57 protein-coding genes and 1 tRNA gene (2 of these 58 running past the window's edge) are annotated in these 55,716 nt (G+C 69.7%); 31 read left to right on the top strand and 27 right to left on the bottom strand.

Annotated elements, in window-relative coordinates:
* From OIE67_RS47555 to OIE67_RS47540, 4 genes are all read right to left on the bottom strand, one after another.
* Positions 1-230 carry the 5' portion of a protein kinase family protein gene (locus OIE67_RS47555; protein WP_326633018.1) on the bottom strand. The gene continues 1,201 nt to the left of window position 1, outside the view, so 230 of the gene's 1,431 nt are visible here — the first part of the coding sequence; the start codon lies at positions 228-230; its stop codon lies beyond the left edge, outside the window.
* A 256-nt stretch (positions 231-486) separates the two neighbouring features.
* Positions 487-2,091, bottom strand: a complete 1,605-nt coding sequence (gene murJ, locus OIE67_RS47550) for a murein biosynthesis integral membrane protein MurJ (protein WP_326633016.1) — start codon at positions 2,089-2,091, stop codon at positions 487-489.
* On the bottom strand, positions 2,088-4,214 hold the full coding sequence (locus OIE67_RS47545) for a DUF6049 family protein (RefSeq protein ID WP_326633014.1): 2,127 nt from the start codon (positions 4,212-4,214) through the stop codon (positions 2,088-2,090). The genes murJ and OIE67_RS47545 overlap by 4 nt, the downstream gene beginning before the upstream one ends.
* Before the next feature lie 50 nt (positions 4,215-4,264).
* The gene (locus OIE67_RS47540) at positions 4,265-4,789 is read right to left on the bottom strand and encodes an aminoacyl-tRNA deacylase (RefSeq protein ID WP_326633013.1); all 525 of its coding nucleotides are present in this window, start codon (positions 4,787-4,789) and stop codon (positions 4,265-4,267) included.
* Between the two features lie 153 nt (positions 4,790-4,942).
* Here OIE67_RS47540 and OIE67_RS47535 point away from each other — a divergent pair, with 153 nt between their 5' ends.
* Positions 4,943-6,343, top strand: coding sequence for a CCA tRNA nucleotidyltransferase (locus OIE67_RS47535; RefSeq protein ID WP_326645704.1), 1,401 nt, complete (start codon positions 4,943-4,945; stop codon positions 6,341-6,343).
* Here OIE67_RS47535 and OIE67_RS47530 read toward each other — a convergent pair.
* Positions 6,323-7,609 carry an MFS transporter gene (locus tag OIE67_RS47530; RefSeq protein ID WP_326633010.1) on the bottom strand — a complete coding sequence of 429 codons (1,287 nt, stop codon included), beginning with the start codon at positions 7,607-7,609 and terminating at the stop codon, positions 6,323-6,325. The genes OIE67_RS47535 and OIE67_RS47530 overlap by 21 nt on opposite strands.
* 106 nt (positions 7,610-7,715) lie before the next feature.
* On the opposite strand from OIE67_RS47530, the gene idi reads away from it, so the two are divergent.
* Positions 7,716-8,300, top strand: coding sequence for an isopentenyl-diphosphate Delta-isomerase (gene idi / locus OIE67_RS47525; protein WP_106242859.1), 585 nt, complete (start codon positions 7,716-7,718; stop codon positions 8,298-8,300).
* Between the two features lie 51 nt (positions 8,301-8,351).
* Here the strand turns inward: idi and OIE67_RS47520 are convergent, their stop codons facing one another.
* On the bottom strand, positions 8,352-9,431 hold the full coding sequence (locus OIE67_RS47520; RefSeq protein WP_326633007.1) for an inositol-3-phosphate synthase: 1,080 nt from the start codon (positions 9,429-9,431) through the stop codon (positions 8,352-8,354).
* Between the two features lie 13 nt (positions 9,432-9,444).
* Positions 9,445-10,032 carry a PadR family transcriptional regulator gene (locus OIE67_RS47515; protein ID WP_106242863.1) on the bottom strand — a complete coding sequence of 196 codons (588 nt, stop codon included), beginning with the start codon at positions 10,030-10,032 and terminating at the stop codon, positions 9,445-9,447.
* A 133-nt stretch (positions 10,033-10,165) separates the two neighbouring features.
* Between OIE67_RS47515 and OIE67_RS47510 the strand changes: the two genes are divergently transcribed.
* The 4 genes from OIE67_RS47510 (at position 10,166) to OIE67_RS47495 (ending at position 15,746) form a co-directional block, all read left to right on the top strand.
* Complete coding sequence (locus tag OIE67_RS47510; protein ID WP_106242866.1) at positions 10,166-10,552, top strand: DUF5318 family protein; 387 nt, start codon at positions 10,166-10,168, stop codon at positions 10,550-10,552.
* Positions 10,553-10,688: 136 nt separating this feature from the next.
* Positions 10,689-13,331 carry a transglycosylase domain-containing protein gene (locus tag OIE67_RS47505; protein WP_326633004.1) on the top strand — a complete coding sequence of 881 codons (2,643 nt, stop codon included), beginning with the start codon at positions 10,689-10,691 and terminating at the stop codon, positions 13,329-13,331.
* Positions 13,328-14,650 (top strand): glycosyltransferase family 87 protein, encoded by a 1,323-nt coding sequence (locus OIE67_RS47500; protein WP_326633002.1) that lies wholly within the window; start codon positions 13,328-13,330, stop codon positions 14,648-14,650. Before OIE67_RS47505 ends, OIE67_RS47500 begins: the two co-directional genes overlap by 4 nt.
* A gap of 31 nt (positions 14,651-14,681) precedes the next feature.
* Positions 14,682-15,746, top strand: coding sequence for a mannosyltransferase family protein (locus OIE67_RS47495; protein ID WP_326633001.1), 1,065 nt, complete (start codon positions 14,682-14,684; stop codon positions 15,744-15,746).
* A gap of 82 nt (positions 15,747-15,828) precedes the next feature.
* Here OIE67_RS47495 and OIE67_RS47490 read toward each other — a convergent pair whose 3' ends face one another.
* Positions 15,829-16,572: a deoxyribonuclease IV gene (locus OIE67_RS47490; protein ID WP_181307681.1), complete on the bottom strand. Its 744-nt coding sequence runs from the start codon at positions 16,570-16,572 to the stop codon at positions 15,829-15,831.
* A gap of 92 nt (positions 16,573-16,664) precedes the next feature.
* On the opposite strand from OIE67_RS47490, the gene OIE67_RS47485 reads away from it, so the two are divergent.
* Positions 16,665-16,844, top strand: a complete 180-nt coding sequence (locus OIE67_RS47485; RefSeq protein WP_106242875.1) for a hypothetical protein — start codon at positions 16,665-16,667, stop codon at positions 16,842-16,844.
* Between the two features lie 89 nt (positions 16,845-16,933).
* Here OIE67_RS47485 and OIE67_RS47480 read toward each other — a convergent pair whose 3' ends face one another.
* Positions 16,934-17,251 (bottom strand): hypothetical protein, encoded by a 318-nt coding sequence (locus OIE67_RS47480; protein ID WP_245955979.1) that lies wholly within the window; start codon positions 17,249-17,251, stop codon positions 16,934-16,936.
* A gap of 193 nt (positions 17,252-17,444) precedes the next feature.
* Between OIE67_RS47480 and rpsF the strand changes: the two genes are divergently transcribed.
* The 7 genes from rpsF to OIE67_RS47445 all read left to right on the top strand — a co-directional run bounded on the left by rpsF (position 17,445) and on the right by OIE67_RS47445 (position 21,880).
* Positions 17,445-17,735 carry a 30S ribosomal protein S6 gene (rpsF, locus tag OIE67_RS47475; protein ID WP_106242878.1) on the top strand — a complete coding sequence of 97 codons (291 nt, stop codon included), beginning with the start codon at positions 17,445-17,447 and terminating at the stop codon, positions 17,733-17,735.
* Between the two features lie 78 nt (positions 17,736-17,813).
* The gene (locus tag OIE67_RS47470; RefSeq protein WP_326632999.1) at positions 17,814-18,380 is read left to right on the top strand and encodes a single-stranded DNA-binding protein; all 567 of its coding nucleotides are present in this window, start codon (positions 17,814-17,816) and stop codon (positions 18,378-18,380) included.
* A 64-nt stretch (positions 18,381-18,444) separates the two neighbouring features.
* On the top strand, positions 18,445-18,681 hold the full coding sequence (gene rpsR, locus OIE67_RS47465; protein WP_020543048.1) for a 30S ribosomal protein S18: 237 nt from the start codon (positions 18,445-18,447) through the stop codon (positions 18,679-18,681).
* Between the two features lie 14 nt (positions 18,682-18,695).
* Entirely contained in the window at positions 18,696-19,142 is a 447-nt protein-coding gene (gene rplI, locus OIE67_RS47460; protein ID WP_326632980.1) for a 50S ribosomal protein L9, read from the top strand.
* Positions 19,143-19,408: 266 nt separating this feature from the next.
* Positions 19,409-20,260, top strand: a complete 852-nt coding sequence (locus OIE67_RS47455) for an ABC transporter substrate-binding protein (protein ID WP_326632978.1) — start codon at positions 19,409-19,411, stop codon at positions 20,258-20,260.
* Positions 20,257-21,096, top strand: coding sequence for an amino acid ABC transporter permease (locus tag OIE67_RS47450; protein WP_326632976.1), 840 nt, complete (start codon positions 20,257-20,259; stop codon positions 21,094-21,096). The genes OIE67_RS47455 and OIE67_RS47450 overlap by 4 nt, the downstream gene beginning before the upstream one ends.
* 40 nt (positions 21,097-21,136) lie before the next feature.
* On the top strand, positions 21,137-21,880 hold the full coding sequence (locus OIE67_RS47445) for an amino acid ABC transporter ATP-binding protein (protein WP_106242891.1): 744 nt from the start codon (positions 21,137-21,139) through the stop codon (positions 21,878-21,880).
* An 85-nt stretch (positions 21,881-21,965) separates the two neighbouring features.
* On the opposite strand, the gene OIE67_RS47440 is transcribed toward OIE67_RS47445, so the two are convergent.
* Entirely contained in the window at positions 21,966-23,438 is a 1,473-nt protein-coding gene (locus OIE67_RS47440) for an APC family permease (RefSeq protein WP_245955980.1), read from the bottom strand.
* 201 nt (positions 23,439-23,639) lie between these two features.
* Positions 23,640-24,941: an MATE family efflux transporter gene (locus OIE67_RS47435; RefSeq protein WP_326632973.1), complete on the bottom strand. Its 1,302-nt coding sequence runs from the start codon at positions 24,939-24,941 to the stop codon at positions 23,640-23,642.
* A gap of 375 nt (positions 24,942-25,316) precedes the next feature.
* On the opposite strand from OIE67_RS47435, the gene dnaB reads away from it, so the two are divergent.
* The 4 genes from dnaB (at position 25,317) to OIE67_RS47415 (ending at position 31,612) form a co-directional block, all read left to right on the top strand.
* Positions 25,317-28,166: a replicative DNA helicase gene (gene dnaB / locus OIE67_RS47430; RefSeq protein WP_407674935.1), complete on the top strand. Its 2,850-nt coding sequence runs from the start codon at positions 25,317-25,319 to the stop codon at positions 28,164-28,166.
* Between the two features lie 175 nt (positions 28,167-28,341).
* Positions 28,342-29,625 carry an FAD-dependent monooxygenase gene (locus OIE67_RS47425; protein WP_326632969.1) on the top strand — a complete coding sequence of 428 codons (1,284 nt, stop codon included), beginning with the start codon at positions 28,342-28,344 and terminating at the stop codon, positions 29,623-29,625.
* 65 nt (positions 29,626-29,690) lie between these two features.
* Positions 29,691-30,377 carry a rhomboid family intramembrane serine protease gene (locus tag OIE67_RS47420; protein ID WP_326632967.1) on the top strand — a complete coding sequence of 229 codons (687 nt, stop codon included), beginning with the start codon at positions 29,691-29,693 and terminating at the stop codon, positions 30,375-30,377.
* Between the two features lie 287 nt (positions 30,378-30,664).
* Positions 30,665-31,612, top strand: a complete 948-nt coding sequence (locus tag OIE67_RS47415) for a GNAT family N-acetyltransferase (protein WP_326632965.1) — start codon at positions 30,665-30,667, stop codon at positions 31,610-31,612.
* 4 nt (positions 31,613-31,616) lie between these two features.
* On the opposite strand, the gene OIE67_RS47410 is transcribed toward OIE67_RS47415, so the two are convergent.
* Positions 31,617-32,501 carry an NAD(P)H-binding protein gene (locus tag OIE67_RS47410; RefSeq protein ID WP_326632962.1) on the bottom strand — a complete coding sequence of 295 codons (885 nt, stop codon included), beginning with the start codon at positions 32,499-32,501 and terminating at the stop codon, positions 31,617-31,619.
* A gap of 120 nt (positions 32,502-32,621) precedes the next feature.
* Between OIE67_RS47410 and OIE67_RS47405 the strand changes: the two genes are divergently transcribed.
* Together OIE67_RS47405 and OIE67_RS47400 are read left to right on the top strand one after the other, a co-directional pair.
* Positions 32,622-33,563 (top strand): LysR family transcriptional regulator, encoded by a 942-nt coding sequence (locus OIE67_RS47405; RefSeq protein ID WP_326632960.1) that lies wholly within the window; start codon positions 32,622-32,624, stop codon positions 33,561-33,563.
* Positions 33,564-33,642: 79 nt separating this feature from the next.
* Complete coding sequence (locus OIE67_RS47400; protein WP_326632958.1) at positions 33,643-34,092, top strand: universal stress protein; 450 nt, start codon at positions 33,643-33,645, stop codon at positions 34,090-34,092.
* Between the two features lie 7 nt (positions 34,093-34,099).
* Here the strand turns inward: OIE67_RS47400 and soxR are convergent, their stop codons facing one another.
* Together soxR and OIE67_RS47390 are read right to left on the bottom strand one after the other, a co-directional pair.
* Positions 34,100-34,609 carry a redox-sensitive transcriptional activator SoxR gene (soxR, locus tag OIE67_RS47395; RefSeq protein WP_326632956.1) on the bottom strand — a complete coding sequence of 170 codons (510 nt, stop codon included), beginning with the start codon at positions 34,607-34,609 and terminating at the stop codon, positions 34,100-34,102.
* Positions 34,610-34,618: 9 nt separating this feature from the next.
* Positions 34,619-35,050, bottom strand: a complete 432-nt coding sequence (locus OIE67_RS47390; protein WP_106242911.1) for an Lrp/AsnC family transcriptional regulator — start codon at positions 35,048-35,050, stop codon at positions 34,619-34,621.
* A 56-nt stretch (positions 35,051-35,106) separates the two neighbouring features.
* Here OIE67_RS47390 and OIE67_RS47385 point away from each other — a divergent pair, with 56 nt between their 5' ends.
* Entirely contained in the window at positions 35,107-36,021 is a 915-nt protein-coding gene (locus OIE67_RS47385) for an SMP-30/gluconolactonase/LRE family protein (protein WP_326632953.1), read from the top strand.
* A 55-nt stretch (positions 36,022-36,076) separates the two neighbouring features.
* Here the strand turns inward: OIE67_RS47385 and OIE67_RS47380 are convergent, their stop codons facing one another.
* Positions 36,077-36,805, bottom strand: a complete 729-nt coding sequence (locus tag OIE67_RS47380; protein WP_326632951.1) for an ABC transporter permease — start codon at positions 36,803-36,805, stop codon at positions 36,077-36,079.
* A 337-nt stretch (positions 36,806-37,142) separates the two neighbouring features.
* Positions 37,143-38,048 (bottom strand): ABC transporter ATP-binding protein, encoded by a 906-nt coding sequence (locus tag OIE67_RS47375; protein ID WP_326632949.1) that lies wholly within the window; start codon positions 38,046-38,048, stop codon positions 37,143-37,145.
* 108 nt (positions 38,049-38,156) lie between these two features.
* Between OIE67_RS47375 and OIE67_RS47370 the strand changes: the two genes are divergently transcribed.
* The 3 genes from OIE67_RS47370 (at position 38,157) to dnaN (ending at position 41,425) form a co-directional block, all read left to right on the top strand.
* Positions 38,157-39,587 (top strand): sensor histidine kinase, encoded by a 1,431-nt coding sequence (locus OIE67_RS47370; RefSeq protein ID WP_326632948.1) that lies wholly within the window; start codon positions 38,157-38,159, stop codon positions 39,585-39,587.
* Positions 39,584-40,234 (top strand): response regulator transcription factor, encoded by a 651-nt coding sequence (locus OIE67_RS47365; RefSeq protein WP_326632946.1) that lies wholly within the window; start codon positions 39,584-39,586, stop codon positions 40,232-40,234. The genes OIE67_RS47370 and OIE67_RS47365 overlap by 4 nt, the downstream gene beginning before the upstream one ends.
* Before the next feature lie 93 nt (positions 40,235-40,327).
* On the top strand, positions 40,328-41,425 hold the full coding sequence (gene dnaN / locus OIE67_RS47360; RefSeq protein ID WP_326632945.1) for a DNA polymerase III subunit beta: 1,098 nt from the start codon (positions 40,328-40,330) through the stop codon (positions 41,423-41,425).
* Between the two features lie 43 nt (positions 41,426-41,468).
* Here the strand turns inward: dnaN and OIE67_RS47355 are convergent, their stop codons facing one another.
* The 6 genes from OIE67_RS47355 to upp all read right to left on the bottom strand — a co-directional run bounded on the left by OIE67_RS47355 (position 41,469) and on the right by upp (position 46,113).
* The gene (locus tag OIE67_RS47355; RefSeq protein ID WP_326632944.1) at positions 41,469-41,954 is read right to left on the bottom strand and encodes a MarR family winged helix-turn-helix transcriptional regulator; all 486 of its coding nucleotides are present in this window, start codon (positions 41,952-41,954) and stop codon (positions 41,469-41,471) included.
* Between the two features lie 73 nt (positions 41,955-42,027).
* A complete protein-coding gene (locus OIE67_RS47350; protein ID WP_326632943.1) occupies positions 42,028-42,702 on the bottom strand; it encodes a FadR/GntR family transcriptional regulator in 675 nt (224 codons plus the stop codon).
* Between the two features lie 100 nt (positions 42,703-42,802).
* Positions 42,803-44,146, bottom strand: coding sequence for a helix-turn-helix domain-containing protein (locus tag OIE67_RS47345; RefSeq protein ID WP_326632942.1), 1,344 nt, complete (start codon positions 44,144-44,146; stop codon positions 42,803-42,805).
* Between the two features lie 96 nt (positions 44,147-44,242).
* Complete coding sequence (locus OIE67_RS47340) at positions 44,243-44,776, bottom strand: PH domain-containing protein (RefSeq protein WP_106242925.1); 534 nt, start codon at positions 44,774-44,776, stop codon at positions 44,243-44,245.
* Between the two features lie 252 nt (positions 44,777-45,028).
* Entirely contained in the window at positions 45,029-45,253 is a 225-nt protein-coding gene (locus OIE67_RS47335) for a hypothetical protein (RefSeq protein WP_106242929.1), read from the bottom strand.
* 221 nt (positions 45,254-45,474) lie between these two features.
* On the bottom strand, positions 45,475-46,113 hold the full coding sequence (gene upp, locus OIE67_RS47330; RefSeq protein ID WP_106242931.1) for a uracil phosphoribosyltransferase: 639 nt from the start codon (positions 46,111-46,113) through the stop codon (positions 45,475-45,477).
* 220 nt (positions 46,114-46,333) lie between these two features.
* Here upp and OIE67_RS47325 point away from each other — a divergent pair, with 220 nt between their 5' ends.
* The 4 genes from OIE67_RS47325 (at position 46,334) to OIE67_RS47310 (ending at position 47,896) form a co-directional block, all read left to right on the top strand.
* On the top strand, positions 46,334-46,849 hold the full coding sequence (locus OIE67_RS47325) for a tRNA adenosine deaminase-associated protein (RefSeq protein WP_393269681.1): 516 nt from the start codon (positions 46,334-46,336) through the stop codon (positions 46,847-46,849).
* Positions 46,850-46,867: 18 nt separating this feature from the next.
* Positions 46,868-47,344, top strand: a complete 477-nt coding sequence (locus OIE67_RS47320; protein ID WP_326632937.1) for a tRNA adenosine deaminase-associated protein — start codon at positions 46,868-46,870, stop codon at positions 47,342-47,344.
* Positions 47,345-47,358: 14 nt separating this feature from the next.
* On the top strand, positions 47,359-47,796 hold the full coding sequence (gene tadA / locus OIE67_RS47315; protein ID WP_326632935.1) for a tRNA adenosine(34) deaminase TadA: 438 nt from the start codon (positions 47,359-47,361) through the stop codon (positions 47,794-47,796).
* A gap of 10 nt (positions 47,797-47,806) precedes the next feature.
* Positions 47,807-47,896, top strand: a tRNA-Ser gene (locus tag OIE67_RS47310).
* 205 nt (positions 47,897-48,101) lie between these two features.
* On the opposite strand, the gene OIE67_RS47305 is transcribed toward OIE67_RS47310, so the two are convergent.
* The 3 genes from OIE67_RS47305 to ypfJ (OIE67_RS47295) all read right to left on the bottom strand — a co-directional run bounded on the left by OIE67_RS47305 (position 48,102) and on the right by ypfJ (OIE67_RS47295) (position 50,284).
* Entirely contained in the window at positions 48,102-48,398 is a 297-nt protein-coding gene (locus tag OIE67_RS47305) for a type II toxin-antitoxin system VapB family antitoxin (protein WP_106242934.1), read from the bottom strand.
* 35 nt (positions 48,399-48,433) lie between these two features.
* Positions 48,434-49,264 carry a KPN_02809 family neutral zinc metallopeptidase gene (gene ypfJ, locus OIE67_RS47300; protein WP_326632932.1) on the bottom strand — a complete coding sequence of 277 codons (831 nt, stop codon included), beginning with the start codon at positions 49,262-49,264 and terminating at the stop codon, positions 48,434-48,436.
* Positions 49,265-49,327: 63 nt separating this feature from the next.
* Complete coding sequence (gene ypfJ, locus OIE67_RS47295; RefSeq protein ID WP_326632930.1) at positions 49,328-50,284, bottom strand: KPN_02809 family neutral zinc metallopeptidase; 957 nt, start codon at positions 50,282-50,284, stop codon at positions 49,328-49,330.
* A 97-nt stretch (positions 50,285-50,381) separates the two neighbouring features.
* Here ypfJ (OIE67_RS47295) and OIE67_RS47290 point away from each other — a divergent pair, with 97 nt between their 5' ends.
* Complete coding sequence (locus OIE67_RS47290) at positions 50,382-51,023, top strand: LysE family translocator (protein ID WP_106242938.1); 642 nt, start codon at positions 50,382-50,384, stop codon at positions 51,021-51,023.
* A gap of 15 nt (positions 51,024-51,038) precedes the next feature.
* Here the strand turns inward: OIE67_RS47290 and OIE67_RS47285 are convergent, their stop codons facing one another.
* Entirely contained in the window at positions 51,039-51,434 is a 396-nt protein-coding gene (locus OIE67_RS47285) for a hypothetical protein (protein ID WP_106242940.1), read from the bottom strand.
* Between the two features lie 163 nt (positions 51,435-51,597).
* Between OIE67_RS47285 and OIE67_RS47280 the strand changes: the two genes are divergently transcribed.
* On the top strand, positions 51,598-52,764 hold the full coding sequence (locus OIE67_RS47280; protein WP_326632925.1) for an LLM class flavin-dependent oxidoreductase: 1,167 nt from the start codon (positions 51,598-51,600) through the stop codon (positions 52,762-52,764).
* 3 nt (positions 52,765-52,767) lie between these two features.
* Here the strand turns inward: OIE67_RS47280 and OIE67_RS47275 are convergent, their stop codons facing one another.
* Entirely contained in the window at positions 52,768-52,932 is a 165-nt protein-coding gene (locus tag OIE67_RS47275; RefSeq protein ID WP_326632923.1) for a hypothetical protein, read from the bottom strand.
* Between the two features lie 386 nt (positions 52,933-53,318).
* On the opposite strand from OIE67_RS47275, the gene OIE67_RS47270 reads away from it, so the two are divergent.
* Positions 53,319-55,716, top strand: partial view of an AfsR/SARP family transcriptional regulator gene (locus tag OIE67_RS47270; RefSeq protein ID WP_326632921.1) — the 5' portion only. Its footprint extends 407 nt past the window's final position; 2,398 of the gene's 2,805 nt are visible here — the first part of the coding sequence; its start codon is at positions 53,319-53,321; its stop codon lies off the right edge, out of view.

Below are 55,716 nucleotides of genomic sequence, written 5' to 3'. Positions count from 1 at the left end.
AGCGGCCCCGAGGCCAGCAGGTCGGTCAGGGTCTCGCCGGTGACCCACTCGCTGACGACGTAGGAGGCCTTCTCGTCCTCGGCGGCGTCGAACACCTGGGTCAGGCGGGGGTCGGTCAGCCTGCTCGCCGCGCGCGCGGCGGTGACGACCTCGTGGACACGGGGAAAAGAGGAGTCGAAAGTGTGCACGGCCACGGGCCGGGCGAGGATCTCGTCGATGGCCTTCCACAACGTGGCGCCTTCGGACTCGCTTACGCGGTCCTCGAGCCTGAATCGCTCGGCTAGACGAGTGCCGGGTTCGACGGCCGACGTGCTGCTCACTGGCTCACTCCGCTGGGCCGATCGGGCGTGCTCATTATTGGACGCGCCTGCGTGGTGGTGTCCCACGAAGGCACGTTATGTCGGATGGATCCGCCCACGCCCCTCCTGCTTCCATTCGCGCGTGTCGGGCTCCATGGTAGTGCCGAGAAGATTCCGCCCGCGTTCTTTACCGACCTACCCGCCTCGCGACCATCCCAACGATCGAGTTGACCTCGGGAATGCGCATTCTGTGGGCAACGCCGAGATACAGCAGCATGCCGAGCCCGCCGCCGATCGCCAGCACGATCACCGAGTTGAGGAAGTCGAGCCCGCCGAAGACCGTGGTGAACAGCCAGACCGAGGCCAGCGCCAGCACGGCCGTGGGGATGGCGGCCAGATACATCCTGGTCATCGCCATGCCGACGGCCCAGCCGCCCAGCCCCCGCACCCGGCGGGAGGCCAGCATCCAGGCCAGGACCGCGCCCAGCCCGTACGCGATCGCGTACGCCAGAGCCAGCCCCATCACCGCGTACTGGGCCGGCAGCAGCACGAAGAACAGCACCATGAGCAGCGCGTTGACCACCGTCGTGCCCGCCCCGATGAACACCGGCGTGCGCGTGTCACCGAAGCTGTAGAAGACGCGCAGCAGCAGCTGGAACACCGCGAACGGCACCAGCGCCAGCCCGTAGACCTGCAGCACGTTGCCGATGTAGACGGCGTCGGCGACGCTGTTGGCGCCGTGGCCGTAGATGGGCACGGTGATCGCCGGGCCGAGCACCATGAGCAGCAGCGACACCGGCACCATCAGCGAGCAGACGAGCCGCACGCTGGAGCCGAACTCGGTCCGCACGTCGGCGAAGCGCCCGTCGGCCACCGCCCGGCTCATCCGCGGCAGCATCGCCGTGATCACCGAGACGCCGATGACCCCGTACGGGAGCTGGAAAAGCTGGAACGCCAACGTGTACGGGCTGATGCCGTGACCGGCGACCACGTTGCCCGCCGAGCTGGCCAGGTTGGTCGTCAGCATGAAGCCGAGCTGGGTGACCACCACGTAGCCGATCGTCCACACGCCGGCCCTGCCCATCTCGCCGAGCCGGGCGTTGCGCAGGTCGAAGCGGGGCACGAAGGCGAACCCGACCCGCCGCAGCGCCACGATGAGCACCACGGCCTGCCCCACGATGCCCGCCGTGGTGCCGAGGCCGAGGAGCGCGAGGTCGGTGTCGGTGACCTTGTCGATGTCGCCGCCGGTGCCGACCACGGCGTAGAGCACGAACACCACGATGACGACGAGGTTGTTGACCACCGGGGCCCACATGGGGGCGCCGTAGCGGTCACGCGTGTTGAGGATGGCCCCGGCCACCGCGCCGACGCCGAAGAAGGCGAGTTGCGGCAGGATGAAGCGGGCCAGCGTGACCGCGACCTCGAAGCGCCTGCTGCCCGGGTCCCAGTCGGTGTAGAGGTCGATCAGCAGCGGCGCGGCCAGCACGGCCGCCACCGCGACCACGATCAGCGCGACCGTGGAGATCGTCAGCAGCCGCTGCTCGTAGGCCCGCCCGCCGTCCTCGTCGCTCTGCTGGGCCCGGACGATCATCGGCACCACGACGCTGCTCAGCACGCCGAGCAGCAGCAGGTCGAGGATGCTGTACGGGATCGCGTACGCCGCGTTGTAGGCGTCGCCCAGGGCCGCCGTGCCGATGGCGTAGGCGAGCACCATCGTCCGCACGAACCCCGTGACCCTGGACACCATGGTGCCCGCCGCCATGATGGCGCTGGCCCGAAGCATGCGGCTCATACGGATTCACTCTCCCGGGTCTTGGCCCGCGCGAGTCTACGCTGGGACCGGCGGCGCAGCAGCCGGGTCACCACGGCCGCGAGCATCACGGTCAGCGCCGCACCCACGATCACCAGGGCGATCCCGGTGTAGCCGGTGGTGCGGATGGTCAGGCGCTGCGGTTTGCTGTACGCCTGGCCGTCGGCGGTCCGCAGCTGCACGGTCACGGTGGCGTCGCCGCTGGTGTCGGGGGCGGCGCTCATCGGGACCTGGATCGTGCCGATCTGGCCTCCGCCGATCGGCAGCGACCAGACCGGCCGGTCGGCGTTGATCAGCAGCAGCTCGGGGTTGTTGGACTTGACCTCGACGAGCAGCTCGACGGGAGTGGACAGCGAGTTCTTCACGCTGATGGGCACGACGCCGTTGCTGCCGGCCAGCGTACGCGGCCGGTCGGGACCGGAGCCGGTGATCTGGATCTTGTTCGTCTGGGCGTCCACCACCGCGCTGACCAGCTTGGTGGCCGCCCGGCCGGCGCGGGTGCTGTTGCGCCAGGCCGACGAGGTGAGCCGCAGCACCGCCGCGTCGAAGCGCGACTGCGTCTTCTCGGCCGTGATCAGCGAGGTGAGCTGGGCCTTCGACCAGGCGTCCGCGACCGGAGCGAGGTATTTCCTGCTCAGCTCCTCCTTGCGGTCCTGCTCGGTGTAGGTCAGGCCGGCCCGCGGCACGGACGCCTTGCCCGGCTTGAGCGACTCCAGCGGGGCCAGCTGCAGCCACGGCAGCCGGCCGGCCGTCTTGATCAGCGCGGTGACCAGCGCGGGGTTGGGGGACCAGCGCCGCGAGGGGGCGACGACGAGCGACCTCGGCAGAACCTGCCCCGGCTCGCCGGCGACCATCGCGGTCTCGGCGATGAAGCGCTGCGTGCTGAGCAGGACGGACGTGCCGGAGGCCGGCTCGAACAGCTTGCTCAGCTCGGCGTCGGCGACCAGCGCCGTGACGGGGCCGTTGACCGAGTCGAGCGTCGCGGCGGCGTCGGGCGTGGTGGTGACGGGCGGCTGCGGTGGCAGGTTGGTGGAGTTGAGCAGCACCGTGTTGACGCCGCTGATCGCGAGCAGGTCGAGCGCGTCGGGGTCGAGCACGCCCGCGGCCGGCCAGTTGACGTTGGTCTTCGCGTTGCGGCTGAGCAGCGCCTTGGCGCTCTGCCCGCCCAGCTCGATGGCCCGCTTGGTCTGCGAGTCGAGCCCCTGGTGCGCCAGCGCGGCCACGTCGGGGTCGGCGTAGGGGATCGCGGCCACGGGTGAGGAGGCCAGCGCGGTGCGCATGTCCGTCAGCCACTGCCCGGCCGCGGTGCTGACCGGCTTGGACTGCTCGCCGTCCTTCGTCCTGACCTTGTACCCCTTGGTCATCGCGTTGAGGTCGTCGAGCAGCGCCGGATCGAACACCCAGGTGACGCTGGTGGGCGCGGACTGTGCGATCTGCAGCAGGTCGGCCAGGCGGCCCTTGCCCGCGATCGACTGGCTGAGCTTGTCGTCGATGAACAGGCTGTCGTCGGTGGCGCGGTGGGGCTGGTCGATGACGGGCAGCGCGATGGCGAGCTTGTTGCGCGGGGGACGCTGCGGCGTGACCGGCGCGTACGTGAGCATGGTGCGCTCCGCCGTGATCGGCACGCGGTACTGGGCGACGTCGACCGCGATCCGGTAGACGCCGAACTCGCGCAGGCCGAGCTGCACGGGGGTGGCGGTGATCTCCCAGCGCTGCGAGGCGCCCGCGGCGAGCGGCGGGATGTCCATGAACGAGTTACGCGTGGACACGTTGAACGGCAGCGTCTGGTTGTTCTGGTCGCTCAGATAAGCGGCCATGGCGGCGCGGTCGGTGACCTTCTGGGCGTCGTAGCGCAGCCGTGCCTGGAGGCCGGACATGGGGGCGCCGGTGCCGTTGCGGACCGTACCGGTGATCTTGATCACATCGGTCACGTTCTTCGGCACGTCCGGAGTGATCGACGTGATCGACACGGAGAGTTCCTGCCGCGCCGCGGCAGAGGCGGAGGAGACGCTCGTCTTCGTGGCAGCCGCGCCCGGCGCCACCGCCACCAGGGGGGCGAGCAGCGCGGCTGACAACGCGGCGAGCAGCGTGGCCTTACGGATCACGCGAATGCCCGGCCTGGACTACGACGACGCACGCCCGCAATGGTACGGGTTCAGTGCCGTCGTGCGACCGCCACACGTGATCCTCGCGGGCGTGGGCCACGTAGGTCGACCATCTTGCCTGGCAGGACGGTCAGCAGGTCGAGCGCACGAAGAGAGAGGGCGGTGTGCCGCTCGCCGGTGGCGGTGAAGAGGGGTTCGTCGTCGAGGACGAGCCGGTCGTCGATGAACATGGGCAGCGACTCCGGCAGCAGCAGCGGGCAGACGAGCCCGTCGGCGTAGTCGGTGGCCGCGTTGACCACGCGGGCGGGTGCGGGGCGGACCTGGCGGGCGCCGAGCAGCGCGCCGACGGCTCCGGGCCGCGCGGGTGCGGAGACGGGCGAGGTGACCCCGATGACGACCTCGCTGCCGACCCTGGTCGTCACTTCGAGCACCGTGACCGTGAGGCACCGCCCGGGCGCCGCGGAGACCGCCTCCGGCAGCTCTTCCGCGCATGTCATGGGACGCGGAAGGCGTACGATCTCATGATGGACCTGGTGTGCGAGGAGCCAGCGGTGGATCGCGAGGGCGTCCTTCATATAGTCCTCCTTGCCTCATTCCATGGCCCCCGACGGTCCTTGGACCGACGGTAACCCGGACCTGGTGTGGCTCGGGGGATATGTTCCGGAAGCGCACAAGAAGGCCGACTCAGTTTGTCCGACACAACTCTGACCGAAAGCCAGCAGCAGGCCATGAACGACCTGTTCCGCAAGATCGCCCCGGTGGCCGACGAGCTCGGCCGCCTGTTCGCCGCGCAAGGCCATGAGCTGGCCCTCGTCGGTGGTCCCGTGCGTGACCTCCTGCTCGGCCGCGTCGGCAACGATCTCGACCTGACCACCGACGCCCACCCCGAGCGGGTGCTGGAGATCGTCAGGGACTGGGCCGACTCCGTGTGGACGATCGGCATCGACTTCGGCACGGTGGGCCTGCGCAAGGGCAGCTGGCTGATCGAGATCACGACGTACCGGAGCGAGTCCTACGACCCGAAGTCGCGCAAGCCCGAGGTCATGTACGGCGAGACGCTCGAAGCCGACCTGGAGCGGCGCGACTTCGCCGTCAACGCGATGGCGGTACGCCTGCCGGGCCACGAGTTCGTCGACCCCTACGGCGGCCTCGACGACCTGCGCGCCAAGCTGATGCGCACCCCGGGCCCGCCCGAGCGGTCCTTCGCCGACGACCCGCTGCGCATGTTGCGCGCCGCCAGGTTCGCCTCGCAGCTCGGGTTCGCCGTCGACGAGGCGGCGACCACGGCGATGACCGCGATGGCCGAGCGGATCGAGATCGTCTCGGCCGAGCGCATCCGCGACGAGCTCGACAAGCTGATCTGCGGCGCCGGCCCGCGCGAGGGCCTGCGGCTGCTGGTGGAGACCGGCCTGGCCGCCCACGTGCTGCCCGAGCTGCCCAAGCTGCGCCTGGAGATCGACGAGCACCACCGGCACAAGGACGTCTACGAGCACACGCTGACCGTGCTCGACCAGGCCATCGCCCAGGAGGAGGACGGCAAGCCCGACCGCATCCTGCGCTGGGCGGCCCTCATGCACGACATCGGCAAGCCCAAGACCCGCCGCCACGAGGCCGGCGGGCGGGTGTCGTTCCACCACCACGAGGTGGTCGGCGCGCAGATGACCAAGAAGCGCATGACCGAGCTGAAGTTCCCCAAGGACGTGGTGGCCGACGTCTCCCAGCTGGTCGAGCTGCACCTGCGCTTCCACGGCTACGGCACCGGCGAGTGGACCGACAGCGCGGTGCGCCGCTACGTGCGCGACGCCGGCCCTCTGCTCAGCCGGCTGCACAAGCTGACCAGGGCCGACTGCACCACCCGCAACAAGCGCAAGGCCGCGGCGCTGTCGCGGACCTACGACCAGCTCGAAGAGCGCATCGCCAGGCTGGCCGAGGAGGAGGAGCTGGCCAAGATCCGGCCCGAGCTCGACGGCAACGAGATCCAGAGCGTGCTCGGCATCGGGCCCGGCCCGGTGGTGGGGCGGGCCTACAAGTTCCTGCTCGAGCTCAGGCTGGACAAGGGCCTGATCGGCAAGGAGGCCGTCACCGAGGCGCTGCGGGAGTGGGCCAGGTCAAACGACCTTGGCGCGTGAGGGCGCGGTGATCATCCGGTAGGCGAGCCCGGCCACGGGATAGCCGAGCGAGATGATCACCACGGCCAGGTAGGACTTGCCGTTCGGCGGCAGGATGGCCGCCGACAGGGCCGCGGCGAGCACGTACATGCCGTTGAAGAGCATGTCGTAGATGGAGAAGGCGCGGCCCCGGTAGAGGTCCTCGACGTCGCGCTGCACGGTCGTGTCGGCGCAGATCTTGACGCTCTGCCCGGCCACGCCCAGCACGAACCCGGCCAGCGGCAGCCCCCACTCCTGGAACGGCAGCACCAGCGCCGCCGTCAGCACCCCGGCCACGCTCAGCGCGATCGTCACCCACCGTTCGATGCCGAACCGCTCGGTCGCGTACGGGGTGATGATCACGGCCAGGAAGTAGCCGAAGCCTGAGACGGCCACCACGAGGCTGATCCCGCGCAGCGCGGCCTCGGAGTCGCCGTCGGTGAAGTAGTAGCGGTAGAGGATGATGCCGAGCGCGGTGCACATGCCGTACAGGAAGCGGTGGGCGGCCATCGCGCCCATCGTGGCGGCGGCGGTGCGCCGGTGGACCAGGTGCCTGGCGCCGTCGGTCAGGCCGGTGACCACGTTGCGCATGGCCTGGCGGGCCTGCGGCCGGTCCAGGTCGGGGTCGGGGCCGAGCAGCTGCCGGTCCATCAGCCGGGCGACCAGCGCGCTCATCCCGAACACCACGCCCGAGATGACGAGAAGCAGCGCCACGCCGGCGTCGTCGCCGCCGACGAGCTCGCGCAGCAGGAACCCGACGCCCGCGCCCACGAAGGTGACCACGGTGCCGGACGTCGGCGTGACCGCGTTGGCCGCCATCAGCCGGTCGGAGGGCACCACGTGCGGCAGTGAGGCGCCGAGGGCGGCCAGGAAGAACCGGTTGACGCCCAGCACGGCCAGCGCCGCCCCGTAGAAGGCCGCGTCGGGCGCGTCGGCGGCCACCAGACCGGCGGCCACCAGCAACAGCACGCCGCGCACGAACGGGGCCACCATCAGGATCTGCCGCCGCGACCAGCGGTCGATGAAGACGCCGACGAACGGCCCGAGCACGCTGTAGGGCAGCAGCAGCACGGCCAGGCCCGCGGCGACCTCGAGCGCGGTCGTCTGGTTCTCCGGGCTGAAGAAGGCGAAACCGGTCACCGCGAACTGGAAGATCCCGTCGGAGAACTGGGAGATCAGCCGGGTGCCGAAAAGCCTTCTGAAGTCTCTGCCCCGCAGGACCACACGTAGATCGGCGACGAAAGACACGCCGACAGCCTAGCCCCGCACCCGTCGTCTAGGATGCGGCGGAGGTTGGCGCTGCAGGTGCGCACCGGGTTCCTAAGCGTGCGGATGATCTCGTACGCTTCATAGCGTGACGACAGAGGAACACGTTGTGCTGGTCGACCGCGCCGGCCGCGCGCTCGGCACCGCACCGAAGACGTCGGTGCACGGCCGTGAGACCCCCCTTCACCTGGCGTTCTCCAGCTACGTCTTCGACGGGGAAGGCCGCGTGCTGCTCACCAAGCGGGCGGATCACAAGATCACCTGGCCGGGGGTGTGGACCAACAGCTGCTGCGGCCACCCGATGCCGGGCGAGGCCCTCGACCACGCCGTCGTGCGCCGGCTCTCCTACGAGCTGGGCCTCGTGGCCGAGCGCGCCGACCTGCTGCTGCCCGACTTCTCCTACCGGGCGGTCATGGCCAACGGCATCGTGGAGCACGAGCTGTGCCCGGTCTACCGCGTGCTCGTCGACGCGCCCGTCGCACCCAACCCGGACGAGGTGGGGGAGACGTGGTGGATGCCGTGGAAGGAGTTCGCCGACGCGGCGCGCAACGGGCTGCTGGCGATCTCGCCGTGGTGCAGGGAGCAGGTGCCGCTGCTGATCGAGCTCGGCTCCGATCCGCTGACCTGGGCGCCGGCCTCCCTCGACGAGCTCCCGCCGGCGGCTCGCCCGTAGCAGCCGCACCCCCGTGGTCCGGGGGTGCGGCACCTCAGACGGAAGCGGCGCTCAGCGCTCGACCTCGCCCCTGATGTACTTCTCGACGTAGTCGCGGGCCTCGTCGTCGGAGTACTGCTTCGGCGGCGACTTCATGAAGTACGAGGAGGCCGACAGGATCGGCCCGCCGATGCCGCGGTCGAGCGCGATCTTGGCCGCCCGCACCGCGTCGATGATGATCCCCGCCGAGTTGGGCGAGTCCCACACCTCCAGCTTGTACTCCAGGTTGAGCGGCGTGTCACCGAACGAGCGCCCCTCCAGGCGGACGTAGGCCCACTTGCGGTCGTCGAGCCACGGCACGTGGTCCGACGGGCCGATGTGCACGTCGGCCTTGCCCATCTCATGCGGGATCTGCGAGGTGACCGACTGCGTCTTGGAGATCTTCTTCGACTGGAGCCGCTTGCGCTCCAGCATGTTCATGAAGTCCATGTTGCCGCCGAAGTTCAGCTGGTACGTACGCAGCAGCTCGACCCCGCGGTCCTCGAACAGCTTGGCCAGCACGCGGTGCGTGATCGTGGCGCCGACCTGCGACTTGATGTCGTCGCCCACGATCGGCACCCCGGCCTCGGTGAACTTCTCCGCCCACACCGGGTCGGAGGCGATGAAGACCGGCAGCGCGTTGACGAACGCCACCTTCGCGTCCAGCGCGCACTGCGCGTAGAAGCGGTCGGCCTCCTCCGAGCCCACCGGCAGATAGGACACCAGCACGTCGACCCGGTTGTCACGGAGCACCTGGACCACGTCGACGGGCGTCTCGTCGGACTCGTCGATGATCTCCTGGTAGAACTCGCCCAGGCCGTCGAAGGTGTGGCCCCGCTGGACGGTCACCCCCGTGGGCGGCACATCCGTGATCTTGATCGTGTTGTTCTCGCTGGCGACGATCGCCTCGGACAGGTCACGGCCGACCTTCTTGGCGTCCACGTCGAAGGCGGCGACGAACTCGACGTCGCCGACGTGGTAGTCGCCGAACTTCACGTGCATGAGGCCCGGCACCCGTGTGTCCGGGTCCGCGTCCTTGTAGTAGTGAACGCCCTGGACCAGTGACGACGCGCAGTTGCCGACACCGACAATGGCCACGCGAACCGAACCCATCGCACTCGCTCCCTTACTCATCAGTTGACGTATCTCTTTCGGGCCTCTCCTCTGACGAGGCCCGACGCTCAGTTGCGATCAGCTCGTTCAGCCAGCGCACCTCGCGTTCGACGGACTCGAGCCCGTGGCGTTGCAGCTCAAGCGTGTAACTGTCGAGACGCTCCCGGGTACGCGCCAGCGCGGTGCGTACCGCGTCGAGCCGCTCCTCCAGCCGGCTCCTGCGGCCTTCGAGGATGCGCAGGCGCACCTCCGCCTCGGTGTGGCGGAAGAAGGCGAAGTGCACCCCGAAGCTCTCGTCCTCCCAGGCGGAAGGACCGGCCTGCGTCAGCAGGTCCTGCAGTCGTTCCTTGCCCTCGGCGGTCAGCTTGTAGACGATCTTCGATCTGCCGCCGACGATCGCGGCGGGAGCGGGCTGCTCCTCCGCGATGAGGCCCTGGGCCAGTAGCGAGCGCAGGCACGGGTACAGCGACCCGTAGGAGAACGCACGGAACATCCCCAGCAGGGCGTTGAGCCGTTTGCGCAGCTCGTAACCGTGGAGCGGAGTCTCGTGCAGCGACCCGAGCACGGCCAGTTCCAGGACTCTGCCCTGTCCGCCGGCCATGGGAACCGTCCCCTCTCGCGTCGATGTATCGAGCCGATACATCACGAGGATACGTCGGGCCGCTATATGACGGCAATCTCTGAATCTGCCAAGGCGTTGGGATCAACCCGAAAAACGCCGTAGTCTGGCGCCCATGTGGTCACAGAGAAGGGTGGTGGATTACGGCCTCGCGAAACGGGCGGTGGTCCGCTCCCTGCGTTCGGGGCGCGCCTCGCGCGGCGACGTCTGTGACGCACAGCCCTACCTCCTTCGCGCGGCGCGCCACTTCGGCGAACCGACCGAACGCCCCTGCCCGGTCTGCGAAAAGGAGAACGTCACCAACGTGACCTATGTCTACGGCGATTGCCTCGGAAGGCATGCCGGTCAGGCAAAGGTCGCATCAGAACTCGCCGCGATGGCCCATCATTACGATGAGTTCCGGGTGTACGTTGTCGAGGTCTGCCAAGGTTGTTCCTGGAATCACCTGACGGTTTCGTACGTCCTCGGGAACGGACCGCCTGACCTCGTCGGCCAAGCGTGAAGACAGAGGGCGGCGAGAAACCTCACGCCCAACCGCCGTTTCTGTTCCGACGACGTTGCGAGGACGTGTGAGTAACAGCATGAATGAGGGGACCGGCCGCCCGGGGAGACGCCGACGCTCCAGCTCACCCCGTTCTTTGCCCCAGAGCGGCACGCCGCAAACCGGCGAGCAGGGCTGGGACGCCAGGCAGCCGCCGCGTCGTGCTGAGGCCGCGTACGAGCAGACCGGCGCCATGGCCGCGCAGCCGTACGACGAGGGGCCTTCTCGACGCTCCGAGCAGCCGTACGACGAGAATCCTCCTCGACGCTCCGAGCAGCGGCAGGCGCGAGCCGAGCACCACCAGGGCCCCGGTGACCCCTACCAGCGCGGTGGCGAGCAGCCGCCGCGCTCGCGCGCGCGCCAGGACCCGCGAGCGATGAGCAACCAAGAGACGATCGTCAGCGACGGGCCGCGACGCTCTCGCCGGCGCGGCTCGGGCGGGCCGCCCGAGCCTCCTGGACCCCCGGCACCCCCGAGAGGCAAGGACGGCGGCGGCAGAGGCGGCTGGCGCAGGTTCGTCCCGAGCTGGAAGATCGTGGTGGCCGGCGCCGTGGTGCTCGCGGCCGGCCTGTTCGGCATGATCATGGTCGCGTACGCCAACACCCCGGTGCCCAACGCCGCGCAGGCCGAGGCGCTGGCCCAGCAGAGCACGATCTACTACAGAGACGGCAAGCACGTCATCGCCAAGCTGGGCTACAAGCGCGAGATCGTGCCGATCGAGAAGATGGCCGACAGCGTCAAGGACGGCGCGGTGGCCATCGAGAACGACACGTTCTACGAGGACTCCGGCATCTCCATCTCGGGCATCTTCCGCTCGGCCTGGATGACCGCGACCGGGCAGCAGCTCCAGGGCGCCTCCACGATCACCCAGCAGATGGCCCGCGGCTACTACGACGGCCTCAGCCAGGAAGTCTCGATCAAGCGGAAGATCATGGAGATCTTCGTCGCGGTCAAGCTCGACGACACCATGAGCAAGGACGAGATCCTCGCCACCTACCTCAACACGGTCAACTTCGGCCGGGCCTACGGCGTGGAGGCCGCCGCCAAGGCGTACTTCGGCAATCGTGTCACCGCCGCCAAGCTGACCCCCGAGCAGGGCGCCTACCTGGCCGCGCGCATCCAGCAGCCCGCATGGGAGCCCGACGCCCCCGAGCTCAAGGCGCGCTTCAACACGGTCATCCAGTACATGGCCGAGCAGTTTCCGGAGAAGTACGGAAACTTGCCGAAGACCGCCAAGTTCCCCAAGACGCGCAAGAACGCCGGCGACGACGGCCTCGGCGGTCTCAACGGTTACATGGTCGAGCAGGTGCTGAAGGAGCTGAAGGGGCGCGGCCTGACTCCTGACATGGTCAAGAGCGGCGGCTACGACATCATCTCGACCTTCGACAGGAAGCTCATGAAGGCCGCGCAGACCGCGGTGAAGAGCACGCGCCAGGCCTTCAACATGTCCACCGAGTTCCACGGCGGCCTGGCCGCGGTGGATCCGAAGAACGGGCGCGTCCTCGCCTTCTACGGCGGCGACGACTACCTCACCGACCCCTGGAACGAGCCCTTCCAGTCCACCAAGCAGGCGGCCTCCGCGTTCAAGCCGTACGTGCTGGCGGCCTGGCTGCAGGCCGGCTACTCGCTCAAGAGCTACGTGCCGGGCAACCAGACCGTGCCCAAGGAGCTGCCCGGCCAGCAGAAGGGCGGCATCACCAACAGCCACAACGTCGGCGCGGCCGTGGACGTGGTCAAGGCCACCGCCCAGTCGGTCAACACGGCGTTCGTGTCGATGGCGTACGCGCTGCCGAACCAGCTCGACGACGTCAAGAACCTCGTCGAGGCGGCCGGGTTCAACACCCAGCGCATGGAGGACGACGTCAAGGTCCACCACTACCAGTTCGCCATCGGCAGCGCGCTGGTGACTCCGGTGGAGCAGGCGGCCGGATACGCGATCTTCGCCAACGGCGGCAAGTACACCCGCTACCACGTGGTACGCCAGGTCAAGCTCAACGGCAAGGTCGCCTACCCGGAGCAGGCCCCCACCAAGACGGTCATCGACCCTGGCGTGGCGGCCGACTCCACGATCGCCATGCAGGAAGTGCTCAAGTCGGGCACCGCGGCGGGCAAGGGCCTGGGCTCCAGGCCGGCCGCCGGCAAGACCGGGACGAACAACGACGAGAAGGAAGCCTGGTTCGTCGGCTACACGCCGCAGATCTCCACGGCGGTCGGGTTCTACCGCGAGCAGTGCGTGACCAAGACGGGCAAGGTCATTCCGCCCGAGCACTCCAACTGCCCGATCTTCCGCAAGGGCAGCAAGAAGTACGGGCTGAACAACCCGTACACGCGGCCCAAGGAGGTCTCGCTCGGGTTCGAGGGCGCCGGCCCGCCCACGATCGCCTGGCAGAAGTTCATGCAGCTCGCCCACGAGGGTCTGCCCGTCGAGCAGTTCCCCGACCGGGCCGAGGTGGGCGTGGCCGAGAACATCGTGCCGAGCCCGACGCCGACCCCGACGCCGACGCCGGACGGCGACGACCCGTTCGACACCGACAACCCGTTCGACCAAGGTGACGAGGACTGCTTCGTCAACTGCGGCGACGACGCCGGCACCGACGACGACGCCTCCATCGACGACGGCCTCGACGAGGACACCGGCGGCCCGGCGTCGGGCGACCTCGACTTCTCGGGCGGCGGCGCCGCTCCCGACGCGAGACCCACCGGGACAGGACCGACGTACCTCAGGCCAGAGGACCAGTGACGAGCACAGAGGCACGCGCCACCTGGGTGACGCGTGCCGTGCCGTACCTGCCCCTGGGCCTGATCGCGGCCCTCGGTGCGAGCCTGGCGTACGTGGTGCGCCTGCCCTGCCGCACCGGGGGCTGGAACGACCAGGTCACCACGTACACGAACTTCTGCTACACCGACATCTACCCGCTCTACTTCGATCGGGAGCTGGCCACCCAGAACCCCTACTTCGCCGCGGTGCCGTTCGACAAGCAGGTTGAGTACCCGGTGGTGCTGGGCGAGGTCATGCAGGTGATCAGCTGGATCTCGCGGGCGCTGGAGCCGGACCGGGTCGCGCAGGCGGTGCGCTTCTACGACCTGACCGTGGTCCTGCTCGGCGTCAGCCTCGTGATCGGCGTGCTGCTGATGGCCGCGGTGGCCGGGCCGACGCGGCGGTGGGACGCGCTCTGGTACGCGATCTCGCCCGCCGTGGTGCTGGCCGCCTACATTAACTGGGACCTGGTCGCGGGCGCGCTGTCCATGGGCATGCTGCTGGCCTGGAAGCAGCAGCGGCAGGTGCTGGCCGGAGTGCTGCTGGGGCTGGCCATCGCGACCAAGTTCTATCCGCTGATGTTCGTCGGCGCGCTGTTCCTGCTGACGTTGCGCACCGCGCGATGGCGGCCGTTCCTGGTGACGTCGGCCGCGGCCGCGGGCGCGTGGCTGGCGGTGAACCTGCCGTTCATGATCTTCGCGTGGGACGGCTGGCGCAGGTTCTACGTCTTCTCCGAGGAACGTGGCGTCGACTGGGGCTCGGCCTGGCTGTTCTTCCAGAACAAGGGCTGGCCGGTGCTGGGCAGCGGCGACGTGAGCGTGCTGGGGATGGCCTCGCTGGTGATCCTGTGCGCCGGCATCGCGGTGCTCACGCTGGCGGCGCCGCGCCGGCCGCGGCTGGCGCAGATCTGCTTCCTGGCGCTGGCCGCGTTCATGATGACGAACAAGGTGTGGTCGCCGCAGTTCGTGCTGTGGCTGGTGCCGCTCGCGGTGCTGGCCAGGCCCAACTGGAAGCCGCTGGTGTTGTGGCAGCTGGCCGAGATCTGGTACTTCGTCGCCATCTGGCTCTACCTGGTCGGCCAGTCGCCGCTCGACCGCGACGATCTGGGCATCGGCGACGACACGTACTTCACCGCCGTCTGGGGCCGGATCATCACCATCGGGATCATGATGGCGTTCGTGGTGCGGGACATCCTGCGCCCCGAGAAGGACACGGTGCGCCAGGCGGGCATCGACGACCAGACGGGCGGCGTGTTCGACGGCGCCCCGGACCGTTTCACGCTGGCGGCCCTCGTCCGATGAGCACCCGCCGCACACCGGCGGCCCCGGCCGGATGATCACCCGTTCCACCGGCCGGGACGCGCTGCTGCTCTGGTTCGGCTCACGGGCGGGGTTGCTGGTGGCGACCCTGCTCGGCGCGACGCTGGCCGGATACGCCGACAAGTGGCGCAAGTGGGACACGACGCTCTTCATCACCATCGCCGAGCACGGGTACGACGGCGAGCCGGGACAGCCGGTGGACGACGGCTTGCCCGCGTTCTTCCCCGGGCTGCCCCTCGCGTTGCGGCTGGTCCACCTCGTGCTGCCGGACTGGACAGCGGCCGGGCTGGTGGTCTCGCTGGTGGCCGGGGCGGTGGCCATGGTCGCGCTGGCCCGGCTGGCCGAGGCCGAGGGCGCCTCGGGCTGGATGGCCGTGCTGGCGCTGCTGCTCTTCCCCATGGCGGTGTTCCTGGCCGCCGGATACAGCGAGTCGCTGTTCCTGGCCTTCGCGATCCCGGCGTGGCTGGCCGCCAGGCAGGGACGGTGGCCGGCGGCCGTGCTGCTGGCCGCGGGGGCGTCGTGCGTGCGGATCACCGGGTTGTTCCTGGCGGTCGCGCTGGTGGTGGAGTTCGCGATGCGCCGGGAGCCGGTGCGGCGGGCGGGGTGGCTGGTCGTGCCGGTTCTTCCGCTGGTGGCGTACTCGTATTACCACTACGGCAGGACCGGCGACTGGCTGGCCTGGAAGCACGCGCAGGAGGCCGGCTGGGGGCGGGACTTCGCCTGGCCGTGGGAGTCGTGGGCGACGACCTGGGGCACGGCCATGGGCGAGGGCGAGTCCGCGGTGGCCTTCCGGATGGAGCTCGCCGGGGCGGTGGTGGTGGTGGCCGGGCTGGCCTGGCTGCTCGTCCTGCGGCGGTGGAGCGAGGCCGTCTACACGGGCACACAGGCGGCGGCGCTGATGACCTCGGCCTACTACCTGTCGATCCCGCGCTCGCTGCTGCTCTGGTTTCCGCTGTGGGTGCTGGTGGCCAGGGTCGCGACCCGGCGCACGTGGGTGATCGTCCTTTATGCCCTGATCTCGGGGCCGCTGATGCTGGTCAACGTCGGCCGATTCCTGAGTGGCGCGTGGGCGGGGTAAGACCTCTACCCACTTTTCCGTCTCGGTAATCCAGGGAAGTTATCCACAGGCTGTGGGCAACTGTTGACCTTGCCGCGGCGCGTCAGAGGTGCTTGCGCAGGAAGGCGATGTCGTCGGCCTGGCCCTCGGCGGGCGTCTCCACCACGATCGGCGCCCCGGCCGCCCGGCAGACCGCGAGGATCAGCTCGGAGTCGATCTTCCCCTGGCCCAGGTTGGCGTGACGGTCGGCGCCCGAGTCGAAGTCGTCGCGCGAGTCGTTGCAGTGGACGAGGTCGATGCGGCCGGTGATGGCCTTGATCCGGTCGACCACGTCGACCAGCTCCTCGCCGCCGGCGTGGGCGTGGCAGGTGTCGAGGCAGAAGCCCACGTCGAACCCGTCGAGCGCGTCCCACAGCCGGGCGATCCGGTCGAGCTTGCGCGCCATCGCGTTGCCGCCGCCCGCGGTGTTCTCGATCAGCACCGGGATGGGGCACTCCATGCGCTCGAACACCTTGCGCCAGTTGTCGAACCCGGCCTGCGGGTCGTCGCTCTTGTTGACGTGGCCGCCGTGCACGATCAGGCCCTTGGCGCCGAGCCCGGCGGCCGCCTTCAGGTGCTGTTCGAGCAGCTTGCGGCTGGGGATCCTGATGCGGTTGTTGGTGGTCGCCACGTTGACCAGATAGGGCGCGTGAATGTAGACGTCGACGCCCTCGACCGGCTTCTCGGGCAGCACGGGCTTGTCGTAACCCTGCGGGTCACCCAGGAAGAACTGCACCACTTCGGCCCCCACCCGCGCGGCGTGGGCGGCGGGGTCGTCCTGACCGACATGAGCTCCGATGCGCACCATGCGCACGAGCTTATCCCCAGCCCGCGGAGCGGCGTTTGGCCAGCGCGCCGGAGGGCAGTCGGGAGACACCCCCTACCCCGAGGAGAAACCCTATGAGCCGCTGGCGCTTACGAGCGCTGATCATCCTGGTCTACGTGATCGTCGGCATCTACGTCGCCTGGGTCTACGACTACATCACGCCAGGACTGCTGCGGGACCTCGCGGAGGCGCTGCTCGCGGTGTTCCTCTGGTTCCTGATCCTGCTCGGCATCGACTTGCACATCGGCGCGTGAGCCATATCGCGCGAGTCACATATCGAACAGCACCTGTCGAACGGCCCCGGTGGACGTGCCGCCGGGGCCGTCGCTCGTGGACGCGGAAGTCATGGGTGGGGGAGGAAGCCGCCGTGGGCGATGCCCAGCGCGGCGCCGACGAACGCGCCGACGAGCCCCACGATGTTGAGCACCCGCTGCGGCGTCGTCGCCGAGACGTACTGTGAGTAGAGGCCCACGCCGAACCCGAGCGTGCCGGCCCACGACGCGATCATGTGCGCCGAGGTCCAGAACGTCGCGATGAAGGCGACCACGCCGCACACCACGGTGACGACGGCGAGAACGTTCTCGACCGGATGCGGGCGCCCGTCGGTGTTGAGCGTCAGCCTGAAGCGTTCCCTCTCGGAGGGTTGAAGCACATGTGGCACGACCACCACCCCCTAGGTTTCCTAAAGGCCTTCCCACCTACTCACTGCTGGTAACCTGGGGCACGCTGCGTTGTGATGGGTGATCCATCGACCCGGGCTGCCGAAAGGGGCCCGCCCGGGGTAAGACGTCAGCGTCCTCCTGTCACGGCAGAGTGTCGTGACCGCAAGAGTCCAGAGGAGGTTGGAGTCCCGCATGCGTCGTTACGAAGTAATGGTCATTCTGGACCCTTCGCTCGATGAGCGCACTGTCGCGCCGTCCCTCGACCAGTTCCTCACCGTGGTCCGCAACGACGGCGGCACCGTGGAGAAGGTCGACGTCTGGGGCCGTCGCCGTCTCGCCTACGACATCGACAAGAAGTCGGAAGGCATCTACGCCGTCATCGACCTGTCCGCGCAGCCCGCGACGGTCAAGGAGCTCGACCGGCAGATGAACCTCAACGAGGGCATCCTGCGCACCAAGGTCCTGCGTCCGGACGTGCACTAACCTCCGGCTTTTGTCGGAGGAGCCCCGTACTCTGAGCCGTAATCCAAGCGAAGGCGTGCAGGAAGGCGAGCGCTAGCCATGGCAGCAGGCGACACCGTAATCACCATCGTCGGCAACCTGGTCGACGACCCGGAGCTGCGCTTCACCCCGACGGGGCAAGCGGTGGCTCGATTCCGCATCGCGTCCACTCCGCGGTTCATGGATCGACAGACCAACGAGTGGAAAGACGGCGAAAGCCTCTTCCTGACCTGCAACGTCTGGCGGCAGGCGGCGGAGAACGCCGCTGAGAGCCTCCAGCGCGGCATGCGGGTCATCGTGCAGGGGCGGCTCAAGCAGCGGTCTTACGAGACCAAGGAAGGCGAGAAGCGCACGGTCTACGAGGTCGAGGTCGACGAGGTCGGCCCGTCTCTGCGCAACGCCACCGCAAAGGTCAACCGCACCTCCCGCCAGGGCGGGGGCGGCGGCGGTGGCTTCGGCGGCGGTCCCGCCGACGACCCGTGGTCCTCGGCCACGCCCGCCCCGCCTCAGGGCGGCGGCTTCCAGGGCGGCGGCGGAGGCGGCGGTTTCGGCGGCGGCGGCGGTGGTCAGCAGAGCGGCGGCTTCGGCGGCGGCGGCAACGACTTCAGCGACGAACCGCCTTTCTAAATCCCAGTCCACAAGCCCGAGTCCATTCCCGCTCTGACGGCGGGGCTCTGAAAGGAGCACCACGATGGCCAAGCCGGCACTGCGCAAGCCCAAGAAGAAGGTTTGCCTGTTCTGCCACGACAAGATCTCCTACGTCGACTACAAGGACACGGCGCTGCTGCGGAAGTTCATCTCCGACCGCGGCAAGATCCGTGCGCGCCGGGTGACGGGCAACTGCACCCAGCACCAGCGCGACGTGGCGACCGCGATCAAGAACGCCCGTGAGGTGGCTCTGCTGCCTTACACGAGCACCGCGCGTTAAGGAGGCCTGTCGAAATGAAGCTCATCCTCACCAACGAGGTCTCCGGCCTCGGCACCCCCGGCGACGTGGTCGAGGTCAAGGACGGCTACGGCCGTAACTACCTCATCCCGCGCGGCTACGCCATGCGCTGGACGCGCGGCGCCGAGAAGCAGATCGAGACCATCCGCAAGGCTCGCGACGCTCGCGAGATCCGCGACCTCGGCACCGCCAAGGAGGTCGCCGGCCAGATCGGCGCGCTGCGCGTCCGCCTGGCCACCCGCGCGGGCGACTCCGGCCGCCTGTTCGGCTCGATCACCACGGGCGACATCGCCGACGCCGTCAAGGCCGCCGGCGGCCCGATCCTCGACCGCCGTCGCATCGAGATCGTCAACCCGATCAAGAGCGTCGGCTCCCACAAGGTCACCGTCAAGCTGCACCCTGAGGTGTCCGCTTCGGTCGACGTCGAGGTCGTCGCAGGCTGACGCCTGTTTTCTCGAGAAGGCCCCCGCTTGCGGGGGTCTTCTCTTTTTCAGGCTCTCTTCTTTTACGGCAGGCCACCGCGAACCACCCGCCGCACTTCGGCTGAGCGCCCTCCAGGAAAACGCTCGCTGATCCTTCACCGGCGCGCCGCCGCGACGCGAGCCCACGTGGGCCGATCGCCGTGGTCAGGGGAACCCGGAACGATAATCCCTGGTGTCCCCGCGTAGAATCTCCTCGTTCTGGCACGTTCCCCCCTGGAGGCTTGGCCATGGGCCGTTCCCTCATGCTGCTCGCGCTGGCCGTGGCGCTCGTCGGCTGCGCACCGGTCGACGACACGGCGACCACGGCCGCTCCCACCACCTCCACCGCCTGCACCAAGGAACAACTCGCCCTGGTCACGCCCGGCAAGCTGACGATCGGCACCGACAAACCGGCCTACGAGCCCTGGTTCAAGGACGACGATCCGGCCAACGGGCAGGGCTTCGAGAGCGCGGTGGCCTTCGCCGTCGCGGGGGAACTCGGCTTCGACCGCACCGAGGTGCAGTGGAACACGGTGAAGTTCGACTCCGCGTTCGCGCCGGGGGAGAAGCAGTTCGACTTCGACGTCAACCAGGTCTCGATCACCCCTGACCGGGCCAAGGCGGTCGACTTCAGCAAGGGCTACTACACGGTCAAGCAGGCCGTGGTTGCGGTCGAGGGCGGGAAGTACGCCGAGGCGAAGAGCCTGGCCGAGCTCAAGGACGCGAAGGTCGGCGTACAGGTCGGGACGACCGCGCTCGAAGCGGTCAAGAACGTCGTGCAGCCCTCCGACGACCCCAACGTCTACAACGAGCAGATCGACGCCGTGAACGCGCTGAAGAACAAGCAGGTGGACGTGCTCGTCGTGGACCTGCCGACGGCGTTCTACGTGACGGCGGCCCAGGTGGAGAAGTCGAAGATCGTGGGCCAGTTCAGCTCGACGGCGGGCACGCCTGAGGAGTTCGGGCTGGTCATGGAGAAGGGCAGCGCGCTCAAGCCGTGCGTGGACAAGGCCGTCGACGCCCTGAAGTCGAAGGGCGAGCTGGCCAAGATCGAGCAGGCGTGGCTCGGCTCGGCGGCGGGCGCCCCCGAACTGCGATGAGCGAGTGGGTCAAGTCCGAGCGTCAGGTCAACCGGGAGCAGGTCCGCAGGTCGTACGCCCGGCGCTCGACCTCGATCGCGACGGCCTCGACGATCGTCTTCATCGTCCTGCTCGCTTGGCTGGTCACCCGCTCGCCGGGCTGGCCCCGGGTGCAGGCGACCTTCTTCGACGGGGGCCAGTTCGCCAAGGCGCTGCCCGATGTGCTGAAGGGGTTCCTGCTCAACATCAAGATCTTCCTCATCGCCGAGCCGCTGATCCTCATCGTGGGATTGCTGGTGGCGCTGGCCAGAGGCATCAGGACGCCCGCGTTCTTCCCGATCAGGGCCCTGGCCACCCTCTACACCGACGTGTTCCGGGGCGTGCCGACGATCCTCGTGATCTACCTCATCGGGTTCGGGCTGCCGGCGCTCAGGCTGCAGGGCATCCCCACGGACCTGGCGACACTGGGGATCATCGCGCTGACGCTCTCCTACGGCGCGTACGTGGCGGAGGTCTTCCGCTCCGGCATCGAGTCCGTGCATCCCAGCCAGGTGGCGGCGGCCCGCTCGCTCGGGCTGAGCCATGTCAAGACGATGCGGTTCGTGGTGCTGCCGCAGGCCACCCGCCGGGTCGTGCCGCCGCTGCTGAACGACTTCGTCTCGCTGCAGAAGGACACCGCCCTGGTCGCCACGATCGGGCCGCTGGAGGCGCTGCGGCAGGCGCAGATCCACGCGGCCAGCACCTTCAACTACACGCCCTACCTGGCCGCCGCGCTGCTGTTCATCCTGCTCACCATCCCCATGGCCAGGTTCACCGACCACCTGGCCGCCCGCACGCGCAGGAGGCGCGGAGCATGAGCGAGCCGACGACCACCCGCCGCCCCGCCGGGGAGGCGGCATGAGCCTGCTGACGATCGAAGGGGTGTGGAAGAACTTCCACGGTCACCCCGTGCTGCGCGGCATCGACCTGGAGGTGAACCCGCACGAGGTGGTCAGCCTCATCGGGGCCTCCGGCTCGGGCAAGTCCACGCTGCTGCGCTGCGTCAACCTGCTGGAGACCGTGGACGACGGCACCATCTACCTCGACGGCGAGGAGATCACCGACCCGCGGGCCGACGTGGACCAGGTGCGCAAGCGGCTCGGCATCGTGTTCCAGGCCTTCAACCTGTTCCCGCACATGACCGTGCTGGACAACATCACGCTGGCGCCGCGCCAGGTGCACCGGGTGGAGCGGGCGCGGGCCGAGGAGCAGGCGTACGACCTGCTGAGCAGGTTCGGGCTGGCGGAGAAGGCGCGGGCCTACCCCGACCAGCTCTCGGGCGGCCAGCAGCAGCGGGTGGCCATCATCAGGGCGCTGGCCACCCAGCCCCGGCTGATGCTGCTGGACGAGGTCACCTCCGCGCTCGATCCCGCCCTGGTCGTCGAGGTGCTGGGGATCATCAGGGAGCTCAAGGAGTCGGGGATGACGATGATCCTCACCACCCACGAAATGGGCTTCTGCCGCGACATCTCCGACACCGTGTGCTTCCTCGACGGGGGCGTGCTGCTGGAGAAGGGGCCTCCCGAGCAGATCTTCACCGCGCCTGAGCAGCCGCGTACCCAGGAGTTCCTGCGCAGCGTGCTGGAGTCGGGCAGGTTCTAGCGACCGCGCACCGGCGCGTTGGGTTTCAGCGATCCGTGCACCGGCGCGGCAGGTTCCAGCGATCCGTGCACCGGTGAGGCGGGTCTTAGCGCCGGTGCCGGCCGTGCACCGGGCGCGGCTGTGGGTTCGGGCGGGCCAGAAGGCTGTTGCGGCGGCCGTACACGAGGTAGACGAGCAGGCCGAAGGCCATCCACAGGACGAACCAGGCCCAGGTCAGCACGCGCAGGTTGACCATGAGCCAGAGCGTGGCCAGCAGCGACAGCGCCGGCAGCAGCGGCGAGAGCGGCACCCGGAAACCCCGCTCCAGGTGCGGCATGCGCCGGCGCATCACGATCACGCCGGCCGCCACGAACGCGAACGCGAACAGCGTCCCGAGCACCACGAGCTCCTGCATCGTGAGCACCGGCACGAACTCGGCCAGCACGATCGCCACGAACCCGATCACCAGCGTCACGCGCGTCGGCGTGTGGTAGCGGCGGCTGACCGTGGCCAGGCCGCGCGGGATCAGCCCGTCGCGGGCCATGGAGAACAGCACCCGCGTCTGCCCCACGATCAGCACGAGGATGACGGTGGTCAGCCCGAGCACCGCGCCCACGTCGATGACGTGCACCATCCAGTCCACGCCCACCGCCCTGAACGCGCTCGTCAGCGGCGCGTCCTCGGAGATCTGCGTGTAGGGGGCCAGGCCGACCATGACCAGCGCCACCGCGATGTAGATGACGGTGGCGATCACCAGGCTGCGGATCATGCCCTTGGGCACGGCCTTGCGCGCGTTCACCGTCTCCTCAGCGGAGGTGGCCACGATGTCGAACCCGATGTAGGCGAACGCGATCGCCGAGGCGGCCGCGAAGATGCCGAACCAGCCGAACGCCTGGCTCTCGCCGTAGAAGATCTCCAGCACGGTCGCCGGCGCGACGTCCAGCGTCTTGGGCGGGACGTAGAACTCGCCGTAGTTGGCCACGTCGATGTGCATGACCCCGACGACGATGACCGCGCCGATGGCCAGCAGCTTGGCCGACACCATGATCCACAGCGCCCGCAGCCCGATGCGCGCGGCCAGCGCCACGATGCCGGTGAGCAGCACCAGGATCACGAACACCAGCAGGTCCTTGACGATCCCGGAGGCGGGGACGCGGACGCCGAAGTTCGCCACCGCGCCGACGGCGATCTCGCCCCAGGCCCTGGCCACCACCGCGGCGGCCAGCTGCAGCTCCAGGATCAGCGCCCAGCCGATGATCCACGCCCAGACCTCGCCGAAGATGACGTACGTGAACGTGTACGCGCTGCCCGAGGTCGGCATCGTCGAGGACAGCTCGGCGTAGCACAGGCAGGCCAGCAGACAGGCGATACCCGCGATCATGAAGGAGAGGATCACGCCGGGCCCCGCCGTGGTGGCGGCCTGGCGGCCGGCGATGCTGAAGATGCCGGCGCCGATCATCACCCCGAGTCCGAGCACCACGAGATCGGCCGGGCGGTAGAGCTCGGCCAGGCTGTGCCGGGCGCCGGTGCGCAGGCCGGTCGCCTCGGAAGGCGGTAAGCGCCGCAGGATCGTGGACAAGGAACACCCCGCTCAGGGAACCCGCCCACAATGTCTCACCCCTCGGACAACAGCAAGCACGAAACCATCACGTTGGCACTCCAACCGGACCTCTCGTGCGGCGTCCCATGCGGGGCGCGGGGCGGGAGGCGCGGGGGCGCGGGGCGAAGCATGACCGTGGGGAGCGGCGACGGTCAGGCCGGTGTTTCGATGCGCGACGGTCTAGGCGCCGGTCACCAGCCAGGCGGTTCCGGCCGCCCGCCGAGTCAAGGTGACCCACCGCGCCACCATCCACACCCCGAGCGCGCACCAGAGCGCGATCACCCCGAACCCCGACGCCAGCAGCGCAGCAGGCAGGTACGCCGCCGTCGTCCACACTCCCGCCCAGGCCAGGTACCGCTGGTCGCCCGCGCCGATCAGCACCCCGTCGAGCACGAACACCACCCCGCACACCGGCTGGAACAACGCCACCGGCCAGAGCAGTGCCAGCAGCAGCTCGGCCACCCGCGGATCGGCGTCGAACAGGCCGGGCAGCGCCGGCCTGGCGGCCACGACGAGCAGCCCGAGCAGCACGCCCGACCAGAGGCCCCACTGGGTCATCCGCCTGGTCGCGTCCCTGGTGGCGGGCACGTCTCCGGCGCCGAGCGAGCGCCCGGTGATGGCCTGCCCCGCGATGGCGATGGCGTCCAGCGCGAAGGCGAGCAGCGTCCACACCTGCGTGGCCAGCGCGTACGCGGCCAGCTCCGCCTCGCCCATCCTGGTGGCGATCACGGTGGCCACGAGCAGCACGATCCGCAGGCACAGGGTACGGATCAGCAGCGCGACCCCGGCCGTGCCCGCCTGCCTGATCCCGTCCATGCTGGGCGCCAGCGACGTACCCGACCGAATGGCCCCCCGAGCCACCACGACCAGATAGACGGCCGCCCCCGCCACCTGGGCGATGACCGTCCCCCATGCCGACCCGGCGATGCCCCAGCCGAGCCCCAGCACGAACCAGGCGTTCAGCCCCGCGTTCAACGCGAACGACCCCACGGCCACCACCAGCGGCGTCACCGTGTCCTGCAGCCCGCGCAGCACGCCGGTGCCGGCCAGCACGACGAGCATCCCGGGCGCGCCGATCAGGCTGATCCGCAGGTACGTCACCGCCTGCGCGGCCTGCGTGCCCGTCGCGCCGATCAGCTCCACGATCGCCGGCGCCAGCGGCCAGCACACCACGATCAGCCCGGCCCCGATCGCCAGCGCCAGCCAGATGCCGTCCACACCGTTGCGCATGGCCCGCGCGTGGTTGCCCGCTCCCGACTGGCGGGCCACGGAGGCCGTGGTGCCGTAGGCGAGGAAGACGCACAGGTTGATCAGCGTCGTCAGGACCGTGCCCGCCACCCCCAGGGCGCCCACCGCCGTGGTGCCCAGGCCGTGCCCCACGATGGCGTAGTCGGCGAGCAGGAACAGCGGCTCGGCCACCAGGGCCCCGAACGCGGGCACGGCGAGCCGCAGAATCTCCCGATCTCTGGAGGTAATGGGCATTCGTCCAGTATGGACCTTACTCGGCGTGTCGGGCCAACTTTCTTTAGTCCACAGCCGGTGGACACTGTTCGCCCTGCTCACCCGGGCTTCTGTGGATATCCGAAAGAGTTATCCCCAGGGCCGTCCACAGGTCGTTCACACCTTCAGCGGGATAGTGCACAGCTTGACCACAGGGTTGTCCACAGGCCACGTTGCCGTCAGCCCGCGACTCCGAGAAACTGTCACACCGGTCGACTACATATGGGGGTGGTGCGACCGCCTGCAAGTGTCTGAGGGGGCGCGGTGAGCATTGACCAGGAAGAGGCCGGCGGAGGCCCAGGTTTCGAGCGCACACCGCCGCACAACATCGACGCGGAGCAGTCGGTCCTCGGCGGCATGCTGCTGTCGAAGGACGCCATCGCCGACGTGGTCGAGATCCTGCGCGCCGACGACTTCTACCGCCCGGCCCACCAGATGGTCTACGAGGTCATCACCGACCTCTACGGCCGCGGCGAGCCGGCCGACGCCGTCACGGTCTTCGACGAGCTGCAGAAACGCGGCGAGATGGCCAGGGTCGGCGGCGCCGCCTACCTCCACACCCTCACGGCGGTCGTCCCCACGGCCGCCAACGCCGGCTACTACGCCAAGATCGTCCGCGAGCAGGCCATCCTGCGCCGCCTCATCGAGGCCGGCACCCGCATCGTCTCCTTCGGCTACGGCGGCCAGAACGAAGAGGTCGACGACCTCGTCGACCGCGCCCAGGCCGAGGTCTACAAGGTCACCGAGCGGCGCACCTCGGAGGACTACGCGCCCCTGGCCGACATCATGCCCGGCGCCCTCGACGAGCTCGAGGCCATCGGCAGCCGCAGCGGCCAGATGGTCGGCGTCCCGACCGGCTTCGCCGACCTCGACCAGCTCACCAACGGCCTGCACCCCGGCCAGATGATCGTCGTCGCCGCCCGCCCCGCCATCGGCAAGGCCCTGGCCCTCGACACCCCGCTGCCCACGCCGACCGGCTGGACCACGATGGGCCAGGCCCAGGTCGGCGACCTGCTCCTCGACGCCGCCGGTCGGCCGACCAGGGTGATCGCGGCGACCGAGGTGATGCGGGGGCGGCCGTGCTACGAGGTCGAGTTCGACGACGGCACCGTGATCATCGCCGACGCCCACCACCAGTGGCACACCACCCCCACCCCCAAGGCACCCCCACACCCCCAAGCCGCCCCCTTCTCCAACGCTCTCCACCCCCGGCCCACAACCATCCCCACCTCCCGCCCGAGGACCACGACCCCCGCTTCCCGCGCTTCCCGCACGAGGACCACGACCTCCGCTTCCTGCACAGGGACCACGACCCCCGCTTCCCGCGTCTTCCGTATGACGACTACGACCGCCGCTTCCGGCGCCTTCCTGACGAGGGTCGCGCCCCTCACACTCACCGCCTCCCGGACGAGCACCCCGACCGCCCTTTCCACCGCCTCTCGGACGACGGCCACGCCCGCCGCTTCCCGCGTCCTCCCCATGTGCGCCGCAACGACGACTGAGCCCGCCAGCGCCCTCCGCACACAGGCAATGGCGGTAGCCGAGCGCCAGCCGGTCTGCACTGCGGCAAAAGGCGAGCGTCAGGCGGCGCTCATCCCGACAAGGGACGAGCGTCAGTTGGTGCTCACGGCGACGGAGGCCGGGGGCCGGGGGGTGCGCGCCGCGGCAAAGGGCGAGCGTCAGGTGGTGCTCACCACGGAAGAGATCGCCGCCTCCCTCCTCGACGCGTCCACCGGCCGGCCGAACCATGCGGTGCCCGTGGCGGCGCCGTTCCAGCTTCCGTCCCAGGACGTGCCGCTGCCGCCGTACGCGCTCGGTGTCTGGCTGGGGGACGGCCACGGCGCGACGGCTCGGATCAGCACCGCGGACCCCGAGATCATCGCCAACCTGGAGGCCGAGGGCCTGCGCGTCACGCGAGCCGACACCGTGCTCACCTACGACCTGTCACTCCCGGACCCGACCGATCAGCCGTCAGCTGAGCAGTCGTCAGCTGAGCAGGCGCCGGTTGGGCTGTCGTCCGAGGGCACTGTTTCCGGCATTCTTCGCGAGCTGGGCGTTCTGCACGACAAGCGCATCCCCGCCATCTACCTACGCGCCTCGGAGCAGCAACGACGCGACCTGCTGGCCGGACTGCTCGACACCGACGGACACATCGACGCGGACGGGCACATCCAGCTCGCCCTGACGAGCCGGCGCCTCGCGTACGACACGCTGGAGCTCATCCACAGCCTCGGCCACAGCGCGACGATGCGCACCGAGCCGACGACCGAGCCAACGACCGAGCCAACGACGGGGCCGACGGTCGAGACCCCCGTCTGCCACCTGATCGACTTCACCGCGCCCGGCCAGGTCTTCCGGCTCTCCAGGCAGGCCGCCAGGCAGGCCACCGTCGCGCCCGCGGCCACCCGCGTCCGCCGCATCGTCGACGTACGGCCGATCGCCTCGCGCCTGGTCCGATGCGTGGAGGTCGACAACCCCGACCACCTCTACCTGGCCGGCCGGGCCTGCGTGCCCACCCACAACAGCACGCTCGGCCTCGACTTCGCCCGATCCGCCGCGATCAAGTACGGGATGACCACGGTCATCTTCTCGCTGGAGATGTCCCGCAACGAGATCACCATGCGTCTGCTGTCGGCCGAGGCCCGCGTCTCGCTGCAGAACATGCGCTCCGGCACGATGAGCGACGACGACTGGACCCGTCTGGCCCGCCGGATGAGCGAGGTGGCCGAGGCGCCGCTGTTCATCGACGACTCGCCCAACATGTCGATGATGGAGATCCGGGCCAAGTGCCGCCGGCTCAAGCAACGCAACGAGCTGCGCTTCGTGGTCATCGACTACCTCCAGCTGATGAGCTCGCCGAAGAAGACCGAGAGCCGCCAGAACGAGGTCTCGGAGATCTCCCGTGCCATCAAGCTGCTGGCCAAGGAGCTGGAGGTCCCCGTCATCGCGATCTCCCAGCTCAACCGAGGCCCCGAGCAACGCACCGACAAGCGCCCCCAGGTCTCCGACCTGCGCGAAAGTGGATCCATCGAGCAAGATGCCGACATGGTCATCCTGTTGCACCGTGAGGACGCCTACGAGCGGGAGTCGCCTCGGGCCGGTGAGGCCGACCTGATCGTGGCCAAGCACCGTAACGGTCCCACCGCGACCGTGACGGTGGCCTTCCAGGGTCACTACAGCCGCTTCGTGGACATGGCTCAGCACTGAGGCGGGTGCCCGTCGCACGCACATGCCGCGCGTTCAGGGTGATGAACGGGGACACGATTGCGGTCGTGCCGATGAGTTCTGGGTGGATCCGTGGTCGATACGGCTGGACACACCCACAGCGGTGGGGCCTGTGCTGGGAAGGTCCCAGTGCGGGCGGAGGCACATGGAGGCAGTGATGAGCGTCGACGACTCCCTGCAGGCGCAGGACATCAGGACCGGCGAGCAGGGGGCGCGGATGAGCGGTCCCAGGGTGCTGGTGGCGGGGGCGAGCATCGCGGGGCCGGCGCTGGCCCACTGGCTGCGCCGGCGGGGGGCCGAGGTGACCGTGGTGGAGCGGGCACCCGAGCTGCGGCCCGGTGGGCAGGCGGTGGACGCGCGCGGGATCGCCAAGGAGGTCATCGGGCGCATGGGGCTGGACGCGGCGGTGCGCGCCGCCCGCACCGACACCGCCGGCGCCTACATGGTGGACGCGGACGGGAACACGCTGGAGACCCACCGCGCGGAGGACCACGGCGGCGACGGGTTCATCGCGGACATCGAGATTCTGCGCGGGGACCTGTCCCAGGTGCTCTATGACGACACCCGGGACGGTGTCGAGTACGTCTTCGGCGACCGGATCGCCGAGCTCAGCCAGGACGCGGACGGGGTCGACGTGGTCTTCGCCGGCGGTGACCGGCGGCGTTTCGACCTGGTGATCGGGGCCGACGGGCTGCACTCGCAGCTGCGCGCGATGGTCTTCGGGCCGCGTGAGCGCTTCATCCGCCACCTCGGGCTCGTGCTGGCCTTCTACAGCGTGCCGAACGAGTTCGGCGTGGACCGCTGGATGATCGACCATCAGGAGGCCGGACGGTCCGCCGGGCTGCGGCCCGTCCCGGACGCCACCCGGGCGATGGCCATGTTCTCCTTCCCCGCGGCCGACTTCGACGTCGACTACCGCGACGTCGAAGCGCACAAGCGCCTGTTGCGCGAGCGGATGGACGGTTTCGGCTGGTTGACCCAGCGCATCCTCGCCCACGTGGACGGCACCCCTGACTTCTACCTGGACCAGGTCGCTCAGGTGGTGATGGAGCGCTGGTCGAGCGGACGGGTGGGGCTGCTCGGGGACGCGGCGTTCAGCGCGTCGCCGATGTCCGGGGCGGGCACCGGGCTGGCGCTGGTCGGCGCATACCTGCTGGCCGGTGAGCTGGCCGCCGCCGGATGGGACCCGGAGGCCGGGTTCGCCGGCTACGAGGCTCGGATGCGCTCGTACGTGGAGGCCAACCAGGAGATCGGCCGGTTGCACGTACGCAGCCTCGGAGTCCCGGGGCAGGACGACGAGCCGAGCCCCGATTTCACCGGCGAATGGTTCGCCGAACTGATCGATCGGGCGATCAACGGCGTCGAGCTGCCCGACTACGCAGGGGTGCCGGACTCCGGGGCGTCGGCAGGTCCACAGGTGGTCTCGTCGGCCAAGCCGTAGGCGTCGCATGACGTGGCTACCGGTCCGGCGGTGGCTGGTTGTGGGCGGTGTGCGAGGCTTGCGGGGTGGTCAAGCCCTTCCTCACGGTCGCCGTCTTCGTGATCACCGCCGTACCGAGTCTGCTGCAGTTCGTGCTGCCCGGCCTGGAGCCGGCCCTCATGCGCGATCCGGCGGCCATCGCCGGCGGGGAGTGGTGGCGGCTGGCGACGTCGCTGATCGTGCAGGACGGCGGGGCGATCGGGACGCTGTTCAACCTGGGCTTCCTCGCCGTGCTCGGGTACGTGGCCGAGCGGGCCCTCGGCCGGGGCCGCTGGGTGGTGCTCTACCTGAGCGGGGCGGTGGCGGGGGAGGCCGCCGGGTTCCTGCTGGACCAGCCGGGTGCGGGCAACTCCGTCGCCCTGTGCGGCCTGGCGGGCGGGCTCGTCCTGATGAGCGGCCCGTCCGAACGTGCGCCCTTGGAACGGGCGCTGGGCGCGTTCTACGCGGTCGTCTCCGGCGCCTGGCTGCCGGCCGCGTCCGGCGCCACGTGGGGCTGGGTCGTCACGGTCGTCCTGGTCGTCGCCGCGGCGCAGCTCGTCAACCATCGCGAACGCCTGCCGAGCTGGTCGCCGGTGGCCGTGTTCGGTGTGGCGGCGGTGGTGTTGATGGTGCTGCGTGATCTGCACGGCTTCGCCCTGCTGGGCGGCCTCGCCGCAGGATGGATCTCGAATGCGAGGTTCCCGTTGACGCCTGGACGCACTTCGCCGGCGTGATCCGCACTCCCTGTCCTAGGACCTGCTGTCCTGGGCGCGGCCACGTTCTGGGACTGCGGTCCGTGGGGCAGGTTCCGAGGGCGGTGCCAAGGATGGAAAAGGGTTTGCGGTGGGGACAAGCGGTCGGGTAGATCTGTCGGCTGGAGCTCGACGGCAGATCCGTGGGGCCACGACACCGGAAGGAGGGATAAGCCGATGATGTCCCAGATCAATGCGCTTGAGCCCTCCCGGGGCGCGGACCGAGTCTGACCCCCGGGAGCGGACGGGCGCCTTCACCGGAGCGTGCCTTGACCGTGGAACCGAACGACCTGACCATGCGCCCGATCACCGGGCGCGAAGAACTCGACCTTTTCTCCCGCCTGCCCTACGTCCTCGACGACGAGCTGGCGGACGACCTGACCGCCGGCCGCCGGCTGCCCGAATGGATGTGGGTGGCCCTCCGCGGCGACCAGCTGGTGGCCAGAGCGGCCTGGTGGTGCTCGACCGGCGACGACGCGCCGTTCCTCCTCGACGTCTTCGACCTCGACGACCGTGACGGCGACGGTGTCGACGCCGGCGTGAAACTGCTGCGTGCCGCCATGGCCGAGGTCGTCCCCGCGGGCGCCCGGCCGCCCGAGTACATCCGCATGGTGCCGCCCGACTGGCGCGAGACCCCGGCGGCCAGGCGCGTCGTCGAGGACCGGATGGCCGCGCTGGAACAGCTGGGCGCCGCCCTGCTCGTCGAACGGCTGCGCCTGGAGTGGCGTCCCGGCACCCCCGTGCCCGAGCCGAGCGGGCGGCTGGCGTTCCGGCCGGTCCGCGACACCGAGGAGATGATCTCCCTGATGGCCTCGGTGCTGGACGGGACGCTCGACACGCACAGCAGGGACGACCTGAGCCGGATGTCCGCCCGCGAGGCGGCCGCCGCGCACTACGAGGAGGAGCTCGCCTGCTACCGCAGCCCCCGGGACTGGTGGCGGGTCGCGACGCTGCCGGACGGCGAGCCGGTGGGGTTCGTCACGCCGGCCCGCAACGACTACAACCCCATCATCGGCTACATCGCCGTGCTGCCCAAGCACCGGGGCAACGGGTACATCGACGACATCCTCGCCGAAGGCACCCGCATCCTCGCCGCACAGGACGACGTCCCGCGCATCCGGGCGGCCACGGACGTGGGCAACGTCCCCATGGCGAACGCCTTCCGCCGCGCCGGATACGTCAACTTCGAACGTTCGATCAACATGACCTGGCCGTGAGGGCTCAGCCGAGGACGGCCGGCCTGAGCACGTCCCGGCACCACTGACGGAAACTGGTGGGCGTGCTGCCCTCAGGGGTGCGGGTCACGCCGTTGTCGAGCCCGGCGTCCTTGGCCACGGCCATGTCGGCGTACGCCTGCGCCATCGGCTCCGACATGCCGAACTCCATCATCCGGTCCTTGACCTCGGCGGGGGAGACCGGCTGGAAGCGGATGGGCCGCTGGAGCTCGTCGGACATGATCCGGGCCATCTCGTCGAAGGAGAGGTCTTCCGGTCCCAGGACGGGGACCTCTCCGACGCCGGTCCAGGTGTCGTCGAGCAGGAGACCGGCGGCGACGGCGGCGATGTCCGCGACGGCGCAGGCAGGCGCCTTGAGGCTGCCGGAAACCGGCATGGTGAACAGGCCCTCGGTCCTGATCAGCTCGGTCTGGCGCAGCAGGTTCTCCATGAACGAGGGCATGGCCAGCGCTCGAAGGCTGACGCCCGTGCTCGCGAAGAGGTCGTCCACGGCGAGTGACGCGGTGACGAACCCGGCCCGGTCCGCCACGGGCGTGCCCCGGCCGAGCGCCGAGACGTTGACGACCCGCTTGACGCCCTGGTCCTTGACGGCCTGGGCCGCGGGGCGGCTGAAGCCCACGAACGCCTCTTCGACGCTGGGGCTGCGCGGGTCCGCTGGGACCAGCCAGAAGAGGGCGTCCGCCCCGGCGAAGGCCTCGTTCACCACCTCGGGGTCGCCGTGCGTGCCCTGAACCACCTCGACCCGTGCACGAGTCGCGGCGGGCAGGCGGGCGGGGTCGCGCACGATCACGCGGACGGCCGCGTCGGCGGCCAGCAGGCGCTCAAGGGTCAGCCGGCCGATCTGGCCGGTGGGAGCGGTGACGACGATCATGATTCACCTCGGTGAGAGTGCAGGTGAGCGGGGTCGTGCCCGCTGATGACGCTCTTCAGTGAACCCCCGGCGGCGGCAGACCTGAAGGACCGATTCGGACGCCATTGATACTGTGGCGGTATGAGTGATCTGGAGGTCAGGCAGCTCCGCTATTTCGTGGCCGTCGCCGAGGAGCTCCACTTCGGGCGGGCGGCGGAACGGCTGGGCATGGCGCAGCCCCCGCTGTCGCGGGCGATCCGCGCGATGGAGCGGCAGCTCGGCGTCACGCTGATGGAGCGGACGACGCGCCGGGTGTCCCTCACACCGGCCGGCGAGACGCTGCTGCGCGACGCCAGGACGGCACTCGACGCGGTCGCGGCGGCGTCCCGGCGGGCCAGGAACGCGGGGCGGCCCGAGCCCGTGCTGCGGCTGGCGCTGAAGGCCGACTACGACGGCGGGCTGCTGCCGCAGATCATCGCCGCGTACCAGCAGGAGCCGGCCGCGCTGCCGGTGCGGCTCGTGCTCGGCGGGCGGGCCGAGCAGGAGCCGGCGCTGCGCGACGGCCGCGCGGACCTGGCGCTGCTGATACGGCCGTTCGACGACCGCGACCTCGACGTCGAGCCGCTGCTGACCGAGCCCCGCCTGCTCGCCGTCGCGGCGAACGATCCGCTGGCCGCACACACCAGCCTGCGCGTGACCGACCTCGCCGGCCGGGTCCTGCCCGACGGGTCTCCCGCCGACCGCGAGGACTTCGTGCCCCACGGATCTTCCGCCGACCGTGAGGAGTCCGCGCCGCCTAAGGGTGGTCCGGCACGCAACCTGGACCTGGCCCAGATCTTCAACCTGATCGAGCTGGGGGACATCGTGTGGTTCGTCCCCGAGTCGCTCGCTCGCCTGCACCCCCGTCCCGGTGTCGCGTACCGGAGCGTCGGCGATCTGCCGCCGCTGGAGTTCGCGCTGGCCTGGCCGCAGGAGTCGCGCTCCCCGGCCGTCGCCGCGTTCGTCCGTACGGCCTGCGCGGTAGCCGCCCTCGTGGAGCCACAAGCGGACTCCGCACAGGCGGCACTACGCCAAGTGGTGTGACAAAGCAGACATCGATCCGAGGTATGGCATCTGATCGCTTCGGCGCTCTAGCGAGGGATTGAAGCGAAGGGAAAACGCCATGACCATCCTCGTCGCCTACGACGGCTCAGCCGATTCGCGCGCCGCCATCGAGTTCGCCGCCAAGCATCTCGCCGCCGAGCCCACCCTCATCGTCACCGTGTGGGAGCCGCTGCTCGTCCAGCTGAAGAAGTACCCGCTGGCCGCCACCGGCGCGATCGACCCCAACACCGAGCAGGAGGCCCAGGCCCAGGCCGAGCAGCACGCCAAGGAGGGGGCCGAACTGGCCATCGCGGCGGGGCTGAGCGACGTCACCTACCGGGCGGTGGCCGACAACGAGTCGATCTGGAAGACGATCGTGGACGTGGCGGACGAGGTCGACGCCTCGCTGGTCGTCACGGGGTCGCGCGGGCTGGCGGGGGTGCGTTCCGTGCTGCTCGGGAGCGTCTCCAACCACGTCCTGCACCACGCCCACCGGCCCACGCTCATCGTCCCCCCGGCGAAGGCGTAGCCCGAGGTCAGGAAGCCCGCGCGGGCGGGGCGCAGCAGTTCTGCGGCGGGCAGATCCGGGTGTCGATCCGCCGCGCGCCCGGCCCCTCCTCGCCCAGCCGGTCGTGCGGGTTGGCCACGGGGCACAGGTCCAGCGACAGGCAGCCGCAGCCGATGCAGTCGGTGAGGTCGTCCCGCAGCCGCTGCAACTGCTCGATCCGGTCGTCCAGCTCGCCCCGCCAGGCCGCCGAGAGCCTGGCCCAGTCGGCGCGGGTGGGGGTGCGCTCGTCCGGCAGCTCGGCGAGGGCGTCCTTGATGACCTTCAGGGGGATGCCGATGCGCTGGGCCAGCCTGATGAAGGCGACCCGGCGCAGGCTGTCGCGGGAGTAGCGGCGCTGGTTGCCGGCCGTGCGCCGGCTGGCCAGCAGCCCCTTGGCCTCGTAGAAGTGCAGCGCGGAGACGGAGACGCCGCTGCGCTCCGCGAGCTGCCCGACCGTCAGCTCTTTGGCGTTCCAGGCGACCTTCGTCGTTGCAGTCATACCTGAAGATTACTTGAGGGTGCGTTCGAAGAACGTCTCCAGGACGACGATCGTCCGCGTCCCGGTCACGCCGTCCACCTGGAAGACCCGGCGCAGCACGTCCTGCAGCTCACGGGTGCCGGGGGTGCGGATCTTCAGCAGCACCGACGCGGGACCCGCGATGACGTGCGCCTCCTCGATCTCCGGGATCGCCGCGAGCTCCGCCGCGCTGTCGCCCATCCACGACCCGCCGTCCACCATCACGTAGGACGTCACCGTATGCCCGAGCGCCGCCTGGTCCACCTCGATCGTGGTCCGCCTGATCACGCCGCGCTCGCGCAGCTTGCGCACCCGCTCGTGCGCCGCCCCGCCGGACAGCCCCACCGCCTTGCCGAGCATCGCGTACGACCGCGTCGCGTCCTCCTGCAGCAGGCCGATCAGCATCCTGTCGATGTCATCCACAACAGGATGCTATCCGGAGATTCACCGGAGAATCCGAACACCGTATGGTGTTCGGTATGACGGACACGATCCCCACTGAGTTCGAAGTGCTGGACGAGCGCTTCGCCGCGATCGGCGGAGACGACAAGATCGAGATTCTGCACACCGGCACCCGCTGGGCGGAGGGCCCGGTCTACTTCCCGGCCGGCCGCTTCCTGGTCTGGAGCGACATCCCCAACGAGCGGATGTTGCGCTGGGACGAGCTGACCGGCGCCGTGGGCCCGTTCCGGCAGCCGTCCGGCTATACCAACGGCAACACGCTCGACCGCGAGGGCCGGATGATCTCCTGCGAGCAGGGCAACCGGCGCGTCACCCGCACCGAGCACGACGGTTCCATCACGGTCATCGCCGACCGCTGGCAAGGTAAGCGGCTCAACAGCCCCAACGACGTGATCGTCCGTTCCGACGGCTCCATCTGGTTCACCGACCCGCCCTACGGGATCATCAGCGACTACGAGGGCGTCGCCGCCGAGCAGGAGATCGACGGCTGCCACGTCTACCGGGTCGACCCGGCGACGGGCGAGGTGCGCATCGTGGCCGACGACTTCGTCCGGCCCAACGGCCTGGCCTTCTCGCTGGACGAGCGGCGGCTCTACGTCGCCGACACCAGGGCCAGGCATCTGCGCGTGTTCGAGGTGGGCGAGGACGGCACGCTGGGCGGCGGCAAGGTGTTCGCCGAGGGCGTCGAGGGCGACAACTTCGACGGCCTGCGGCTCGACGACACCGGCCGGGTCTGGGCCGCGGCCGGCAAGGCGGTGCTCTGCTACGACCCCGACGGCACCCTGATCGGCCGGCTGCGGCTGCCCGAGTTCACCGCCAACCTGGTGTTCGGCGGGCTCAAGCGCAACCGCATGTTCATCACGGCCGCGTCCTCGCTGTACTCCCTCATGACCAACGTCACAGGTGCGCGCCCGGTGTGGGCCGGGCGCTGACACCCGCTGCCCGCCGCGCCCCTGCGACGGCGGGCAGGCCGAGGGGGCAGGCAGATCACTCCCACCGGAACAACCGCACGGCCAGCCCGCCGAACACGGCCAGCCCGGCCGCGACCACCACCAGGTGGATGAGCTGTGGCGCGTGCCCCTGCCACGTGTCCTTCAGCGCCTGGGCGAACGGCCCCGCCACCGAATAGTCGCTGATCACCCGCAGCGCGTCGGGCATGACGTCGCGCGGCACCCACATCCCGGCCAGGAACAGCAGCGGGAACATCACCGCCGACCCGATCCCGGGCGCGACCTTGCCGTTCGGCGCCACCGCGGCGATCACCAGCCCCATGGCCATCAGCGCCGCCGTGCCGAGCAGGAAGACCAGGCCGAACCAGGCCCACTGCCGCGGCGCGGACGAGCCGAAGAACAGCGATCCGGCCACGATCAGCAGGACGACGGTGACCACCGCGACGACCAGGTTGATCAGCAACTGCACCCCCAGCAGCCGCCCGGGATGCACGGGAGTGGTGGACATCCTCCTGAGCACGCCCTGGTCACGGTAGGTGGCCATGACCGCGGGCAGGACGCTGCAGGCCAGCGTCAGCAGCGACAGCAGCGTCATCATGCTGGGCAGCTGCGTGTCCACGAACCGTTCACCGTTCTCCCCGACCTTCGTGAAGTCCGGGATGCTCGTCCCCAGCACGATCAGCAGCAGCAGCGGCAGCGCGACGGTGAACATCAGGAACGGCCATTCCCGCAGGTGCAGCTTGGCCTCGACGAAGAGCAGTTTCATCAGAAACCTCCGAGAATGATCCCCGCTTTCGGGCGGGGGAGGAATCGGACCCCTGCGGAGCAGGACAGGGGCAGGCGATTCGCCGCCAGGCGGATCGCCGTCGAAATGCGGCGCGATGCCGCGAGGTTCGGTAGTGCGTTCGACGGCGGCGATGACCAAGCCGCCGGAACAACGATCGGAAACACCCTCGCCGCCGGGCTGGTGGAGAGGTGAAACGCCTGTGGAGCTGGTGTAAGACCTCAACGAGAGATCCTTTTCTCAGGCGGGCGACCGGCGATGAAGCAGGAAACCTCACGGGCGACCGTGAGTATCCCCCTCCTTCACGAGGGGGAGGAGGTCAAGACAGTTTCCTTCCGGTGAGCGCGAGGAACGCGTCGTCCAAGGTGGCCTGCTCGATGCGCAGGTCGCCGGGGACGATCTGGTGGTGGGCCAGGGCCAGGGTGACGGCGGGAGCGAGGTTGCCCGAGCCGCTCACCATGATCTGATCGCCGCTCCTGGTGACCTCACGGACCTCGGGCAGGGCCAGCAGCAGGGAGTCGTCCACGGGTGCCGACGGCCGGAACCGCACCCGCTGCTCGCCGTCGACTCGCGCGATGAGCCCGGCGGGCGTGTCGATGGCGGCCACCTTGCCCGCGTCGATGAGCGCGATCCGGTCGCAGAGGCGCTCGGCCTCCTCCATGAAGTGGGTGACGAGCACGATGGTGACGCCCGACTCGCGTACCTGCTGGATCAGCTCCCACGTGTCCCGGCGCGCCTGAGGGTCGAGGCCGGTGGTCAGCTCGTCGAGCACGGCCACGCGCGGCCGTCCGACCAGCGCGAGCGCCACCGACAGGCGCTGCCGCTGCCCGCCGGACAGGTTCTTGAACGCGGTGTCGCGCTTGGCGTCCAGGCCGACCCTGGCCAGCAGGGTGCGCCAGTCCGCGGGGTCGGGGTAGAAGGAGGCGTACAGGTCCAGGGCCTCCCACACCCTGATCTTCTCCGGCAGCGCCGCGCTCTGCAGCTGCATGCCCAGGACGTGACGCAACTCGTCGCGTTGTGTACGCGGGTCCAGGCCGGCCACCCGTACGGTGCCGCCGTCGTGGGCCCGCACGCCGGCCACGCACTCCACGGTGGTGGTCTTGCCGGCGCCGTTCGGGCCGAGAATGCCGAAGATCTCACCCTCGGCCACCTCGAACGACACGTCGTCGACCGCGAGGTGCTTCGGGTACTGCTTGCGCAGGTTCTCGACTTCGATGATTTTCATGCCATTGACGCTAGAAAAGCGATGTTCACTGGGGAATCTGAGTGGATGCCGGGCAAGGGTGTATCTAGGTGCAGTGACCCCGAGGCGCCGTTGGCGCAGACTGGTGACATGCTTCGCAGGTTCGGCCACATCGCGTGGCTGCTCGCGTTCACGCTGGTGCAGCTGCCCATGATGCTCGTGACCGGGCTCATGCTGCTGCTGTCCTTCGCCCTCGGCATGGTGTTCCTGTTCTCGCCGCAGGTGGGCATGGTCCGGCGGCTCGCGGAGTTCAACCGGCGGCTCGTCCGGCGGCAGACGGGGATCGACATCGCCTCGCCGTACCTGCCGGCGCCCGCTCCGCCGGTACCGCAGCCGGACGGGATGTACCGCTCGGAGCGCACGCTCTACAAGACGCCCCGCGTACCCGCGTGGAACAACCGGTGGAAGTGGCTGGTCAGCGATCCCGCGACCTGGCGCGACGAGCTCTGGCTGCTGCTCGACCCGCCGGTGAAGATCGCGCTCGTGCCGCTGTTCGTGCTGCTCCCCGCACGCGGCCTGCGCCTGTACGGCCTGTGGAGCGAGCTGCTGCTGGCCCCCACGGCCGCCAGCCGTTTGGCCGGGCAGGTGACCCATTTGCGGCGCACCCGCAACCTGGCCGCCGACTCGCAGGCCGCCGAGATGCGCAGGATCGAACGGGACCTGCACGACGGCACACAGGCCAGGATCGTCGCGATCGGCATGACGCTCGGCGCGGTCGAGCAGCTCGTCGAGGACGATCCCAAGGCGGCCAAGGCGCTGCTGGCCAAGGCGCGTGACGCCTCCTCCGAGACGCTCACGGAGCTGCGCCGGGTCATCCGCGGCATCCATCCTCCCGTCCTGGCCGAGCGCGGGCTGGCCGACGCCATCCGGGCCCTGGCCATGGACAGCGTGATGCGGGTCACGGTGGACGTGGAGCTGGAGCACCGGCCGGAGTCGCCGGTGGAGGCCGCGGTCTACTTCGCGGTCAGCGAGCTGCTGTCGAACGCCGCCCGGCACGGCGACGCGCGCACGGCGTCGGTGGACATCAGCGGCAACGGCCCCGACCTGCGCGTCACGGTCACCGACGACGGCCTCGGCGGCGCCGACCCGGCCAAGGGCAGCGGCCTGGCCGGCATCGAACGGCGGCTGGCCGCCTTCGACGGCGTCCTCGCCCTGAACAGCCCGCCCGGCGGGCCCACGACCGTGACCATGCTGCTGCCCAACGTGCTGCCCTGCCACAGCGCGGGCGGCACGCGCGGAATGCCGCGCTGGAAGACGGTCACCGTCATCCTGCTCTGGGGCACCGCCTGGTGCCCCACGTTCCCGCAGGGCATCGTGGCCGGCGTCTTCAAGGCGTTCGGGATCGAGGAGAAGGCCTGGTTCCTGCCCCTGTACCTGCCCGAACCGTGGCAGTGGCCGGTGATCGTGGCCATGACTCTCATCGGCCTCCTCATGCACATCATGGCCATCCGCATCCCCGCCACGCACGACCCGGACCGGTACATGGAGGAGGCCTCCGTGCTGAAACCCTGGTGCTCATGAGTCGAGTCCTGATCGCCGAAGACCTCTACCTGCTCAGGGACGGCCTGGTCCACCTGCTCCAGGCCCACGGCTTCACCGTCGTCGCCGCCGTGGAAAGCGGGCCCGAGCTGCTGAAGGGGCTGCTGGAGCTGCGGCCCGACGTCTCGATCGTGGACGTGCGGCTGCCGCCCACCTTCACCGACGAAGGGCTGCAGGCCGCGCTCGCGGCCAGGCAGCAGCTGCCGGGGCTGCCCGTCCTCGTGCTGTCCCAGCACGTCGAACAGCTCTACGCCCGCGAGCTGCTGGCCGACGGCTCGGGCGCGATCGGCTACCTGCTCAAGGACCGCGTCTTCAACGCCGAGCAGTTCATCGACGCCGTACGCAGGGTCGCCGACGGCGGCACGGCCATGGACCCCGAGGTGATCGCCAAGCTGCTGGCCAGGAACGCCAGGAACGAGCCGCTGGCCGCGCTCACGCCGCGCGAGCGCGAGGTGCTGGAGGCCATGGCCGAGGGCCGCTCCAACGCCGCCATCTCCCAGCGCCTCTACCTGAGCGAGAGCGCCGTGGCCAAGCACACGGCCTCCATCTTCGCCAAGCTCGGCCTGGCTCCCTCCGACGACGACAACCGCCGCGTCCTGGCCGTGCTGGCCTACCTCAACAGCCGCTGATCACGCGGGCTCGACCTGGGGCGAACCGCACGGACTTGTCGGTGGCACCGGCTATTTTCATAGAGGCACGGTGCGACGAAGAGGTGGTATCAGGTGAAAATCCGGGTAAACCGCGATGTTCTGGCAGATGCGGTGGCATGGGCTGCCCGAGTCCTGCCCAGCCGCCCCGTGGTGCCCGTCCTGTCCGGGCTGTTGCTGGAGGCGGGCGAGGACCTGACGCTGTCCGCGTTCGACTACGACGTCTCCGCGCGGGCCACGGTCGAGGCCGACGTGGCCGAGGAGGGCCGCGTGCTGATCCCCGGCCGCCTGCTGGCCGAGATCAGCCGCAGTCTGCCCGCCGAAGACGTCGAGATCACCACAGACGGGCAGGAGGCGGTCCTCACCTGCGGCAGCGCCGAGTTCGGGCTGATCACGATGCCGGTCGAAGACTTCCCGACGCTGCCCGCCATGCCGCCGAGCATCGGCGCGATCGGCGGCGGCGTGTTCGCCTCCGCCGTCGGCCAGGTGGCGCCCGCGGCCAGCCGCGACGACACGCTGCCCATGCTCACCGGCATCAGGATCGACATCGAGGGGGAGGCGGTGGCGATGGCGGCCACCGACCGCTACCGCATCGCGGCCCGCGACTTCGCCTGGCGTCCGGCCGGGCCCGACGCCGCCGTCTCCGCGATGGTGCCCGCCCGCGTGCTCGTCGAGGTGGCCAAGTCGCTGCGGGGCGGCGAGGTCTCGGTCGCGATGGGCGACGGGGTGGCCGGGTTCGAGAGCGTGGGGCGCAGCACGACCGTGCGGCTGCTCGACGAGCAGTTCATCGACTACCGGGCCAGGCTGATCTCCGACTGGTCGATCAGGGCCGACGTGGCGGTGGCGCCGTTCGTGGGCGCGATCAAGCGGGTGGCGCTGGTGGCCGAGCGCAACACCGCGATCCGGCTGTCGTTCAGCCAGGGCCAGGTGCTCATCCAGGCCGGCGGCGGCGACATCGGGCGCGGCGCCGAGGTGGTCCCGTGCGAGCTGCGCGGCGACGACATCCAGATCGCCTTCCAGTCGCAGTTCCTGCTCGACGGGCTCACCGGTATCGAGAGCGAGCTGGCCAGGATCAACCTGGAGTCGCCCACGAGGCCGGCGCTCATCCAGGACGTGCCGGGCGACGCCGAGCCCGCGTTCCGCTACCTGGTCATGTCGCTGCGCCAGTCCTGACAGCGGGATCAGCGTTCGGGGGGCGTCGTGCCGCGCGGCGGGATCAGCGTTCGGCGGGGTCGTGGCCCGGGGTGGGATCACCGCTTGCCGCGCGCCCGCCCGCCTGGCGCTCGGCGACCAGCCGGAAGACCCGCTTGAACTCGGCGTACGCCTCCTCGCCCACGGCTCGGGCGTGCCCGGACTCCAGTTCGGCGAGGATGGCGTCCGACCTGGCGATGTGGTCGCGCCCCTTGGCGGTGGGCACGATCAGCTTGGCCCGCCGATCGCCGGGGGCGGCTCGCCGTTCCACGTAGCCGAGCTCGACCAGCTCGTCCACCAGCGTGCCGATCACCTGCTTGTGCCGGCCCGACCAGGCGGCCAGGTCGGTGGCCCTGCTGCCTTCCTGGTCGAGGTAGGCCAGCACGGCGCCGTGACGCGGCCGTACGTCGGGATGCCCCTGCTCGGCGAGCTTCGCGAACAGCTCGCGCTGCAGACTGAACAGGGTCCGGCCGGAGAGCACGCCGAGATCGGGGTCGTCCTGCCTGCGCACCACGCACCCCCTCGATGGATCTCGGTGTGTCGTGACGCCTCGGCCCCTGGCCTGAGGACCGGGGGCCGGGGGATCAGGCGTCGGTGAGGGCGATGAGGATGTGCTCCATGCAGGCGTGCCCGGCTCGCTCCGCCGCCGCCGCGTCGCCGGCCGCGATGGCCCTGGCGATGGCGTCGTGCGGGATGTAGCTCTTGTTGAGCGACGTGCCGGCCGCCGTGATGCTGGCCCGCAGCGCGGCCGAGAAGTCCTCGAACAGGTCGATCAGCACGAGGTTGTGCGTGGCGTGCGCGACGGCCATGTGGAAGGCCAGGTCGGCCTCGACGAAGAAGTCGGGGTCGTCCAGCTCCCAGGCCCGGTCGCGCTCGGCCAGCGCCGCCTCGATTCGCCTGATGTCGTCGTCCGTGCGCCTGGTGGCGGCCAGACGCGCGGACTCGACTTCGAGCGCGCGACGCACTTCGAGGATCTCCAGCTGCTCCGCCTGGCGCAGCCGCCGCAACATCGCGCCGGACAGCTCGCTGGTCGCCCGGACGTAAGTGCCGTCGCCCTGACGGCACTCGAGCAGCCCGGCGTGCGTGAGCGCGCGTACGGCCTCACGAACGGTGTTACGACCCACTCCGAGTTGCTCGGCGAGCACCGTCTCGGTGGGAATCTTGCCGTTCATCGGCCACGACCCTGACGTGATCTGCTCTTTGAGCTGATCGATGACCTGGTCGACGAGCGAAGCCCGCTGCGCCGTACGCAGACTCACAGTCCGCCTCCTCCGGGGAAACCAATCATCCTATGAGTCAATGACTGGTCGACCCTAATTATTCCAGACTCAAAAGGCCAAATCTGGAGCTCCCGGAGGATCAACTGGAGACTGTGGCGTCAACCGTCACCCCCGCCATGGCGGAGCGAACTCCGGCAGCTTCGAGGGCCTTACGATATGCGGCGGTCTGCTGTGCCCTGTCACCGGCCCTGCCGTAGAGGTCGCCCAGCTCACGCCAGCACCGGGCGGCCTGACGGTCGGAGCCGAACACCGGACGGTCGAGCCCGCCGAGCAGCTCGTGCGCGTTGCGCAGATGGGTCGAGGCGTCGCCCTCCTGCTCCAGCACCACGGTCGCGAGCACGAGGTGGGCCTCGGCCGGCGTCGTGCCCGGGTGGTCCTGGGAGACGCCCAGAGCCACCACGGCCAGCTCGGCCGCGCTCGCGGACTCGCCGGCGCGCAGCTTGACCCGCGCGTGCACGATGAGGCTCTCGCCGTGCTCGCGCGCGGTCGAGGGGAACACGCCGAACGCCTTGACCGCGCCCGCGACGAGCCGCTCGGCCTCGTCGATCGGAGCTGAGACCATCCGGGCCCAGTGCATGGCGGTCCTGGCCAGCTGCAGCGCGAGCCGCGTCTGACGGCCCGCCGTGATCGCGTCGTCGGCCAGGCGCACGGCCAGGGCGGAGTCCTCGCCCGCGGCCGCGGCGGCACTGGCGTGCCACAGCGCCCTGATCTCCCCGGAACGGTCCACAACTTCAGGAGAGCCGCTCATGTCCAGGACGTGCTTGACGTAGGTCAGCTCGGGGGAGTCGCTCTCACGCTCGCCGCGCGCCTCGACCAGCGCACTGGCCAGGTCGGTGGCGAGCTCGCCCTGTGTGATGGAAAGCCGCTCGGCGTGCGCCAATGCGGCGCTCGCCAGGTCGCGCGCCCGCAGCCGGTCGCCCGCCCGCTGGTAGCAGCGGCTCAGCGCGATCGTGAGCGGAAGGTCGGCCAGCCGCTCGGGATGAGCCGCGGCCTCCCTGCGCAGGCGCTCGAAGGCCTCCACGGCCTGGCCGAGCCGGCCCTGCGCCTCCAGCGCACGAGCCCTGCCGAACCGCGCCTGCGCGGTCAGCATGGCGTTCTCCTCGTCGGCCGCCTTCACGATCTCCGTGAAGCGGTCGGCGGCGACGGACGGGTCGCCGTGCTGCAGCTCCAGCTCGGCGTGACGCAATCCGAGCTCCGTGTCGATGCGCTGACGAGGCTCGATCCCGTGAAGGAGGAACTCCGTCGTGCATCCAAGCCGCTCGGCCAGGAGTCTGGCCACGACAGGAGTCGGCGTGCGCTTACCCGACTCAATGAGCGAGACATAACTGTCAGACAGGTCGGGTCCGGCCAGCTGGGCCTGAGACATCCGCCTGTTCAGCCGCAATCCGCGGACGCGGTCACCGATGGTTCCCTGACTCGGCATCTCATCTCTCAAGGCGGGGAAGGGTCAACAACACGCAATGATTGCATGAAGTAGCCGAATCTGGTATCCCCGCGTGAAGAATTTGCCACGCTGTGATTAATCGTCGCTGTCGTCCTTGCTGGGGAAAAGCATCTGACAGACCTCGAGGTACAGGGTTTCCGGATACGGAATGTACTCGACCGTTGACAGAGCCTGATCCTGGCCGGCCGACTCGAGGATGAACTCACCGTAGCCGAGCATGCGCCCCAGCAGAGATCTCTGGAAGCTCATGTCGGTGACCTTGCCCAAGGGCATCATCGCGACCTTGCGCGTGATGAGACCCGTGGTGAGCAACATGCGCTTCGACGTCACCACAAAGTAATCGACCGACCACTCCGCGACTTTCCATACGAAACGGATCAGAAGCAGGAGCCACAGCCACCAGACGACGACGAGCGCCGTGCCGCCCGCCTCGCCGCCGCCGAAGAATCTGCTGAGCAGTCCGGCGATCACGAGACCGCCGAGCACCTCGGCGACGGGACGCAGCAGAATGGCAGGGTGCCGCCGCACCATGATGACCTGTTGTTCGTGGGGGAGGAGGTAGCGGTTGACCGACGATGGAGCTGAGTCCCCGTGGGTCACAAGTCTCATGAGAGGCTGTTCACAAATTGCGCCAGAGAGTCGGCTGCGTTGAACACCGTGTCGAACGCTCCTCTCACCGCGTCCGCGGCGTCAGCTGGTCGCGCGAACAGGTAGTACGCAACAAATGCGATACCACCGTATGTGAGGACCTTTTTGACCTGCACCGTCGCCTCCGTGCCACTTACCCACTCCACCCGCCGTATACATTACCCACCTGGATGCCAGGGTAAAGGTAAGTTGGCGGGTAAGTTCTGATCTTGCTTAGCCGCGTTCGCTGGCCACCAGAGCCAGGACGTGAAGGTGCTTGCGTGCGATGCGCTCGACAAGGCTCGGATGGGCGTAACCGGTGACCTCCAGCGCGCCGTAGTGCGCCGCCTCCACGCAGCGCGTTACGGTGGTCGTGGAGTGGACGCCGGCGAACTCGTCGCACAGCACCGCCTCCACGTCCGCGTACGGAGTCGGGTCCGCCTCGGTGTGATCGCTCATCGTGCTCCCCCACGCGCATGACGGAAGTTGCCTTCCTTCTCTCTTCGTACCCACTCAACCACAGTATGTAACGAAGAAGTGACTCCGCGTGACGGAAATGCGCCTTCGTGCGATCACGTCGGACCTTGTGGCGCTCGAAGACGCTCCAGCCGGCGCTCACGACAGCGGACGCCCGGTTCGACGACGCCCGCTCAGACGACGCCCGCTTCGGGGGTGCTCGCTCAGACGACGCCGTAGAGCCGGTCGCCGGCGTCGCCGAGGCCAGGCACGATGTAGCCGTGCTCGTTGAGCCGCTCGTCGAGCGCCGCCGTGACCACCCGGATCGGCTTGCCCGAGTTGGCGAACACCTTGTCCATGTAGGCCAGCCCCTCGGGTGCGGCCAGCAGGCAGATGGCGGTGACGTCGACGGCGCCCCGGTCGAAGAGGAACTGCACGGCCGCCGCCAGCGTGCCGCCGGTGGCCAGCATCGGGTCGACCACGTAGCACTGCCGCCCCGACAGGTCGTCGGGCAGGCGGGTGGCGTACGTCTCGGCCTGCAGCGTCGACTCGTTCCTGATCATCCCGAGGAAGCCGACCTCGGCCGTGGGCAGCAGCCTGGTCATGCCGTCGAGCATGCCGAGCCCGGCCCGCAGGATGGGCACGACCAGCGGGTACGGCTTCGCCAGCCGCACACCCGCGGCGGGGGAGACGGGGGTCTCGACATTGACCTCGGTGACGCGCACGTCGCGGGTGGCCTCGTACGCGAGCAGCGTGACCAACTCGTCGGCCAGCCTGCGGAAGGTCGGCGAGTCGGTGCGGACGTCGCGCAGGGCTGTGAGCTTGTGGGCGACGAGCGGGTGATCGACGACGAGGGTCTCCATGGGTCCACACGCTATCTCCTGGCGAACGCTGCTGCCGACCCCTCTCACCTGGGGCGGATTCCGGCAGGCCGCGCGGGCGTCACGGAAACGGGCACACGGTCGCCCGGCACCTCAGATCTTTGGTTTTGATCACAATTTGGCCCGACAGGCACACGCCCAGTGGCTGGGTCTGGGACGATTGGGTCCGGATGATATCTGTCGTGTCAGAGGTCGGGTGGGGATGGCGATGACAGACGAAGACGCTCTCGACTTCGCCATCGTGGTTTATCGCGAGGACGACTGCTGGGATGCCGAGCTGCTGCCGGCCACCCTCACGTCGGACCTGCACGGGCTGATCCATGCCATGAAGCAGCAGCCGAGCGAGAGCGGCACGATCGGGCTGGTCGCCGTGGGCGACGAGTTCTTCGTGGCGCTGCGGGTCCTGGGCGAGCGGGTGGAGGTGTTCCTCTCCGACATCGCCGCCTCGTGGGACTTCCCGCTGGCGCGTCAGGTTCTCGACTATCTCGACGTGCCCGTCCCGGACGAGGAGGAGCTCGACGAGATCCTCCAGGACGAGGAGACCGCGCTCCCGGCCGGCGACCTGTCGATCTTCGCCGATCTCGGGTTGGACGAGATGGAGCTGGGCATCCTCTCCGGCGACATCGATCTGCTGCCCGAAGACGTGCTGTCCAGCATCGCCGCGCGACTCGGCTTCTCCGAGCCGTTCGAGCGCGCGATCGAATCAGTCTTCGGCTGACCCCCCTGGAGCGCGGACATGGCGGCCAACACCTTCTCTGCGGCTTTTGTCAGGACCTCCGATGGCTGGAGCGGGGCCGAGGTCGATCTCGGGGACGCCGAGATCGTCGATGACCTCGGCGACGCGGTCATGGAGTCGCTGGGGCTGACCGGCGACGAGCTGGCGCTGCTCTGTGTCGAGGTGGAGGACGAATGGTTCGCCATCGCCCGCTACCGGGGCGAGGACGAGCCGCGCGTGTTCCTGTCCGACGCGCACGCGATCGTCGCCAACGTTCTGGGCGAGCTGTTCGCCGAGTTCGCCGGGGTGGCTCCCGACAAGGAGAGCAACGGCCTCGGCGTACGCCCGGCGGGCGACTTCGAGCTGCTCAGCGACCTGGGCTTGAGCAGCGAGGAGCTGATCGAGCTCAGCATGGAGGAGGGCAACCTGCCCGCCGACGTCCTGTCGGTCATCGCCGAGCGGCTGTCGTTCGCCGACGAGCTCGACCGGTTGCGGTGACGTACGAGGAGGCCATGCGCTCGGCTCTGGAGCAGGCCGTCATGGCCGGCGACCGGGGTGAGATCCCCGTCGGGGCGGTCGTGCTCGGCCCCGGCGGCGAGGTGCTGTCGGCGGCGGGCAACGACCGCGAGTCCTCCGCCGACCCCACCGCCCACGCCGAGGTGCTCGCGCTGCGCCGCGCCGCCGGGCTGCGCGGGGAGTGGCGGCTGACCGGCTGCACGCTCGTGGTCACGCTGGAGCCGTGCACGATGTGCGCGGGCGCCGCGGTGCTGGCCAGAGTGGACCGGATCGTGTACGGCGCCGTCGACGAGAAGGGCGGGGCCGTGGGCTCGCTGTGGGACGTCGTCCGCGACCGCCGGCTCAACCATCGGCCCGAGGTCGTCATGGGCGTGCTCGCCGGGGAGTGCGGCGAGGTGCTAAAGCGGTTCTTCGCCACTCGCAGGATCCGGTAAGCTCGTTCGCGGTGGTGTCGCCTAGTGGCCGAGGGCGCACGCCTCGAAAGCGTGTGATGGGGCAACTCATCCGTGGGTTCAAATCCCACCACCACCGCCACAGCGAAGGGCCTCCGATCCACCGGGTCGGAGGCCCTTTTCGCTGTCCCGGCCCCTGCCGCCCGCGGCCGGCGGGCAGGGGTGCGAATGATCTCGCCGAAAGCGGCTGATAATCATAATCGTGCGGAAAATCCGGCCCCCGGCGCCGCCCCGCACCCGCGAAAAGAAAGGGAGCCGCGAATCGCGGCTCCCTTTCTTTTCCTTTCTCAGTTAGGTAGCTCAAGGACCCTGGCGTGCAGGATCGAGCGTTGGTGCAGCGCCGCCCGCAACGCGCGGTGCAGGCCGTCCTCCAGATAGAGCTCGCCCTGCCACTGCACCACGTGGGGGAAGAGGTCCCCGTAGAAGGTGGAGTCGGCGGCGAGCAGCGAGTGCAGGTCCAGCATGGCCTTCGTGGTGATCAACGAGTCGAGCCGGACCTGCCGTGGAGGAATCTGGGCCCACTCTCGGTGGCTCAGACCATGGTCGGGATAAGGGCGTCCGTCGCCGACTAGCTTGAAGATCACCCCCCTGATTTTAGGAGAGATTCCGATTCCTCGCGCTATCCGGCCGCGTCCGCACCGGCACAGTCGGTGGGCGCGCCCTTTTCGTATCCGCGTTGGAAGGCGTTGACGCGTTGCTCGGAGCTGCCGTGGGTGAACGATTCAGGATCGATTCTGCCGGTGCTGCGTTGCTGGATTCTGTCGTCGCCGACCGCCGCCGCGGCGTCCAGCGCCTCGGAGACGTCCTTGGCGGTGAAGGGCTGGTCGTAGAAGCCGGTCTCGTACGCGTTGCGCGCCCACACGCCGGCGTAGCAGTCGGCCTGGAGCTCGACGGCGACCGAGCTGCCCCCGTCGAGGGCGCCGAGCAGCTTCTGCACGTGGTGGCCGTACTCGTGGGCGATCACGTACGCCTGCGCGAACGGCCCGCCCTTGGCGCCGAACCGGCTGTGGAGCTGGTCGAAGAAGCTCAGGTCGAGGTAGACGCGCTGGTCGCCGGGGCAGTAGAAGGGGCCGGTCGCCGAGGTGGCGGAGCCGCACCCGGTGCGCACCTGCCCCGAGTAGAGGATGGTCTTGGCCGGGCGGTAGCCGGAGACCTCCTTCTTCCAGTAGTCCTGGATGCTGTTGACCACGCCGACCACGCGGCACCGTTCGGACTGGTCGGCGTCCTTGCCGGTCTGGCACTGCTCGGAGAGGTTCGACGGCGGCCGCCGTTGCGCGGGCTCCGCGCCGCCTCCGACGTTGTTCAGGACGAAGACCAGTACCAGCACGATCAGGCTGACGATCCCGCCTCCGCCGACGATCATCCCGCCGGGGAAGCCGCCACCGCCACCGCTGCCCCCTGCGTCTTCCACCTGTGAAGCATCGAGGTCGGCCTGGTCTCTGAAGTCCATGCTGAGGTCCCTTCTGGGCACTGCCAGAAGGACCACTTCCCCGTAGACGGCGGGGATATCGTGCTAGATCGCGCCGGAGAAGGTGTCGCAGCGCTGGGGGTCGCCGCTGTCGTAGCCGGTGCGAAACCACTTCGCCCGCTGCGCCGAGGTGCCGTGTGTGAAGCCGTCGGGGGTGACGCGGCCCTGCGTGCGGTGCTGGATGCTGTCGTCGCCGACGGCCGCGGCTGCGCTGAGCGCCTGGTCGATGTCGTTCTGGCTGAACGGCTCCTCGTAGAAGCCGGTCTTGACCGCGTTCTGCGCCCACACGCCGGCGTAGCAGTCGGCCTGCAGTTCGAGGCGCACGGAAGGGCTGCCGGCGCCGGGGCGGTGGTCGCGGCCGACCCTGTTCATGGTGCCGAGCAGGTTCTGGACGTGGTGGCCGTACTCGTGGGCGATCACGTACGCCTGCGCGAACGGCCCGCCCTCCGCCCCGAAGTCGCGCTGGAGCGTGTCGAAGAAGGTCAGGTCGAGGTAGACCTTGCGGTCGGCGGGACAGTAGAACGGCCCCACGGCGGAGTCGGCCACGCCGCAGGCGGTGTCGACCGCCCGGGTGAACAGCACGGTCTTGGCCGGCGTGTACGCCCTGCGCCCCTGGTCGCCGAACGCCTGCCGCCAGTAGGACTGGATGCTGTTGACCGTGCCGACCACGCGGCAGTCCTCGGACTGGTCGGCGTCCGCGCCGGTCTTGCAGCGCTCGGCCAGGTTGCCGGTGGCCTGCGGCGGCGCGCTCGGCTGCTGCCCTCCGCCCTGCGGCCCGCTCTCGTCACCGGTGAAGGGCGTGGGGACGAGGCCGAACAGGAACAAGCCCGCCACGGCCACGACCAGCAGCAGACAGCCGCCGCCCCGGCCGCCGATGGGCAGCATGCATCCGCCCGGCATCCGGCCGAACCCGCCCCCGCCTCCGCCGCCCCGCTGCGGGCCCGAAGCGCGTACGTCCTCGACCTGTGAAGGGTCGAGGGACTTGTCGTCGTCGAACTGCATGTCGTCCCCCTGACGCAGTTCTCCCCTGTAGCGCCTCGAATACGCACCGCAGTCAATAATGCGAGTTTTTTGCGGATATATCGGATAATGTGCCGCTATGACGGTTGGTTTGATCGGGATCGCTCTGGTGTCCCTCGGCATGGTGCTCACCCCAGGGCCCAACATGATCTATCTGATCTCCCGCTCGCTCACGCAGGGCCGCAGGTCGGGGCTGATCTCGCTCACGGGCGTCTTCCTCGGCTTCACCCTCTACCTGACCGCCACGTGTCTCGGGCTCACCGCCGTCTTCGCGTACGTGCCCGCCGCCTACACCGCGCTCAAGCTGGCCGGCGCCGCGTACCTGCTCTGGATGGCCTGGAACACCCTGCGGCCGGGCGGCATCTCCGCCTTCGAGGCGCGCGACCTGCCGGTGGAGCGCCCCGGCAGGCTGTTCTCCATGGGGCTGCTGACCTGCCTGCTGAACCCCAAGATCGCCATCCTGTACCTGTCGCTGCTGCCACAGTTCATCGACCCGTCGATGGGGCACGTCCTGCTGCAGAGCCTCGCACTCGGCTCGGTGCAGATCGTCGTCGGCACCCTCGTCAACGGCCTGATCGTGCTGTCGGCGGGCGCGCTGGCCGCGTTCCTGGCCCGCCGCCCGGTCTGGGTGCGCGTGCAGCGGTACGTCACCGGCACGATCCTCGGCGCCTTCGCCGTCAGCATGGCGACCGACCGCTCCAAGGCCCTGGTCAGCGCCTGAACGGGGCCGGCCGGCTCACCGGTCGAACCACGTCGCGGACGGGGACCGGCACAGCTGCCCGAACGCGACCCCGGCCAGCAGCACGCCCAGCACGTTGCCCAGGCTGACGCTGCCCAAGAGCTGCCACAGGCCGAGCAGCGTGACCAGGAACTCGACGACGAGCCCGCACGCGCGTACCCATGAGCGACGCGTCGAGATCCGCAGCGCCAGGAACCCGATCAGCAGGATCGTCAGCAGCGGAACGGCGAGCGCGGCCAGCACGGCGCCGCTCGCCGGACCGGCCGGAACGCTCCCCAGCAGCACGAACAGCAGGAACAGCCCCACCAGCCCCATGACCGCCTGGACCCACATGCAGATCCTGGCCACGGACACGGCGCGGGGCATCGCCTCGACGGCGTAAGGCTCGGACATCGACGAGCCTCTCGATTCGGGGAAGGGTGATCGACGGGCCGAGCATAGGCCGCCCCTCATGGTCATGGACGCCAACCACGCCAACCGGCATACGTGGCGGGGGATTGCCGACTCGGGAATCGCGGAGTGGACTGAAGTCCTACCCACGTCGAGAGGAGGAGCGGTGAGCAGGCTTCGTTTCGGTGTCTTCCTGGCCCCGTTCCACACCGCGGGACAGAACCCCACCCTGGCCATCGACCGCGATCTGGCCCTCATGGAGCATCTCGACCGGCTCGGGTACGACGAGGCGTGGATCGGGGAGCACCACTCCGCCGGCACCGAGCTCATCGCGTCGCCGGAGATCTTCATCGCGGCCGCGGCGCAGCGTACCCGCCACATCAGGCTCGGGACCGGCGTGACCTCGCTGTCCTACCACAACCCGCTCTGGGTGGCCGACCGCATGGTGCTGCTCGACCATCTGACCAGGGGGCGCGTGATGCTGGGCGTGGGGCCCGGCTCGCTGCCCACCGACTCGGCCATGATCGGGCTCGACCCCACCGACACGCGGGAACTGCTCGACGACAACCTCGACATCGTGCTGCGGCTGCTGCGCGGGGAGAGCGTCACGGCCCAGACCCGTACGCACACGCTGGTGGACGCGCGGTTGCAGCTGCGGCCGTACACCCACCCGCGGTTCGAGGTGGCCGTCGCCGCGGTGGCCTCGCCGACGGGGCCGCGCCTGGCCGGGCGGCACGGCCTGGGCCTGCTGTCGATCGGCGCGACGCTCACCGCCGACGGCTTCGACGCGCTGGCGCACCACTGGAACGTCATGGAGGAACGCGCCGCCACGTACGGCACCACGGTCGACCGTGCCGCCTGGCGGCTGGTCGGGATCATGCACGTGGCCGAGACCCGCGAGCAGGCGATGCGGGACGTGGAGTACGGCATCGAGCCCTGGTTCCGCTACTTCCAGAAGGTGGCCGCGTTCCCGCAGATGGGCGTCCAGGGCGGGGACCTGAAGGAGATGATCGACTTCGTCCGCGGCTCGGGCATCGGCGTGATCGGCACCGTCGAGGACGCCAAGGCCCAGGTGCGGCGGCTGCTCGACCAGTCCGGCGGGTTCGGGGCGATGCTGCTGATGGCCCACGAGTGGGCCGATCCGGCGGCGACGAACCGTTCGTACGAGCTCATCGCCCAGCACGTGCTGCCCGAGTTCCAGGATCAGGCGCGGCCGACCCTGGACGCCGCCGCCCGCGCGAGCGCGGTCCGCGAGGACTACGCGCAGGCGCAGCTGACCGCGGTCGCCCGCATGACGGACAAGTACCGGACGGAGGCGAACATCAAGGACTGAGCGCTACTGGGGCGAGTCGGAGATCTCTCCGGAGGGCTTGGGCCACTGAAGCTTGGTGTCCGGATCGACAGCCCAGGCGGAGGAGGCGGCCGCGGCGCCGATGCCGATGCCGATGAGCCCGGCGGCGGCCACGAGGGCGAGCCTCTTGAGCAGTCTGGTGTTTCTCACAAGACCTCCGTTGCGTGACGAACGTGCGAGGGTGATGCTAATGGGCGCGGAGATCACGACACAATGTGTTTCGCGCGCACGGCTGGGGTCGAGTCTGCGCACGGCCAGGGAATGGCGCTGTCAGGTGAACACCCGACAAACGTCGCGGCGATCCCGCGACGTCAGGTGTGAGGCCGGCCGGACGCTCTCCGCGACGGATCCGGGCGGGGTGTCGCATGGCGATCAGGCGTCTCGCGAGTCGGTTGTAAGGGAGTTGTAAGCCCGTACTCCTATACATGCACTTGTGCACCCCAGCGCCGGAAATTTCCGCATTTATGGCGTTGAATCCGCTATTGCGGGACCGGCGGGCTTATTTTCGACCCCAATGAAGGAGGGCAGCGCTCCTAGTGACGCTGGAGATCAGATTTCTCGGCCCGTGGCAGGTATTCGCAGCTGACGAACCGGTCCGGATCGCCGGGCGCCGACGCATCGGCGTGCTGACCAGACTCGCCCTGAACGCCGGGCAGGCCGTACACGCCGAGCGCATCCTCACCGACATCTGGGGAGAGAGCTCCACGGCGACCGCCGCCAAACAGCTCCACATCGTGGTCTCCAAACTCCGCCAGACCCTCGCCCCGCACATCACCGGAGACATCCTCCAGACCGTGCCCGGCGGTTACCGGCTCGCGCTCGAACCGGACGACGTCGACGCCCACCTGTTCCTGCGCCTGGCCAGGCGCGCCCGCACCGCCCAGGCGCAGGGGGCCGCCGCCGACGCGCTGTTCCGCCAGGCTCTGCGGCTGTGGCGGGGCGAGCCGCTGGCCGAACTGACCGATCCCTGGGCCAGGATCGAGGCCACCCGGCTGGAGGAGGAGCACCTCACCGTCCTGGAGGACCACGCCGACCTGCGCCTCGCCGCGGGCGACCATCATGCGGTGGCCGCCGAGCTGGCCGTACACGTGCGGGTTCATCCCCTGCGCGAACGCCCGGCCGCGCAGCTGATGCTCGCCCTGCACCGCGCCGGCCGCCCCTCAGAGGCGCTCGCCGTCTACCAGGCCACCCGTCAGGTCATGATCTCCGAGCTCGGCCTCGAACCCGGAGCCGAGCTGCGCCGGCTGCACCAGGCCGTCCTGGCCAAGGACCCGAGTCTCGACCTGACCGTCCCGGCCCAGCAGGTCACGGTCGCCGCGTCGTACCTGCCGGCCGAACTGCCCGCCGACACCCACACCTTCACCGCCCGCGCCGCCGAGATCGACCAGCTGCGCACCGCGCTCGGCCCGACGCAAGGCCCGCCCATCACCGTGATCGACGGGCCGGGCGGCATCGGCAAGTCCGCCCTGGCCGTACACGTCGCCCACGCCGCGGCCCCCGGGTTCGCCGACGGCGTCGTCTACGTCAACCTGCACGGATCCACCCCCGGGCTCGACCCGCTGACCCAGGACCAGGCCCTGCGTCATCTGCTGCGCTCCCTGGGCCTGGACGGCGCCGCCGCCCCCGCCACCTCCGGCGAGGCCGCCGCCCGCTACCGCTCCCTGACCGCGCGGTCCGACCTGCTGGTCATCCTGGACAACGCCCGCGACGTACGCCAGGTCCGCCCGCTCATCCCCGCGGGCCCCGGCTGCCGCGTCCTGATCACCTCGCGCGAACCGCTGGCCGCCCTCGACAACGCCCGCCACCTCAACCTGGGCGCCCTGGACGCCGCCGACGCCGCCGCGCTGCTGTCCCGCCTGGCCGGACCCGACCGGACCCGCGCGGAACCGCGGGCGGTCGAGCGGATCGTCGACCTGTGCGGCGGCTTCCCCCTCGCGCTGCGGATCATCGGCGCCCGCCTGGCCGCCCGCCCCGACCTGACCCTGTCCGGCCTGGAGGCACGGCTGGCCGACGCCACCCGCCGCCTGGACACGCTGGAGTACGCCGACCTGGCCATCCGCGCAAGCATCGCCGTCAGCCACCATCACCTGCGCGAAGAGCCCGCCGGCCGGGACGCCGCCCACCTGCTGCCCCGGCTCGGCCTGCTCGACCTGCCCACCCACACCCCGGCCGCCACAGCCGCCCTGACCGGCTGGCCCTACCACCGCGCGGAGGCCGCCCTCGAACGCCTCCAGGACGCCCGCCTGCTCGAACCCGGCCCCGACCGCTACCGCTTCCACGACCTGGTCGGCCTCTACGCTCGCGAACGCGCACACCAGGACCTGCCGGAGGAGGAACGCGCCGCCGCCGTACGGCGGGCGCTGCACCACTACGTGGCCACCCTCTGGACGGCGGGCCGGATGCTCAACCCCGACGCCGGCCTGCGGGCCCCCGTCGAACTGCCCGACAGCCCCTTCGCCGACCCGGCGCAGGCGGGCGCATGGGTCCAGGCCGAACGCGACAACCTGCTCGCCGCCGCGCAGCAGGCGCTGACCGGCCCCGACCCGGCGACCGCCGTCGGCCTCGTCGTCGGACTCCACTGGCCCTTCTGCTTCCAGGGCTGGCACACCCAACTGGCCGGCGTCTACGCGCAGGCCATCGAGGTGGCCCACCGCATCGGCGCCTGGGAGGACAAGGCCCAGATCAGCAGTTTCCTCGGCTGGGTCTATCGGGACCAGGGCCGCTACGACGACGCGATAGCGCAGCTGAAGACGGCTCTCACCGACTGGGACCGGGCCGGCCTGCCGCGCAGGAAGGTCGGCGTGCTCAACAACCTCGGCGTCATCAACACCATCGTGGGCCGCCTCGACGAGGCGCTCGGCTACCTGGAGTCCGGGCTGGAGCTCAACGACGAGGCAGAACGGCCCGTGGCCACGGCCACCCTGCGCAACAACC

The sequence above is a fragment of the Nonomuraea fuscirosea genome, assembly GCF_035917475.1.
Classification (GTDB): Bacteria; Actinomycetota; Actinomycetes; order Streptosporangiales; family Streptosporangiaceae; genus Nonomuraea; species Nonomuraea fuscirosea.
This window is presented reverse-complemented; position numbering and strand designations above follow the sequence as displayed.

Coding starts and splice junctions, on each gene's coding strand:
- murJ (WP_326633016.1), bottom strand. CDS start 2,091: ATGAGCCGCATGCTTCGGGCCAGCGCCATCATGGCGGCGGGCACCATG.
- OIE67_RS47540 (WP_326633013.1), bottom strand. CDS start 4,789: ATGAAGGACGCCCTCGCGATCCACCGCTGGCTCCTCGCACACCAGGTC.
- OIE67_RS47535 (WP_326645704.1), top strand. CDS start 4,943: ATGAACGACCTGTTCCGCAAGATCGCCCCGGTGGCCGACGAGCTCGGC.
- OIE67_RS47520 (WP_326633007.1), bottom strand. CDS start 9,431: ATGGGTTCGGTTCGCGTGGCCATTGTCGGTGTCGGCAACTGCGCGTCG.
- OIE67_RS47515 (WP_106242863.1), bottom strand. CDS start 10,032: ATGGCCGGCGGACAGGGCAGAGTCCTGGAACTGGCCGTGCTCGGGTCG.
- OIE67_RS47510 (WP_106242866.1), top strand. CDS start 10,166: ATGTGGTCACAGAGAAGGGTGGTGGATTACGGCCTCGCGAAACGGGCG.
- OIE67_RS47495 (WP_326633001.1), top strand. CDS start 14,682: ATGATCACCCGTTCCACCGGCCGGGACGCGCTGCTGCTCTGGTTCGGC.
- OIE67_RS47490 (WP_181307681.1), bottom strand. CDS start 16,572: ATGGTGCGCATCGGAGCTCATGTCGGTCAGGACGACCCCGCCGCCCAC.
- OIE67_RS47485 (WP_106242875.1), top strand. CDS start 16,665: ATGAGCCGCTGGCGCTTACGAGCGCTGATCATCCTGGTCTACGTGATC.
- rpsF (WP_106242878.1), top strand. CDS start 17,445: ATGCGTCGTTACGAAGTAATGGTCATTCTGGACCCTTCGCTCGATGAG.
- OIE67_RS47470 (WP_326632999.1), top strand. CDS start 17,814: ATGGCAGCAGGCGACACCGTAATCACCATCGTCGGCAACCTGGTCGAC.
- rpsR (WP_020543048.1), top strand. CDS start 18,445: ATGGCCAAGCCGGCACTGCGCAAGCCCAAGAAGAAGGTTTGCCTGTTC.
- rplI (WP_326632980.1), top strand. CDS start 18,696: ATGAAGCTCATCCTCACCAACGAGGTCTCCGGCCTCGGCACCCCCGGC.
- OIE67_RS47455 (WP_326632978.1), top strand. CDS start 19,409: ATGGGCCGTTCCCTCATGCTGCTCGCGCTGGCCGTGGCGCTCGTCGGC.
- OIE67_RS47450 (WP_326632976.1), top strand. CDS start 20,257: ATGAGCGAGTGGGTCAAGTCCGAGCGTCAGGTCAACCGGGAGCAGGTC.
- OIE67_RS47445 (WP_106242891.1), top strand. CDS start 21,137: ATGAGCCTGCTGACGATCGAAGGGGTGTGGAAGAACTTCCACGGTCAC.
- OIE67_RS47435 (WP_326632973.1), bottom strand. CDS start 24,941: ATGCCCATTACCTCCAGAGATCGGGAGATTCTGCGGCTCGCCGTGCCC.
- dnaB (WP_407674935.1), top strand. CDS start 25,317: ATGCTGCTGTCGAAGGACGCCATCGCCGACGTGGTCGAGATCCTGCGC.
- OIE67_RS47425 (WP_326632969.1), top strand. CDS start 28,342: ATGAGCGTCGACGACTCCCTGCAGGCGCAGGACATCAGGACCGGCGAG.
- OIE67_RS47410 (WP_326632962.1), bottom strand. CDS start 32,501: ATGATCGTCGTCACCGCTCCCACCGGCCAGATCGGCCGGCTGACCCTT.
- OIE67_RS47405 (WP_326632960.1), top strand. CDS start 32,622: ATGAGTGATCTGGAGGTCAGGCAGCTCCGCTATTTCGTGGCCGTCGCC.
- OIE67_RS47400 (WP_326632958.1), top strand. CDS start 33,643: ATGACCATCCTCGTCGCCTACGACGGCTCAGCCGATTCGCGCGCCGCC.
- soxR (WP_326632956.1), bottom strand. CDS start 34,609: ATGACTGCAACGACGAAGGTCGCCTGGAACGCCAAAGAGCTGACGGTC.
- OIE67_RS47385 (WP_326632953.1), top strand. CDS start 35,107: ATGACGGACACGATCCCCACTGAGTTCGAAGTGCTGGACGAGCGCTTC.
- OIE67_RS47380 (WP_326632951.1), bottom strand. CDS start 36,805: ATGAAACTGCTCTTCGTCGAGGCCAAGCTGCACCTGCGGGAATGGCCG.
- OIE67_RS47375 (WP_326632949.1), bottom strand. CDS start 38,048: ATGAAAATCATCGAAGTCGAGAACCTGCGCAAGCAGTACCCGAAGCAC.
- OIE67_RS47370 (WP_326632948.1), top strand. CDS start 38,157: ATGCTTCGCAGGTTCGGCCACATCGCGTGGCTGCTCGCGTTCACGCTG.
- OIE67_RS47365 (WP_326632946.1), top strand. CDS start 39,584: ATGAGTCGAGTCCTGATCGCCGAAGACCTCTACCTGCTCAGGGACGGC.
- OIE67_RS47345 (WP_326632942.1), bottom strand. CDS start 44,146: ATGCCGAGTCAGGGAACCATCGGTGACCGCGTCCGCGGATTGCGGCTG.
- OIE67_RS47340 (WP_106242925.1), bottom strand. CDS start 44,776: ATGAGACTTGTGACCCACGGGGACTCAGCTCCATCGTCGGTCAACCGC.
- OIE67_RS47335 (WP_106242929.1), bottom strand. CDS start 45,253: ATGAGCGATCACACCGAGGCGGACCCGACTCCGTACGCGGACGTGGAG.
- upp (WP_106242931.1), bottom strand. CDS start 46,113: ATGGAGACCCTCGTCGTCGATCACCCGCTCGTCGCCCACAAGCTCACA.
- OIE67_RS47325 (WP_393269681.1), top strand. CDS start 46,334: ATGGCGATGACAGACGAAGACGCTCTCGACTTCGCCATCGTGGTTTAT.
- OIE67_RS47320 (WP_326632937.1), top strand. CDS start 46,868: ATGGCGGCCAACACCTTCTCTGCGGCTTTTGTCAGGACCTCCGATGGC.
- tadA (WP_326632935.1), top strand. CDS start 47,359: ATGCGCTCGGCTCTGGAGCAGGCCGTCATGGCCGGCGACCGGGGTGAG.
- ypfJ (WP_326632932.1), bottom strand. CDS start 49,264: ATGGACTTCAGAGACCAGGCCGACCTCGATGCTTCACAGGTGGAAGAC.
- ypfJ (WP_326632930.1), bottom strand. CDS start 50,284: ATGCAGTTCGACGACGACAAGTCCCTCGACCCTTCACAGGTCGAGGAC.
- OIE67_RS47290 (WP_106242938.1), top strand. CDS start 50,382: ATGACGGTTGGTTTGATCGGGATCGCTCTGGTGTCCCTCGGCATGGTG.
- OIE67_RS47285 (WP_106242940.1), bottom strand. CDS start 51,434: ATGTCCGAGCCTTACGCCGTCGAGGCGATGCCCCGCGCCGTGTCCGTG.